A 57671-nucleotide genomic window follows, 5' to 3' on the forward strand; every position below is an offset into this window, starting at 1 on the left:
ATTTTCGATGCAAAGGGTTAGACATGACCATTCCCGTTGGGTTATCGAAAGCAGCGTCCTCGCGATGGTGTTGATCGGGTTAGTCGCCGGCACGACAGCCATAATTTGTCTGTTCGCCGCGGTATTAAAGATTTCTGACCTTTTCTGATCATCGCGGGCTGCGTTACCGGACACGGTCATTGACACTGGCTCCAGAAGAACTTACAAACGGCACACAGGATTGATTCTTGCGGGATCGTAATGAGCAAGTGCGACCAGCGGCAAGGGCTCTGCACCGATCCCAGTCGAGAGTTAAGCCATCGCCTCTGCTTTTGCAGCCACTATTGTTCGCTAACAACAAAGCTCATTAAGAACCCATGAATCGTTACGACGTCGTCGTGATCGGCAGCGGCTCCGGAGGCGCATCGCTTGCCCATAAGCTTGCGTCCACCGGCAAACGCATCCAGTTGCTGGAACGAGGCGATTATCTAAAGAGGGAGCCGGCCAACTGGGATTCCAATACGGTATTCGTCGACGGCATCTGTCAGACAAGCGAAACATGGTACGGCGGCGATGGACGCAAGTTTCATCCGGGACTTCATTACTATGTCGGCGGCAACTCGAAGGTTTACGGAACGGCACTCTTCAGGCTAAGCGAGCGCAACTTCGACGAGCTTCAGCACAAGGCAGGCGTGTCACCCGCGCGGCCACTGAATTTGGCCGACTATGAACCGTATTACGGGGAAGCCGAGCGCCTGTTCCACGTCCACGGAGAGCGCGGCGAAGAGCCCTCCGAGCCGCGATCGAGCAGGCCCTTCCCTGACCCGGTTGTGTCCCACGAGCCGCGCATTCAGGCACTTCACGACTTATTGGAGAAGGCGGGTTTGCATCCGTTTCACTTACGGCTTGGCATTCTTCTCGATGAGAAGAATGCCAAGGTCACACCGACAAGCACCTGCATCCGCTGGGACGCTTTTGATGGCTTTCCTTGTTTGCTGAACGGCAAAGCTAATGCTCAGGTCGTGTGCGTCGATCCTGCGCTCGCCGCTTACCCCAACCTCACGCTGATGACGCATGCCTACGTCACCCGGCTTCAGACCGACGCATCAGGGCCAACCGTTACCGGCGTGCACGTCGAGCAAGCGAGCGTGCCGGAACGCTACACAGCGGACATCGTCGTGGTCGCTTGCGGCGCCCTTTCGTCAGCCCTTTCTGCTATTGCGTTCCGCAAACGAGATGCATCCGAATGGGCTTGCAAATGGCTCCGATCAGGTCGGCCGCAATTACATGCGGCATCACCAGTCAATCCTGATGGCGCTGGTGCGGGAACCCAGCGAAACCGCGCTCCAGAAGACACTCGCCATCAGCGACTTTTACTTTGATGCCGATGACCGGGACTACCCGCTCGGCCTGATCCAGATGTGCGCGACGTCTCACGCTGAGCAGATCCGAGACGAGGCAGTGCCTCAATAGGGCACCGGTCAGACACGATCGGGGACCAGCCGGCGGTCCTTATGACCGTCCAGCTTCACATCGAACCCGTGCATCGACCGGGACACTTTCGCTAGCGGAGGAGCTATGAACACGGGACATGTCAATCGCATTGTGCGCATCAGTCGCAACGTTTCGGAGCTGGACCGTAGTGTCGCTTTTTACCGGGAGCGCCTCGGTTTTCAGTCGAGTGGCCTAGCATTCAGGATGGAGGATGCGCTGGTCGGCCTGCTTGGCTTCGGGGACCGTGCAGTGAACGTGCAGCGTATGCGCCTCGGCGCGCAGGAACTGGAACTTACGGAAGTCGGTACAAACGCGCGTCCGTACCCGGCGAACAGCACATCGGCGGACCTCTGGTTTCAGCACTTCGCCATACGCTGCAATAACATCGACAACGCAATTCGACAGTTATACCGGCTTGACAGCACATCTGCCCTGCCGGCAGCTATCTCTGGTCAACCGGGCGCAGTACCGTCGCCCATACAGTTACCCCCGGGTAGTGGGGGCGCAACGGCGTTCAAGTTCCGCGATCCGGACGGACACCCAGTAGAACTGCTTCAGCTTCCCGGCGATTCCGCTGCCGGCGGCGGTGCGCAACAGGCTTTTCCCAACAAAATCGATCACTCCGCGATCAGCGTATCCAACGTCCAAGCGAGCATTGAGTTCTATACCGAAGTCTTGGGTCTGAGGGTCGGCTCCCATCAGACCAATTCGGGAAGCGAACAAGGCGCGCTCGACTCGTTGAAGGACGCAGTGGTTGAGGTTATCGCGCTTGAAACCTTTCCGCAGATAACGCCTCACATTGAGCTTCTCGGCTACCGCAGTCCGGTTCGAACGGCGCTTAGGCAGTTTGCCAGCCCGACTGACATCGCGAGTGACAGGCTCGTCTTATATTTAAGTGGTTTGCGAGGCGTCGTGGCAGCGCTGAACGCCCCGTCTCAGGTTCTCCGGTTGGATTCGAATGAGTCAGCGACGCTGATTACCGACCCTGATGGCCACCTTCTTTTGCTGGTCGAATAAAGGTCGGTTGCCGCAAGGTGGCGTGACCGACGAAGCGCTCCTGCTCAAGATTTCTCGCTAGCGGCATTCACGCAACGTGAATTTATCAATCGCCCCGGTCACCCCGCTCCTTAGTCTACCGTTCTGGCTGGGTACCTTAGGTAGACTATCTGGCGCTACGCCAAGCCTCCGGGCGTGCTTCGTTACCCGATCCATAACATGATCGTGGATTAAGATCTCCTTAAGATTCAATGCATATTCTCTCTATACGAGTCGCAGGCGCTACTTCGCCGCTTCCACGACGGTTTTCCCCACGTGTCAGCCGGTAGACGACCGTTCGATTCGCGCTACATATTGAAGCGGTTTGGGAAATACGGTCCTGGCTTTTCTGCGTTCGTCTCCGCTCCTACCAATCCTAGCTTCGCCCGGGAACGTGAGCTGATGCCACTTTCTTCGCAGTCTTAATTATCTACGTCTTGACTTATATAGGCAGAGCGAGCCGAATGCCATTTCGAATTAACATCGGGCCAAGAGAAACGAACGACAGAGAACTTATGAAACGCTTCCTTAGTCATCACGAAATTGCAGCATTACTGTTTTTGGCATCTGCTCCGGCCCTGGCGGTCGCGAATACGCCCGATATCAACGCACTTTCTCAAGAACAGTTGGTGGAATTTGTGACTTTGCCCTCGCAAGTCTCTGTGGTTCAACTGACACCGGACGGACGTGCGCTATTGAAGCGTCTCAGTGCGGCATGAGCCAAGGGATATATTCCTGCTGTGGAATCGTCGAGTGGAGAGAACTGAGAGATGAGATGCCGGCGTTTCATACAATTTAGACGAGTAGGGCAAGTTAGACGGCTAAAAGTATGACCGCTGCGTGAGCTGAAGTCGAATTAGACTTGGGCACGGTCCAAGTCCAATACGGAGCGGCACCTTTTGAGCGAGGAAACTGTCATGAAAAAAGTATTGACTGGAGCGTTCGTGGTGGGCCTAGGTCTGTCGCAGATCGCATCTGCGCAAGCGCCTATGAAGGTACGGCCGGCAAAAATGAAATGCGAAGACTTCATGGCGCTTGAAGACAATTACAAGCCGGCATTGGTGTATTGGGCTGCTGGCGTCAACCAGCCTGCCGTGAAAGGAACCGATGAGCTCGTAGTCGATGCCGCAAACCCCGTCGGGTTAGTCGTTGATGAATGTAAGAAGACTCCGAAAACGTCGTTCATGGGCAAAATCAAGCAGTTGACCAAATCGGGGCGGTTCAACGTCGTGGACCATAACGATCATCACTAGGACGTCCCCCGTTTGCGCGTCGCGAAGCGCGAAGTAAGGCCTGCCGTGCCCTTGGCAAAGATGATCACGTATTGCTCCTTTGTGACCGAACCATCCATAGGGATGCGCGGCCACACACACCTTAAGCTCTCAAGCAACTCACGAGCAGCGGCCTCCAAGCAGGCCCTGCGGTTACAGTTACTCCACTAACAAATCGCACGGGCACATCTGATACATCTGACGTTGCCCGGGGCTCCAGACAATGGTCAGATGTTGCCAAGGCGGCCTTTTGCGCATCGCAGGCACACCAGCAAACAATCTTACCGACGTTGACTGCAACCGTGTCTTTGGTCGGCGCTGCTCCGCCTTGAAGGCCGTTGTCTCGATACATTCAACGCGCAAAGACATGGCTTCTGGTTCCTGCAGCGATGCGCGTCTGGGTTGCGTCATTCGGACGACGCATCGCGAGCCTTGCGTCGAGCTTCGACCTGATCCTCGGAAAGGCGCGCTTCGTAGATTGATCGTGGTTCGATTGTCCGAGCGACGAGCGTTGCGGTTGCTACAGCAAGAAGAAGCGGCACGATAAACGATCGATCGCGCGAAGTCAGTTCCATTATCAGGACGACGGTGGAAATTGGGCCTTGTGTGGTCGCCGCCAAAACGGCGGCCGCTCCAATCACCGCGAAAAGTCCTAACGGCACCCCGGGCCACAACCAATCCCACGCGTGTCCCAGTACCGCACCCAGCAGGGCGCCTAGTGCGAGAGAGGGCGTAAACAGACCGCCTGGCGTGCCGCAACCCAGGCACAGCGCAGTGGCCATCGGCTTCAGGAACAGCAGCGCGAGCAGCAGTGCCGGCGTGTACTGTCCCACGAAAACGACCTGGGCAATATCCTTGCCATTGCCCAGCAGTTGGGGAAATTTGATTGAAATAACGCCCAACAGGCCAAGTACAAGGAGAGGCGCCAATATTCTCCGCCAGCCCTGCGGCTTGTTTCGATCAGCAAACGCAATGCTTCGCACATAGACAACCGAAACGACGCCAGCGATCGGACCGAACAGCAACGCCCACAAGGCGGCCGACCATGAGTTTTGATAGGCGGGAATCAGATAGGTCGGCATGTCTGGAAGGACGATCCAGGAAACAGCGGTGGCCACGACAGCGGTGACTAATGCGGGGAGCACCATCCGCAGCGATAACGCGCCTCTAAGCACTTCCAGGGCGAAAAGTGCCCCGCCCAACGGAACGCCGTATGCCGCCGCCATGCCGCCGCCTGCGCCGCACGCGACCAGCAGTCGACGTTGACGGTCCGATAAGCGCGCAACGTCGGAGACCACATTTGCGATCACTGCACCTGCCTGCTTAGGCGCCCCCTCTCGGCCAAGCGATACGCCCATTCCGACAACGATGACCGAAAGGATGGCGCTGCCCAGCGTCCGAACTACAGGAAGGCGTCCAGCGGTAAACCAGATTGCCTCGGTAATGTCGATGCCGTTTCCGCTTGATAAGCGGACCAGCACAATTTGCCCGACACCGGTGAGCACGCCGGCAGCCGCCAACACAAGAACATGGCGCCATGCCGAGGCATTCTGCGTCGCAGCCAAAAGAGATGTGCCCGGTCCGGGCCACATCAAGTGCTGCACAGCCACGAGCAAAGATGTTAACGCTGCAGCGCTCGCCCCCGTGCCGATAGCGATAATGACGACGGCTATCCAGAATCTAACGGCGCCCGGGCTCGATAACGTCGAGGGGACAGCGTCCTGAGTGGACGTGCTCAGCGTGGCTCTTTCCATTTAGTTAAAAGGAGGGTAAGAGTATTAATGGACCAGAGCAACCCGGGCATCAGTCAACCGTTTGAAAGCAAGCTTGGCCGACGTTAGAGAATCCGAACAATCGTCGTTCCTTGATCAAGAGCATGTATGGAGGATCCAATCGAAAGCAGTGTGCACTCAAAACGTTCTTCAAAGACGGGTTTTCACGGTCGAATGTCGCGTTCGCACGAACGGTCCTTGAAAAAAATGCTCTAACTTGTGAGAGAGCGAGGAGTCGTCGTACCGGAAGTATCGTTAACTACCGTCCCGTGCCCTTCGCATCAGCTTTATCTTTTTGAGGATATCGCAATGGCAACCACAGTCATTGGTGTGTTCAACAAGTTCGAAGATGCAAAAGTTGCGGTCGATCGGTTAGCGCAGGACGGAATTGCTCGCGAAGACGTCCGCGTGCACTCACGCGACCGTGATATCGGCTCGTGGGATGATGCGATGCGTGCGCCCCCCGCATATCATCCGCTCGATGACCCGAGAGTGCACTCGGAAGGCGGAGCTGCCCAGTTTTTCGAACTTTTTTTGGGTGGAGAAGGCCAGGCATCGCAGGAAAGCCAGCTTTACAAAGTGGTTCAGCGCGGCGGCACGCTACTTGCCGTCGCCGTCCGTGACGAATCCCGAGTGAATTCCGTTTGGGCAGCCTTGAACGGTGCAGGAGCGGTTGAGGTCGCCGCGTGTTAAGCACGGTGTGAAAGTTCGCATCAGTCGACAGAGCACACACCAACCTTTAGGCCATCATAGCGCCTCGATTGGAATCGTCAAAATGCTCACCACGTAGGATGTTGATAATGCTCGTCGGTCCCAGCCAACCGAAATCGCAACGGTTCTGGAGGCATTGATTAGAATGACTCATCGCCCGGCTAAAAGACGATCCACCAGTGCTCGCGTCCTACATTTCTCGTGAGTATTGACGTACCGTGACGTTCGACGCCCTAGGATAGATCCGTTTGACTCTCACTTGCTCGACCAGACCAATTGCATCGCAATCGAATTTGCGCGATCGTCTTTTGCCTTGGCGATACCGCAGTGGCAAGGATTGTGCGCGAGAAGCAAGCAGACCCGCCCCCCGCCAACGCGGTGGTGACTAGCAAAGGTGACTGGTCCACCGGTTCGCAGATGTGCCGTATTTAAGTGCCCTTTAAGACGCCCCCCCTATCGTGAAGGTATCAACGTCAATCGCAGCCCGCTTGGACCGCTGAAGCACGGTACGCTCAAAAATATCGTTGAAATTTCGCAACGCGGCGCTTGCGAATCTCACTTCGCGTCGCATTCCTAATGAAGGAGTTAAGCAATGGTTAATCGACTGATTCCGATCGTCGCAGTTACGTCACTTGTCGCTGCGACATGCTTATCGATGAACGTGAACGCGGCTCAACGCCCCAACGCGGCGCTTAACGACATGGGAAAGCTTTCCAGCAAAGGAACCAAGGCGTTTGAAGATATCGAACGCGCAAGGATAGCGATCTTCAGTGGTCGCCCGGCGCAAGCCACTAAGCTCGTGAAGGAAGCACAAGATTCACTCAAGATCGCTCAAAAGGACAACACCTCTTTTCTCAAAGCCGAGACGGATCTAAAGCCACCTCCATCGCGCACCTATGCTTCAACTGCGCCAAAGGTCACAACAGCCGTGTCCTGGCTACCAGTTGGCACTGACATTACTGTCAGTGACGATTTCTCCACTCCGTCCAAGACAAGCGCCGTTACTTCGGCTAATGCTCATTTGAAGAAAGGACAACCTGAAGCCGCAATGAAGGTATTGAAACTTGCCAACGTGGGTGTTTCTTATACGATGGAGATCGTTCCTCTCAAGCAGACGACGGAGGACGTCGACAAGGCGGCAGGTTTGTTGAGCCTGGGTAAATACTATGAGGCCGATCAGGTCCTTAAACAGGTTCAGGACAGCGTCAGATACGACTGGCTGGATTTCAGTGCCATGCCTCATCCAAATCAAGTGGCGACGTCCGGCACCGATTCAAAGGCAGCCTCGTCGGCAGTGGCGAAATAGTCCGGGATAGGCTGCGCCTGCCGGCTCGACAGTCAGGCAGGCGCTGTCACGTTGGCGATGTGGTTGCGTAAGATGACGCGACCGAGAAACAAAAGCCGAAATCGCTTTATCACGGGCTCCGCTTCGCTGCCTCGGTTACCAGCACCGAACACCGTCCAGGGTTGGCGGCCCACTTCAGCAATCACCCAGCCCATCTCACAGGCGATGAACGGTACCGGGATCGTCCACGGCGCGAGCAGAAGGAACCAGCGCTGGCGGCAAATATCGCCGCGTAACGAGAAGATCACCGAGATCACGAAGTACGCGAGCATCAACAAACCGCACGCCTCCAACAGGCGAATGCTCCAAAACAGCAAGAACACGTTGAGGACCGTATCGCGTGACGCCTGCGCGATATCGGCCTCTGTGACCTTGGAGACATCCTGCTGGTCAGGATAGCGCTGCACCAGAAAACCGAAACCCAGATCGGCTTTATGCTGTTCGAACTGCGCGAGCGGGCCAGGACCGGTTGACGTGGCGCTCAGTTTCTTGAGCGCCACGACTGCCGGGATGCCAGAACGGATGCGCTTGACCGCATCGGCTTCGACGGCGTCCACGCCAGGCAGGACGGTATCCATCGTGTGCGTGACGAATGGAGTCAGCACGTAAGGAATCTGCAGACTCCAGGCATTGCGCCGCTCGCTTTGTAACGGCCAAGCGGCAAGGTTGAATGGCGCAGGTGTGGGCTCCGTCTTCCACATCACCGCCATTGCGGCGAGTTTGGAGGGCTGGGCGTGACCGCCGACAAATCCTAGCGCGTCACCCAGCGTAATGACGCCGCCCTAGCGTTCGCCGCTTTGTTTCGCGTCGATTCAGATCACTTCGGCTACGTGGCGCCCTTTCATACGACTACGCAGTCGCATGAAGCGTCAGAAGCAATACAGATGCGCGGACACAACTTCACGGTCACTTCGCGAGCCGCTTGCGGATAGCCTGTAATTCCTGCCGTCGCTTTGCGGTCGTTGTTGGATAAGCCATTTTCAGTTCTTCCAGTGCATCGAGCAGAATCTGGGACACGATCAGGCGCGCGTTCTCCTTGTCATCGGCAGGAACGACATACCAGGGCGAATCCCGGGTGCTAGTCGCACTGAGGCACGCCTCGTACGCTGCCATGTACTGTTTCCAGAATTTCCGCTCCTCGATGTCCGCACCGCTGAATTTCCAGTTCTTCTCCGGATCGTCGATACGTTCTAGGAACCGCTTGCGCTGCTCCTCCTTCGAGAGGTGGAGGTAGAATTTTATGATTCGGGTCCCATTAACGCGTAGGTGCTTTTCTAAATCCACGATCGAGCGATAACGGTCGTACCAGACTGTCTTCTCATCGAGCAGTGCCTCCGACAATCCTTCGCCGTGAAGGATCTCGGGATGCACACGGACAATCAGTACCTCTTCGTAGTAGGATCGGTTGAAGATGCCGATCCGCCCGCGTTCCGGTAGATCACGGGTGGTGCGCCAGAGAAAATCGTGCTCAAGTTCGGTGGCGCTGGGATGCTTGAAGCTGAATACCTGGCAGCCTTGGGGGTTGACCCCAGACATCACGTGCCTGATCGCACCATCTTTGCCCGCCGCATCCATTGCCTGGAAGATCAGCAGGATGGCACAGCGGTTGGACGCATAGAGAAGCTGTTGCAGCGAGCTAAGCTGCGCGACGTGCTCCCCGAGTAGCTTTTGATAATGTTCCTTCGACGTGTATATGGGCTTTATCCTCGTTGGCCACTTCCGGAAGTTGACCTCATCGCCTTCCGGCACGCGAAATTCGCTTGATCTGATTTCCATTCGTATCCTCTAGTCTGCGCGGCCAACCCGAGTCACTTTCATCGTTTGAGGTACCCGATCCCGACCTCTCCCGCTGCATCACCTCCACCGATCGATTCTCGTGACTAACGCCACCACATTGCAATATTGAGACCCGGGAAGGCTCGGATAACGCTCTACGCGACCCTGAAGTGAGCGAATACGGGGACCTTCACCAGGCCCATGACTAAAGCGAAAGCAGCAGCCGCGGCAAGCACGCCCGCCACTATTGAAACCGGCAGAGGCGTCATAGCGATCCCGCCGATAGCCAATGTCGATGCGATCACAATATCGGCAACGGACGATACGACGAGCCAGAGGCTCGGCCGGGAGCCCCATATGTGCTGGCGCTCACGAATCGCGTAGAGCATCGCCTGGCTACCGAACACCAGGACAACAAAGGCAACGGTTCTCAGTTCGTCGCTTCCGAGGGCCATCTCAAATTTGCCGATGGCTAACACTCCAACGCAGAAGGTCAACAAGCAAACGCCCAGAAGAACACCCACGATCGTAAGGTTGCCAATGCACCATGCATTCGGAAACTTCGAAGGCTGCACATTGTCCGTCGTCAACGACATGGCAAGGAAGTCGCCGGTGATCATCACAATTACCATCAATAGCGGGTTCAGGATGGCGTGCCCGGTCATGATCAAGCCGAGTACCAGGAAAAGTACTGCCACGACCTTTTTGATAATTGAGTTCAGCGTGTACGTGAGGATGCGCTGGAATGTCACCCGCCCTTCCTTCACTGCCGCAACGATGCCGCCGAGCCCAGGTTCAGTCAGCACCATGCCCGCGGCCGATTTGGCGACGTCATTCGCCGTCGACACCGCGATTCCAATTTGCGCCTGGCGCAGCGCTGGCGCGTCGTTGGCGCCGTCGCCGCACATACCGACGATCTGTCCACCCGCCTGGAACTGCTTGACGAGTTTGTATTTGTCCTCAGGCAGCACGCCAGCGAAGACCGCGAACGCTGTCGGTTGCAACCCTTCCGGGATTGGACCGGGCGGACATGTGGCGCCATCGAGTCCCACCGCGCGCGCCACAACGGCTGCGGTCGCCGCCGCATCTCCCGTCACCATTAGCGTTCGCACGCCCAATCCGTGCAATTCCGTCACGAGCGCTGCTGAGTCTGAACGAGGTGGATCGCTCAGCGCGACCAGCCCCGCGAGCTTCAGCGCCGCCCCGGATCCCGCCGCGACTGCGAGAACCCGGAAGCCCTGCCCCTCAAGTTCGTTCGCCGCCGCGTCCGCAGTCTGTGATGGTTCTGCGAGCCCTGCGACCCAAGTGAAGGCCCCCTTTACAATCCGTTGTGTGCCCCCCGCCGAATCTGTTGCTATCGCTTCTGACATCTTTTTCGTCGGATCGAATGGTGTGAACTTGATCAATGTAGGCACGTCGGAAACCCCGTTGTTCGAGGCCGCAACCCTAATGGCCCCGTCGACAGGATCCTGTCCGCCATCTGCACTCGCCAGTGCCGCCAGCGTCAGGACGCGCTGCTTATCGAAGTCTGGCATTGGCCAGACGGTGGCGACCGCGAGCGCATTGCGCGTCAGGGTGCCTGTCTTGTCGGCGCATAACACGCCCATGGTCGCCGCTTCATCCACCGCGGAGAGACGCGTCGGCAACACGCCACGCTTTGCCAACTCCCGAGCGCCAAGCGCGGCCGCAAGAGTAAAGGTTGCCGGAAGCGCAACCGGGATCGATGCCAGCACCGCCGTCAGCACAAGCGGGACGATCTCTGCAATTGGCATTTTGAGGAAGTAGGCATAGACCACCAGCATTGCGATGACAAGACCATTGAACGCCCCGAGATTGCGCACTACGCGCAGAACCGCCTTTTGCTGGGAGCTCACTACGTGGGCGGTACGGACGAGTTCGGCGGTCCGGCCGAACTTGGTGAGCGCCCCGGTCGCGGTGACCACCGCTACCGCCTCGCCTCGCCGTACCAGCGCGCCGGCAAAAGTTTGCGCGTCTACGCCAGCTTCAATCGGCACTGATTCGCCAGTGAGCATTGACTGGTCGAGCAAGACTCCTCCAGAGATGAGCCGCATATCCGCAGCAACTACACCACCGAGCGACAGCTTGACCACGTCTCCTAGAACCAATTCAGCGGCGGGTATAGTCAGCCAGGTACCATCGCGCCTGACCGACGCGGTCAGGGCCAACCGTGATTTCAACGCAGCGAGCGTCGCCTGGGCACGGCTTTCCTGGAATAGACCGAGTGCAGCATTGAAAACAAGCAGACCGGCAATGATTCCAGCTTCGACGAATTTCCCCAGTGCACACTGGAGCACGATGGCAGCTTCGAGCATCCACGGAACGGGCGCCCAGAACTTTTCTAGGGCCATGCGCAACGGGTTCGCCGACGTATCGGGGATCGCGTTCGGGCCCGACGTTGCCAACCGCCGACGAGCTTCATCGCCAGTGAGGCCATCTGCCGAAGCCGCCGTCGAGGTGTGGGCTACACAGACTGTCGACGAGCTCGTTGCAGTGGGCGGAGTAGACATGGCCTTAGCTTGTTTGTTGTGCGAGCACCCGCGACGGTGAACGGTCGAGGGGGCGACGTGCTCTACCATCGCCACCCGCTCCAGCCAGACAGCGTGATCTTTCACTGGAGTTCGCAGATTCGCAGGGCGAGTATACGCTCCCAATTTAGATATCTTATGCTGAGGGGGGCCGGTTTGCACTGCGCCCCTTGTTCTTTGCTTTTCCAGACCGACAATCGGGTGACAACGGTCTTCGCCGCCTGTGGTCTCATGCAAGGCGTCCGATAAACATCCGCCACGAAGCGATTCCGCATGGACGAATAGGACACGCAACCGAAAAGCCAGACGAAAGAGATTCGGAGTGGTTGCTGGACGTCCGTCGATGCCGGAGCACTTGCAGGTCGAGCACTTTGCATTCTTGGACGGTGCCGCCGGCAAGCGCAAAAACCAGCGATAACGGCGGAACAGCCGCCTCCCCCCAAAAAAAGTCCCAGAATCACGTCCCGGCCCCTGAAAGGGGGTTATCGCATGGCTATCTCAGAACGGAACATAACCGCACCGAGCTTGGCCTGCGTTTCCGGCCACCTGAAGTACGCGAGGTACACCGCCTTGGGCTCTCTCAAGTTGGCAGGCTAGACTACCTGTATAGCTGAATAATAGTTATCCTTATCAGATAGCTTTCTCGACTGCATCAGTAACAGTCCAACCATGCCATGTGGCGAACCGTTCCTTGAGTGCGGTACGACGACATGCCGCGTTCATTTGATGTCTGGGCAACGCGAAGTGCTGCCGGATTGGTCCGAAGCATGAGAGAAATGCCTGCATGCGACGCGCATCGCGAAAACCGCACATCTGGCGTTCGCACCTGCGTGTCGGCTGGTGGCTGTCCTCGGCACGGTTGTTCACGCGTGCAGCCGCTTTGACGAAAACGTGCTTCACATGAGCGAGCTCGGGAATGTCAGCCTTCGCCGCTGGATAGCTGCGCAGCTGATCGGTAACGATTCTGTGCGGCACCGGGTTTGAACGCATCCGCCCCGGAAGAAGCGCTTTGCCGCAGCCTTGTCGCGCCTCTTTTGCACCAGCACGTCAAGTTCGGCACCATGCTCGTCGACCGCTCGCCATCACAGATATGTCTCGCCACACAGCGTCACGAACATTTCGTCCAGATGCCATGTGCTGCGCGGCTTGCGCCGCGCCGCTTTGGCGCAATGGGCGAATCCAGCGCCGAACTTGTCGCGCCAGCAACAGATCGTTTCGTACCTGACCACGACACCACGTTCGAGCATTAACTCCTCGATGTCGCGCTCGTTCAGGCTGAACCGGAAATCCCACCGAACCGCGCAGCTGATGGCAACGGCGGGGAAGCGGTGACCGTGATAAAGCGATTTCGTTTTCTTCATCACTTCATTCGACCGCCGCCTTCCCATCAACCCGACAGAGCCGTCCATCACATCAGAGCCACCCGCACGTGGCTCGAGCGGAACGATAGCGACATGACGGCCCGTGGTGCTGCAAGGCCCGGCTGGCTGGCGTCATCCGGCTTGCTTCACTTCAGATAGCCCGCCTGACGCACGGCGCGCTCGGCCGTGGCCTGCCCGGCTGCCAGCGCCTGATCGACCGTCATCTGTCCAGCGAGCGCGCCCGAGATGCTCTGGCCCACCACGGTACCGAACGACTGGAACTCAGGAATGCCGACGAACTGCACACCGGTGTATGGCACCGGCTTAAGCGTCGGGTGATTCGGATCCGCCGTTTCGATCGCCTTCAGCACAAAGTCGGCAAACGGAGCCGCCGCCTTGTACTCGGGGCGCGCATAGGTCGACTGACGCGTTCCCGGAGGCGCCGAGGCCCAGCCTTCGTCCTTCGCGACCATCTCGATGTAGTCCTTCGAGGTGGCCCATTCGATAAACTTCTTCGCGGCTGCGTTCTGCTTCGACGTCTTCGGAATTGCCAGCGCCCAGGCCCACAGCCAGTGCGAACCACGCGGCGTGACTTCGATCGGCGCGGCAGCGAAGCCCACCTTGTCGGCGATCTGCGACTGCTCCTTGTTATAGAGCATCCCTGCCGCCACCGTCGCGTCGATCCACATCGCGCACTTGCCAGAAGACATCAGCGTCAAGTTTTCGTTGAAGCCGTTCGAACTCGTTCCCGGAGGGCCGTCTTTCTGCAGCAGGTTGACGTAGAAGTTAATGGCCTTTTTCCATTCCGGTGAGGTCAGTTGCGGCTCCCACTTCTTGTTGAACCAGCGGCCACCGAAGGTATTCACTAGCGTGGTTACGTACGCCATGTTTTCGCCCCACCCGGCCTTACCGCGCAAGCAAATGCCGTAGACGCCATTGGCCTTGTCGGTGAGCTTGTCGGCAAATTGCTGAATCTGGTCATAGGTCGGCTGATCGGGCATCGTCATGCCCTTCGCCGCGAACAGGTCCTTGCGGTAGTACGTCATCGAGCTTTCGACGTAGAACGGCAACGCGTACAGCGAGCCGTTATATGAGAGCCCGTCGCGGGCCGTCTTCACGACGTCGTTCAGATCGTAGCTGGCGGGCAGGTTCGTGAGCGGTGTCAGCCAGCCGCGCTTGCCCCATTGTGGCGTCTCGTAGGCGCCGATCGTCACCACGTCGAACTGGCCGCTCCCAGTCGTGATGTCGGTAGTGGCGCGCTGGCGCAGCACGTTTTCTTCGAGAATCACCCAGTTGAGCTTGATGTCCGGATTGGCCTTTTCGAACGCCGGCGACAGCTTCTTCAGTTCGATCATGTCCGGATTGTTCAAGGTCGCGATCGTCACCGTCGCGGCCGACGCGTTCAGTGCCGCGCACGCGACAGCTGCTGCGCCGACCACCCTGAGCGCAGGTTTAAGGGCTGCTTTCATCACTTGTCTCCTTTCTAGTGCTACATCGTTAAAAAACGAGGAATTACTCGCTCATCTTCAAGGCTTGTGATGAGAGCGATGAGAATTGCAACGGAACGGTTTAGGGGTTGGCCTCCTCGCACCCCAATCGAGTGCTCGATTTTCGTAACTCATTCGCGGCCCGCACGCAAAGAGGAAATCGTGCGTACCGAGACACGACCACACCTACGTCAGCAGTGCCTCATTGTCCAAAGGTACCGTTACATTGAATCCCCGTGGAGCAAGTTCGAATATGCGGACTCCCGGTCTCACTATGAATGTTGAAGACGCCACCATAGGACGTGTCCGATGTGGCTTGAGTTGGTGAGTCGGCCACATGACGTACTTGTCCATAAGACATGTCGGTACTTGATTGCGCGGACTCGTCGGCGCTCTGTTCCATAAAAGCACGACCCGCTGGCTGATGGTCAATTTGGGTGTCCGATTCGTTCGCCACACCTGTCGTAATGAGCAGCGCAGCGCTTGCGCGCAACAATCCCAAACGTACATTCATCTCGACGACTCCTTCAATCCAGTTCGTTCCCCGTTCTGCATCACCAGCAATTCATCAATCTGGGCCTGAACTCGAGAGCCTCGTCCCAAACCAACCGGGGCATGCCTCGTACGCGTCAAGCCGTGGAAAGCCGACACAGGAGCAACGCAGCTACCTAACGCACAGCATTGCTACCCACGCCCTTGATATCGGGAGACACCGCGCCGTGTGCCAAACGATCGACATCGGCAGCGTACTCGGGTTGTAAGACAATAGTTCCACGGTCGCACGCTCTACGAAAGCATGAACAGTCCATTTATGCCTCTCCCTTTCTCGTCCTGGCCAGTCAGAACACTTATCGGTGTCACAAACATGTAGCTCGGCAAATCCAGGTTCTGCGGAACCGGCTTATTCTTGAAGACACGACCGGCGAGGTCGTATGTAGAGCCATGGCACGGACACAGGAAGCCGCCTGGCCAATCGTCCGGCAAGTTGTCCTGTGGGCCCGGCTGAAATCTCGGTCGCGATGTGCATCCAAGATGCGTGCAAACTCCCACAACAACCAGGAGGTTCGGGTGATTTGCTCGCGCGGTATTCATTCCTGCAGTAGGTTGGCAGCGGCGTCGAGAACGGATGGTCGGTTGAGGGGTCAGCGACCAAGGGATTGGCTTTGACCACATCACTCAACATGCTCTTTGTTCGGTTGACTTGAAATACCGGCATACCGCGCCACGCAACTGTCACCATATTGGCGGGCATCAGATCGCTGATGTACACAGTGACCGGTGCGCCCGCCGCTCTTACTCTTTCTGACGGCGCAAACGAATTGACGAACGGCACAAGCGTGGATACGCCGGCGATGGCCCCCGCAACCGATGTTGCAAGCAACCATTTGCGACGACTACCGTCCATGCCTTCTTTCGCATCTGCTTTCACCTCGCCCTCCGTACGTTCGAGGCTTATATCCATTTGATTTTTGTTTCGTCAGGGTATTCTGCGCCGCGACCGAAAATTCTCCGATACTTCAACGACGAGGACTCCATTGACTGATTAGTGCGCATTTTCTGAGAAGCCGACAACGGATGACCGCTGGCAAGCTACCGCATCGGCTCAACGACCCCGACGCGCTTGAGCGATAACAGAGCAATGGCGAGGTTGCACTGCGAGTCGCAGCCCCAAGGCCGTTGACGGAACTAAAGTCGTCGTAATCTCACCGCCCAGTTGCGAAGCAGTCCGATGCACTGAGCCTCGGAGACTACTGCTGATAAGCCAAATCGGCGCGGCGGTTTTGCGCCCACGATGCTTCATCATGTCCTGTTGCGACTGGCTTTTCCTTTCCGAAACTGACCGCCTCGAGTTGCGAATCGGGAACGCCGAAGAGAACCAGTTCACGGCGGACCGCCTCGGAACGCTTTTGACCCAGCGCGAGGTTGTATTCGCTCGAGCCGCGTTCGTCGGTGTTGCCCTCGATGCGTACATGGCGTTGTGGATGGCTCTTCAGATAATCTGCGTGCAGTTTCAGAAGCGGTTCATATTCAGGCTTGACGGTATAGACGTCGAAGTCAAAGTAGATGCTGCGTTTAGCGAGCGGACTGTTCGGGTCGTTCAGCGGGTCGACACTGACCTGAGCAACGGCGTTCGGGTTCGTTTGTGCGCCGACACCGCCACCAATGCCGTTTGCGTTTGTGCCCTGGTTGAGCTTGACGCCCGAGTGACATGCTGCCAGTGCAGCGACCACAATAACCGCCAGCAGTTTAAAAATTTTCGATGTCATTTGGTCTCTCATGTGTTCGACTGCGCTTTATCGAGCCGTCAATCAGGGACGACTCTGTGTTCCGCTTCGTGTCCGCTACGCTGAGAAACGAAACGTCGCCGCCACCGCGTATCCCAGGCGTCAGAATGTTGGCCCTCCGAAGGATCGGTGAAGTCGCTCGCCGCCCATAGGCAGCTCCACTTCCTACATAGGCCATATGAACGCTTCATGCTCGTGCACGCCGGTTGCGACATTCACCACTCGGCGTTGCTGCGTTCCTTTGTATCTGGCGGTCACGGTGTATCGGCCATCCGGTAGTGAGACCAGCATGAACGGGCCGCGGGCGTTCGTATCCACCAAGACGGTGCCATGCGCGTCGGAAATCTGGACGGGTATATCTGCGAGATAGTCGTTGCCAGCATTCGTCTTGCCGGCGAACTCGAGAACGAGCGGATAGTTATGCATCTCGCCCTTCATTTCCGCAGACTGGTCGCTCCCCACTCCACCAGACAGATAGCTTATGACACCCGCGTGCTGTACTGCCGGAAGGCTCGCCGGCATAGCCAAGGCAAGCTGTGTGGTGCCGGCGCACAGGAGAACCATGGCACTCACCCGTAATCCCGAATGTTGCTTCATATTGACCTCCGTCGAACGCCTTGAACTCAGGAGCATCCCGCGCGGGTACCACCTATCCCAGGTTGATTGCCACGAAAATCGGTTGTCCATCCCGCCGAACTCGCAGGGCAACATCGCCTCCGGCGTTATGTAGTTCATGACGAAGCTGAGTGACATTTGATACCGGCGTGTTGTCGACACGGGAGATGATGTCTCCGGGGCGAATACCAGCCAACGCCGCCGGCCCCGGACTCTGTTCGACGCGAACTCCGCTAGCGACTCCCAACTTCTGCCGCTCTTCGGATGTCAGAGCGCGTACCGTCAACCCATACTGCCTAACCGTTGTCTGGCTGGTTATGCCCGATGCGTCCGATGCAAGCGACTCATTCTGCATTGCCCCCAACACCACGGATATTTGATGTGCTCGATGGTCCCGCCAAAATTCAACCCGAACTGCGGAACCTGGCCGCAACTCGGCCACGGCTACCGGCAATTGCGTCGAATCGGTGATTTTCTGGCCGTCAAGTTTCAATATGACATCGCCAGCCCGCAAGCCGGCTTTTGGCGACGGGCCGTTCCTGTCGGTTGAACTGATGAGCGCGCCAACCGGTTGCGTCATCCCAAATGACCGAGCGAGCGGGGCGCTGACTTCCTGAATCGTCACCCCCAGACGCCCGTGCTCAACCTTCCCATAAGCCTTCAATTGGTGCTCGATTCTCATCGCAACGTCGATCGGAATCGCAAAGGAAAGTCCCTGAAACGTTCGATGAACTGGCGCATCGACGCCGACAACGTCCCCGTTCAGGTCAAACAGTGGGCCTCCGGAATCGCCGGCGTTGAGGGTCAGGTCTGTCTGGATTAGTGGAATATATGTTTCGTCCGGCACCAATCGAGCCTTGCTACTGACAATTCCGGCCGTGACCGTATTTTCAAACCCGTACGGGGCACCGATAGAGACCACCCATTGGCCAACCTTTACATCGGACGGCGCGCCGACTTTCACAGTCGGGAGCCCATGAGCGTCGATTTTCAGCAACGCAATATTGCCTGGCACGTCGACTCCTACGACGGACGCCTTGAATTCTCGCCGGTCGGCCAGTTTGACCCGGAATTGCGTTGCGCCTGCGACGACTCGGGCGTCGGTGAGAATATATCCATCCGGGCTAATGATGAACCCTGAACCGAGCGTTCCAAGGGGCAGCAAAGATTGACTGGACTGGCCGGGCGAGAATTGTCTAAAAAACTGGATAAACGGGTCGTGTTCGTTCGCCGCCGGCGGCCAAAGAGGTGTCATGTTGGCGACAGGCGTCCCCTGAACAGCACGGATATTGCCTACCGCCGGGCCGTCCCGTTGCACGACATCCGCGAAGTCCGTCACAATCCCGGTCGAGGTGACGTGCGGGGTCGTCGAAGTTACGCCTAAGCTTGCCCTTCCAGGTACTGGCGACGACACGGCTGGACGTGGCATGCACCCAGTTGCTAACACTGGCACGAGGCACGCTGCGAACAGCGCACGCATGAAATTCCCGGCTTGCATGACATCGCTCCAGGCAACATGGAACCGGTCGCCGCGAAGCGGCCGGCGCGCGACAACCTCAGACGCAATCCACACTACTAACAGTAGCCTAGGGCGACAAACTTAAAGAATTCTTAAAACGCCTACGGGGGTGGAAGGCGTACTCGGCTGGACACTATTGCCTGCTCTGACCGATTGATGAAAACAGCCGTTTCCGTCAATTCCTCCGAACCCTTCGTCGGTCTGCTCGCTCATGAATCTGCGATAGCGGCGGCCCACCGAGCTGTCGAATATCAACCCACTGAAGTCAACACGGAGGCGGTTATGCCCATTCTGCAGCCATGGACATGCTCAGGTCCGTCGACGCGACGATTTTCGTTTGAAGTGGCACGAATGCCTGATGCCCGCCGCAAACGCTAGCTGCCACTTTCACCGTTGAGCATCGCGATGCCCTCCGGCACAGACTGTCCGCTCTCGGATGACGCATTAAAGCGCTCGCTATCTACACAACGCTTAGGTACTCGACCGGAGTCATATGCGTGCGACCTAGTATGGCCGATTCGCCAAGCGCTCGTGTTGATCACGAAGTGGCCTAGACCACATATCACGACAAACCCTGTTTATTGCTTTGAGCGTACGCGCGACACGATCTCTGCCGGTCAATTGCCGCATCAGTGCCATGTCGAGCACGATAAGGCTGAAATCCTCCGTCATGCCAAGTGAAACCATCGGCCCCGTTGGAAACCATATCAACCTGGAAACCGTTTCCTGACAGCAATTGACGTAAAACATGAGTTGCGAGCGGCGGCGATCCGCTCGCGTTGCGGCGCCGGGGCACAACGGATAAGCGATACTCGTGCCTTGGTGAACTGGTAATCAGTCCGCGAGCGAATCTGGATGCAACTCTATAACTGAAAGGCCTAAGCGGGTACCGCTTTTCTTTGCAACATGACCCGTGTATATCATTGGCCAAGCTTGGCGCTTCCCGTTGCGTGATCGTGGCGCCACGTTCGTGCCGCCCGTAAGCTTTATGAAATTCAATCGACGACACTTCGGCGCGACTGCAGACGATGGAAAAGAAAAATAATTGGTTCAGGTCCTCCACAAACAGATTGCTGCAAGGCAAGCTAGCGTCGCCCAACAGCGTTGTCTATGGCGGTGTGCTGGTCGCCCTCATGATGCTCGGCCTGTGCGCGATCGTGCTGTATCAGAGCCGACGCGACGCATTGGATCGAACCAGGGAGACATCGCACAACGTCGCCCTAATCGCGGAACGAGATATCGAGCGGAATTTCGAGTTATACGGGCTCTCGCTGCAGGCGGTTGTAGACGGTCTGCATCGACCGGATGTTATGGCTTTGCCGCTACACCTGCGAAGGCTGCTGTTGTTTGATCGTGCGGCCACCGCAAAATATCTCGAGTCGATGCTCGTACTGGATGAATCCGGCAATATTGTCATCGACTCGGCTAGCGATGTTCCGCGAAAGCGCAATTTCGCGGATCGCAAGTATTTCACTGTGCAGCGGGATAACCCGAACGTGGGCCTCTATATCAGCGATCCGTTTCGCTCCCGGCTGCACGACGGGGCACCGAGCATTGTCCTGAGTCGCCGGCTTTCGCATCTCGACGGATCGTTTGCCGGGGCTGTGGTCATCGCAATCGATCTAGAGTATTTCCACAACCTATTCGCCGGGCTATCGCTGGGCTCGCACGGGTCCGTGGCCCTGATCGGTCGGGATGGCATTATGATTATGCGTCAGCCGTATGACCCTCACATCATTGGCCGTGATATCACGGGAGCGAGTACCTTTCAGCACTTCGTCGCCGCGCAAGAAGGCAGTTTTTCCGACACCGCGTCGATTGACGGCGTTCGCCGGCTTTACTCATTCAAGAATTTTCCGCACTTGCCCCTGATCATCATGGTCGCAGCGGCGGAGCAGGACATCTATGCGGCTTGGCGGCAGAGAGCACTGACTATCGGCACGCTGATGCTGGGTTTCGGTTTCGGGTTCGTCGTGTTGTCAGCCGTGCTGGGTGCCCAGCTCAGGCGACGGATGCGCGCGGAATCGGAGCTGCAGTTGCTTGCCAGAACCGATGACCTGACAGGCCTGCACAATCGACGTACGCTCGGCGAGATCCTCGACAGCGAATGGCGCCGCGCGAGACGGACGAGAACTGTGTTTTCGCTGCTGTTTGTCGATATCGACCGGTTCAAAGCATACAACGACGCCTATGGCCACCTGGCGGGTGACGAAGCGCTGGCTGCGGTCGCACGATGCATTGGTGAGACCATCCGGCGTCCCGCCGATAGCGCGGCGCGCTACGGCGGTGAAGAATTCATCGTGGTTCTTCCGGACACGGCTGCTGCGGGCGCATCGCTGATCGCCGAGAAGATTCGATTAGCCATCAGCGAGCTTGGGATCGAACACGCCAATAGCGAATACGGACGCATCACCGCAAGCATCGGAGCGACGAGTTGGCAGCCGGAACAAAATAGCGACGTGACGGCTGTGATTAAAGCTGCCGATGAGGCGTTATACATCGCGAAGACAATGGGTAGGAACAGGGTGTCGTCTTCGTGACGGGGCACTTATGCCGAACAACCAGCGACAAACAAGGCCAGCGGCGTCTGTCTGCTGACACAGCGGTTCCCGAGTAGCCGAAAGCGGCAGCAGCGGTTTGGCATTCCAGGAGAACAGCTCGTCGATTCAGTCGCTCGGATGATATGCGATGCGATCAACGCTGCGCTGGCGACGCGCCAGCGCGTTTGTCCGGTTTGTCAGCATGCGACTGCCATGACACAATACATGGCCGCTCGGGCACGGGCTCGCGGAAACCTCACGTGGTCCTAGTGTCAACTGCAACCCTATCTAAGCGCCGCAGGCGCCTCTTATTGGCAGCTTTCAGTGCGACGGCCATTGCGCTCAACGCGCGTGCCGTGCCGAAGAAGCATTTCGACATCGTCTACCCACAGATTCGGCCCGGCGGCGACGTTCATGCCGCCTTCGCGCTGGCGGTCCTTGATCTCGCGATGAAGTCGGCCAATGCCGACTTCACGACTCGACAAGCGGAAGTCGTCATGGAGCGTGGCCGTGCGCTCGCCGAGCTTGCAGACGATGACACCATCAACCTGCACTGGACGAGCATGGAAGCACGGGCCGAGCGCGGGCTGAACGTGGTCCACATCCCGATTCACCGAGGCCTGATCGGCTATCGAGTGTTCCTCATAAGAAAAAACCGGCAGCCGGATTTCGACAGAATCGACAGTCTTGACGACCTGAAGGCGCTGACAGGAGGGCAAGGGCTTGGATGGGTCGACACAAAAATCCTGAGAAGCGCCGGCTTGAATGTGCAAACGGCGACCTACGAAACGCTTTTCAAAATGACCCAGGGCAGACGGATCGACTATTTCCCTCGCGGCGTCATTGAAGCGTTTGCTGAACTGGAAGCGCGCAAGCAAACGGAGCCGGACCTTGCGGTCGAGAACAGGCTGTTGCTGATATATCGGTCGGATTTTCTGTTCTATGTCGCCCGGGGTCACAAGGAACTCGCCGCGACGATAGAGAAAGGGTTCTCCGCAGCCTATCGAGACGGCTCGTACATGAAGCTGTTCAACACCCATCCGTATATTCAGAATGCGTTGACACAAGCGAACCTGGCCGGCAGAAAGGTTGTCCACCTCGATAACCCGTATCTTTCAGAAGCGGACCGCAAGATTCCCGAGGACTATTGGATGCACTGACCCGCTGTTATCCATGGGACGGACTCGGCGTGTGAAGATTGCGCCTTCGCCATCGGGGAAATGACGCTGGAGTTCGGTATCGCGGTGAAGTACCCCGACCGTACATTAATGAGAACATCGGTCGCAGAAAACGAAATCGGAGGGCGAGACCTGCCGGGATGTTACGCCCATCCATGAAGAATTGCGCCGCGAAAACTCGCGACTCGTGACAGGGAAAATCGATTCAAGCCGATATTAAGGAAAATCGAACACGACATAGATTACCCCAAGCGAACCGCGACTCATTCGGCGCTGCGAAGGATGTGCTGCGCACATCAATGATTCTTGAACGGTGTGACATTTGAATCAAGTGGCAGTGATGCGCCGGATCGCGAAGAGCCATACGTCGTCGCTCCATAAGAAGGTCGGGTGCGCTCTGCGTGTGGGTCGTCCACGGGGCTGCCGGCGGGTAACGGGCCTTTGATTGATGTACCGTGCCCTGCTGCTCTGCCTCGACCACTTGAGCTTTGACTTACGCACGGGTTATGGGCCCATTTGAACTCTGTGCGAATGACGCGGCGGGAACGATCAGCGTGGAGGCGACACAAGAAGGTGTTGAGTAAAGATCTCATGATGTTTCTCAATTGATCATTTATCGCCCGGAGCCTCCGAGCAACCGATTGAACATCGTTGATAGCTGACCGCCAGAGACAGCAATCTCCGAGACAAAAATTACCGCAATCAGTGTCAATATGGTTAACAATGCATGTTGTTAGTTTGCGCTTCGCGACCCTAAGGATTACTTATCTAGAAAAAAGTGACTTTAGAGCGGCATAAGCAATTTTTAAATCCCTCCGACTCACAGCGCAAACCTATCCTCGCCAAATCCACTTGTGCGCAGCTGTCCCTAAATGCATCGAAGATGCAGACTCGGCGTCATGTAAAAATTGAGTAGGCTTCTCACGGACTCCGCGCTCTCCGACGATAGCGGAGTTACGCAGTCGCAGGGGGATCCATGCTCGGACTCGCGATGCGGGAATGAAATCTGCCATTGCAGCAAGGCTCACCGGGACTAACCTAGCTCGACCCGCAGCAATCGTGACGCTGCCAAGACTCACAATCTCGGGTACGCCGTGGGTGCCGCAGCAGGGACAGGCATTTAAGGTTGTCCGCACGGAGGTTATGCAACTGGCCCTTCGGCCCATTCCTGCTTGGGCGACACTCACCCTGGGCGAGTGGGTACGGCACCCGCAAATATCGAGCGGCTGAACGCGGGGTGAAATCGGTTGAGGAACTCGACCTTCAGGCGCTGCACCGCGCACTGGATCGGCTGATCCGGGAACGGACTGGACAGATCAACCAGATCCGGGCATTTCTTCTGGAAGACGGCATGACCGTCGTGCAAAGCAGAGCGAAGCTGCAGCACCGTTTGCCGGAGCTCATGAACGACGCTAGTTCCGGGCTGTCGGTCGTGATGCTGCGACTGCTGGATATCCTTGTTCGACGCTGGAGAGAACTGGACGAGGCCATCACCAATTTCACGCGTGAGATCGAACTGATTGCGCGGCAGCGAGCTCTGTCAGCGCCTCGTCACCATTCCCGGTTTGGCACACTCAGTGCCACCGCGCTCGTCGCCGCTGTAGGTGACGCCAAGTAATTCCGGCACGCCCGGGATCTGGCCGCCTGGATCGGCCCCGTGTCCCGGCAGCTTGGTACGGGCGGCAAGCCTTGTCTTCTGGGCGGCGGGCGCCGAGGCAACAGCTATATGCGAAAGTTGCTAATCCACGGTGCACGCGGTGTCATGAGCCGGTTGAACCGATCAAAACACCGGCTGGCAGCTTGGCTCACTGAGTTCGAAGCGCGCAGTCATCTGAACATTGCTGCCGTCGCGCTGGCCAACAAACTGGCGCGCATCGCCTGGGCCTTGCTTACTAATGAAAAACTATCGTCCAGCCTGAGTTCCCGTCCCGTTACTGCAAGTGACATTGTGTCGAAGAACAGTCAATCGGCGCGATCGTGAACCTGTGTGCGCACAAGGCTCACTGAGGCCGCGGAAGTTCATAGGTCGATCGCGCGCGGATACCCATCACGGCCGGAACCTCGTACCGAGACCGAATAGATATAAACAGACGCCCCTTCCAGGCAGCAAAAAACGTCGCTTCCAATTCGTGGGTGGACCATAGATTTGCGCACGTTAGGCGTTCACGAACTGCGCGTTCGAATGGCACGGGTCGCCGCGATCCTGACGCTCGAATCTCCTCGAAGCGGCCGTGCAGCCACCCAGCAAAGTCCAGGTGAACTCACGGCATTCTCTCAGTGCAAACCTTGGATTGCGGGAGCACCCCGACTTTCGGCTCGGTTCGTACCGCGAAGTACTTTGGCAGCCATTCTCGCCGGTGCTGTCAGGCTACTAATGGCAGACGCGGCGCTGTCCGACAGTTTGAACACTGCCACGGCTTGCACCAATTGCTGGGCTTGGGACTTCAGGCTTTCTGCAGCCGCAGCACTCTCTTCTACCAACGCAGCGTTCTGCTGCGTAACCTGGTCCATCTGACTCACAGCCTCGCCCACTTGCCCCATGCCGACGCTCTGCTCATTGGTGGCCACACTGATCTCACCCATGATGTCGGTCACACGCGCGATCGCGCTGACGATCTCGGTCATTGTCGTGCCAGCGTGATTAACCAGGGCGGTACCCTGTGCTACACGTTCAACACTAGTTGAGATCAGAGTCTTGATTTCCTTGGCCGCGGCTGCGCTGCGCTGTGCCAGGTTGCGCACTTCCCCGGCAACCACAGCGAAGCCACGACCCTGGTCACCGGCTCGCGCCGCTTCCACGGCAGCGTTCAGCGCGAGGATATTGGTCTGGAAGGCGATACCATCGATTACGCTGATAATCTCGGCAATCTTCTTCGAGCTGTCGTTGATACCAGTCATCGTTTCGACGACCTCATCAACAACCGCTCCGCCTTTGACGGCGATCGTACTCGCGCTCTGCGACAGTTCGTTAGCCAGCTTGGCGTTTTCTGCGTTTTGTTTGACCGTAGCTGTGAGCTGTTCCATCGAAGCGGCGGTTTCTTCCAGAGCGCTCGCCTGCTCCTCGGTGCGACTCGACAGATCCAGATTGCCCTGAGCGATTTGCGCGCTTGCCGTAGCAACACCGTCGGCGTTCTCGCGTACATCCGACACAACTAGCAATAGACTGTCGCGCATGTTCTTCAGCGATGCCATCAGGCTATGTGTGTCGCCGGGCCGCAGGTCGATGCTTACGCTGAGATCGCCTGCCGCGACGCTTTTCGCCAGGTCGGCGGCTGTTGCCGGCTCTGTTCCCAACTGTCGCGTCAGGCTGCGCGTCAGCCAAGCGCCAATTCCAATTCCGGTCAAGGCAGAAAAGATCACCAGGATGATCATAAGATTGCGGCTTTCCAGATACAGATTCTGGTTGGATTCGGCGGCTTCCTTCGCGTCTTCCTGCTTCCTGCTGACCAGGGTGTTCATCAGTTCGTCAACCTTGTTGACCTTCTGCCGGAAATTGCCGAACAAGTTTTCGGTTAGCTCGCTGCGATCCTGCAACGGAGCCGTGCTGGCTTTCGTTCCCATCTCCTTGAAGGCCTGGGCGTAGTCGCGCCAGCTCTGATCAAGTTCAGCGAAGACCGCTTTACCTTTTTCACTCCAGTACAGCGGTCTGGCTTTGTCGAGCGCATCCCGCGCCCGCGCGAGGTTTTTCTCGCTTCGGTCCAGGAAGCCGGCTCGCTGCTCAGCGCTGGAGGCCAGTATGGCGTTGCTCAACGAGCGGCCAGCCTCCAGCAGATCGATATTCGCCTTCTGGGTCAAGGATAGCCCCACGAGGTCAAGATGGTAGACCTTGTCGCCCTCGTCATTAATCTGGGCCATATTGCGGATGCCGATCCCGCTGACGACCGCGCCGATCGAGCATACGAGTACAAACGCGCTGATCAATTTGGTGCCGAGTCTCATGTTGCTGAATGTCATGTTGCCGTTCCTTGAAGTTGAAGGACTTTTTCCATTGCGGGTGATCGCATGAGACGCGCGCAAATTCTGCGCACAGTTTCGAGTAAGAAAATCAGAGTCTCGTTGCTCGATTTCATCTGAAGAAAGCAACAAACGGACGCACGCACTCGCAATACAATTAGTAATCCTCTTCATAATTGATGCACTACGAAGCAGCTCATATCCAGACCGGCTTAACTCAGGCGCTCTAAGAGTATTTCGGCGCAGGCGCACCGAACTTGAGAGTTTGTGCGTATAGATTTATCTTCATGCGGCCGTATGCAGAAGATCGGGGACAAAGATGCTGGACAATCTGCGATCCGAACGAAGGCACTTACTGACGCCTTGTTACGATTGTCAGCAATCCGCAGGGTAGCGTCGAACGGCCGAAAGTGGCCGGACGCGACCTCATGCGATGGGCATACGCAGCTTGAACTTCGCAAAGCTGCGACTGGCGTCATGCAACCCAAAGCCACCAGAAAGCTTTTAGAAAGTTGACGTACGATGTTGTAGACGAGAATGAACCAAACCGTGGGAGGCTATTTCCGTCGACTTGACCGCCGTCATAGACGACGAGATGGCTTACCTGATGGGATACGGCGGTTGGAATCCGCGACGTTTCTAACGAAAAGAGCCCAGCGAGTCCGCCCAGCACGCTGGCCTTATCAGCTATGCTGGCGACGTTGCCAAACGATCGGAGTTGCCATGCGACTGATCATCGAGGCCCGCCTCGAGGGTGGGGAAACGAGTGAGACTGAAGCGACGACCGTTGCTGTTGTGGAACGAAAGGACCGAAGCGTCGCCGGCCTGGAACTCACACTTGCCGAAGGTCGCGCCTTGCTCGCTGAGGTTCAATCGTTACTGGTATCGGAGCAGACTGCCGGGTGGATGGAGAGCCAATTGGCTTGCCACCGTTGTGGCTCAATGCTGGCGCACAAGGATGCCCGGTCGATCGTGGTGCGAACCGTATTTGGCAAGGTCGACGTGCCGAGTCCGAGGCTGTGGGCGTGCAGCTGCGCGGCAAAGCAAGGTCAACCCCGCCGCTCTGTGAGTCCGCTGTGCAAGGCCGTTCACCAGCGTGTGACGCCGGAATTGGAGTACCTGCAGGCCAAATGGGCCGCCCATCTACCCTACCGTCAGGCCACTGAGCTGCTTCGAGAGGTCCTTCCGCTGGACAAAGGGATTTCCTTCGGTAGTACTCGCCGTCGGATCCTCGCCATCGGTAGCGCGCTGGACGCGCAGATCGAGCGCGATATCGCGTCTGGACCAAAAGCGGTCAGCGCAGAACAGGTTCGCGATCGACCACCGTCGGCTGCGTGAGCGTCGACTCGGCGTGGCTGAGCTTCAGCAGCAGCCCCAAGAGCCGCAAGGCGGCGCGCGACCTTGCGGAGATGAAATCGCCTTGGGCGCAGAAGTTAACGCGGGATCGACATGTCAACATCGTTGCGGGCCGTGCAACTCTTGCTGATCGCACTCCGCGTCTCTACGCGTACGTGCATAAGCTAGTGCCATCGGCGCCCGCGCGGTTGGACCAATTTCTCTTTGCAAGCGGCGTGGCTCCAGACGAGCGAGTCACCGTGATCAGCGATGACGCTGGCGAATTCGGCGAGGCTGTGGACGGCAGCCAGCTCGCTCGGGGAAGGATCCTGGACTGGTTTCACATCGCGATGAAGTTCAAGGCTGCCAAGAACTCGGTGTTAGGAAGCGAGACGGTGGAGCCCCACGAGCGAATCGCTGTAGAGACAGAGATCGATCACGCCAAGTGGCTGGTTTGGCATGGAAAGAGCCGACGATCGGCGTCCCGCATCAAGGCCCTGCATGCCACACTGTTGGAGAAGGAAGGCTATGAGCACTCGACGTTGTTCCGGAACCTGCGCCGCCTGTACTTCTACACCGAGAACAACGCCGGTACGCTGGTGAACTATGGAATGCGCTATCACAAGGGACTACCGATCAGCAGCAGCATTGCCGAGTCCGCGGTGAACCTGGTGGTCAGCCATCGCATGGCGAAGAAGCAACAAATGCGATGGACGGACGAGGGAGCGCACTGCCTGGCACAGGTCAGAATTGCTGTTCTAAACAAAGAATTCTCGGTTAAGAAACTTGCCGTGTTGGCCAAGACTTCTGCAGCTGCAAACTCGCCAAGTGAGCGCCGAGCGGCGTGAACTGACCTCCCACGGTTTGGTTCACTCTCGTCTACGACGCACGATCCTGTTCACAGCGAGAGTGCCTGATATTCCCACCGACGGAAATGCGAACAATCTACAATCTGCGCTTACCGATTCATACCACTTCGAAGATTAACGATGGCGACAACCCCTAGCTCCGTCGCGCAGACGGCAACCGGTGTAGCGGCGTGTCTGGCGATCCTGTATTTTTTGCGCCCGGTGCTCGTCCCTTTTTTTCTGGCCGTGTTGCTCCGTATTCTCATTGGGGGCATCGTTTCACTGGTGATGCGCATGCTTCCCCGTGCGCCAAGATGGCTGGTACTCGTTGCGACCGCTGTTATTGTCGGCTTCAGCGCATACAGCATTCTTATCGTTATCCTCCAGGGCACGAGCGATCTCATCAAACAAGGTCCGGCCCTCCCCGCTGAGCTCGACAGCCTCATTCGATCGGTCAGCGTAGGGTTTGGGCGAAAGTTCGATCTAGCAACTGTCCTTGGGTTTATCGACTTCCCTGCACTGGAGCACAGCTTGGCTTCCGGGATAGGCGAGGCGGTGTCGGAAGCGTTTCTTACGTTATTTTTCTTCATGTTTATGCTTTTGGGACCCACGACAGACACCGACCCAAAGGTTGTCAAGATCGCTACCAACGAAGCGAGAGCGAACTCCCATCGGATGGTGCTCTATAAAGTCGTCCGTAGCGTGCAGATCTATCTGATTTCCCAGACTGCCGTCAACCTGGCGATTGCCGCGATCGCCGCAGCCGTCTTCCGTTTCGCTCAATTGCCTAATACGGCATTTTGGTCGGTCACGGTATTTCTGCTGGCATTCATGCCCGTCGTCGGACCGTTTGTTGCCAGCGTTGTGCCGGCACTTTTTGCCGCAATCCATAGCGAATCGATTGCCGTGCCTCTTGGTGTGTTCGCGATCGTTCTCTCGATTTTCCAGGTCGCACACAATCTCGTACTGCCCAAACTCCAGGCCAAAAGCACTAACACGGATCCACTCGTGGGGATGTTCGCGTTAGGGATCTGCACGCTCCTCTGGGGTGTACCGGGCGCCATTCTCGCAACTCCCCTGACAGTGCTGATGATGGTGATAGCCGCCCAGTTTCAAAGTACTCGTTGGCTAGCGATTTTCATGTCAAACGACGGTGAGCCAGACACAGTTGATCCCCGGTTCCCCATCGAGTAACTCGTCGGAGATACAACTTACCGCTAACGTCGGGGCGACCTGATCCGGGTCGACGAGAGGCGTTCACTCCGCCGGCGCCCTCGCGCAGTTGCGCTTCACTTCGTTCGCTGTGGTCAACTCACGGGAGGACTTACATCTCCAAGATTGCGCCCATGCTGGGCGTAAAATGGGAAACGCCCCTCGGATTTTCGTCGCGAGGGGCGTTATCACTTCAGAACACTTTCGCTTACAGCGCAGCATCCTTCAGCTTCTTTAGCGGGCGCACCTTGAGGCGCACCGAAGCCGGCTTCGCCGCAAACCATTTGTCTTCACCCGTGAACGGATCCTTGCCGAAGCGCTTCTTCTTGGCCGGCACGTCTTGCGCAACCACCTTCAGCAAGCCCGGCAGCGTGAACTCCTGTGCGCCCTTCTTGTGAATCGATGCGAGCACCGTTTCTTCGAGTGCCGCCAACAACGCCTTGGCCGCCTTCGGCTCCACGCCGGAGCGCTCGGCAAGGTGAATGGTCAGCGACGCCTTCGTGAACGTATCCTTGATCGGTTTCAAGGGAGCCGCCTCGACTGGTTTCTTCACTGCAGGCGCGGCCGCTTTCTTCACGACTGGCGCAGCTTTCTTGCTGACAGTTGTCGCTTTTTTCGTAGCGGGTGCTGCCGCTTTCTTCGTCGCCGGCGCCGCGGTTTTCTTGGTGGCGGTAGTTGCCATGAATGCCTCTCTTCTAGTCAAAGGTTGCCCAAGGCCTTTGCCTTTGCGCCGTCACCGACTAACGCAAAGGTACAAATTCTCGGGTTTGGCGCCAGCGTAACAACACCAACATGAAGACGCAACGTCTGAGCTCGTGAATTAAGGGGTTTTCGGCACAAAAGTCACGAAGACGGTGACCTGTACCTCGCTTCATGGAGGTGGATCTAGTGGAACTCTTACCCAATAGGGCTTGGAGCACGATCAACGACGGTCGAATCAAACAACAGCTTTACTCTCGGGCAGTCGCTGTTTTGAGAAAAATAGTGTCTCAACTAGCATGGTGTCGCGATGATCGGGCGTACATGAACGGTGGCAGACAAACTCAAATCGCGAAGGCCCCTTCCCGGTTCAACCGCCATAGTTGGTTGCATCTGCGTAACGCGAAAACCCTATCAGCGCTTTCGCACTATCGAGGCTCATGGCATAGTGCGGCCATATCCATTTAAGGAGCTCACGATGCCCACCCTCGAACAGATCCAAGCAAAGATGAAGAAATTGCAGGTGCAAGCAGATACGTTGATCGCAAAAAAGGCGCAAGCCGCGCTCGACCAAATTCGAAAAATCATGCTGACGCACGGTTTGACCACTGAGGACATCGAGGCCAAAGCAAAGGCAAAGCGCGATGCGAAAGCAGCGAATGGGAGTGCTCCAATTGTTAAGGCGAAGGCCACCAAAAGTCTAAAGGGCGGTACCCCGCCAAAGTATCAACATCCTAAGACAGGCGCCACCTGGACCGGCCACGGTCGTGCGCCGGCATGGATTGCGGAGGCTAAGGATCGCGCCAAGTTCCTGATTGCGAGTGGCATTGATGCCGTTCGTGCGGCAAGCGTGAGTCCTGTGAATCCTGTGAGTAAGGCCAAGACTACGGCCAAGAAAGCCTCGGTAGCTGCAGGCGCAGTTGCTTCCAAGGGACAGCTTAAAGGACCGCAGCCCGCAAAATACCTCGACCCGAAGACCGGAGCAACCTGGAGCGGACGTGGTCCGGCACCCGCGTGGCTTGCGGCAGCGAAAGACCGGACGAGCTTTCTGGTTGACGGCGCCGACAGTGGTGCGGCGAAAGCGGGTAGCGCAAAGCTTGCAGGTAAAAAAACTTCCGCGAAGAAAGTAGCGAAGAAAGCTGTAGCGACGAAGCCTGCCGCCAAGAAGACCGTGTCTGCGAAGACTGTGGTGGGTAAAAAAGTTGCTGTGAATGCGACTCAGAAGCCATCCGCAAAAAAGGCGCCGACGAAAAAGACGGCGCCAAAGAGCGCGGCCGTGAGCACCCCGTCAGCAGTTGTCGAAACCGGTGTCGGCTCAACGACCTGAATGTGATCGCCCGGTTTGACCAGCGACTACTTCTCACACCGGGCGAACGAAGGACACTATGTCTTATTGGTGCTGCGGTAAGGAGCCGGTGCCAAGCCTTTCATCCACAGCCATGTCTAGAGCTTACTCGCGGTGTTCTTCGCACATTTGCGGTGGAGACTTGCCGCCCCACCAACGAATACCACTCAGCCGACCTACACCGCGCGATGTGCCTGGGCCTATCCGTTCGACTTCGCGTGGTCCCGACCTTCGAAGTTTCAGACGCTTGACCGTCTAAGCTGGCAGCGACTCACGGAAGCGCTGTCAGTATTGCGCACGACCAATGCAGAACCTCACGTTGATCTGCGCGCCCACTATTCCTTCGATATTCCCAACCTCGCGAGAACCCTGACGGGTCCCCCCGCCGATCTTCGAAGTGCATTTTTTGTGCTGAGCAGCCACGGGGTGATACTCGACTTCGCCAGTACGCCTTTGCGGTTCCGTCAATCTGCGCTGAGACTCGATTTCACGCGACGATATAACAGTTTGCGGCATTCACGTATTGCCCAGTCCATCATCGCACCTTGCGCGACACCTCTGGATTCGATCAAAACCTGCCTCCGAAATCTCGTTTCGAAGCTCCGTTCGGTGGCCTTGTCTGGCCGATCATCTCCGGCTCGGTTACGTCGATCAGTCGTAGCCGGCGTCGCTCCGGCTAGTCAATCCTGGGGGGTATGCGTCGATGGCAGAACTGGATTCCACCTGACCGGCCGTCGGCTCCCGATTTCAAGCATGCAACTCGATATTTTTGCTGACTGCCGCGACGTGATACGGCGTAACGATGCCCTGAGCACGCTGCAACGCTACGACGCCGTGAGCCACGCTTCGACGGTCATGCAGCCTCCAACAGTTCGCAATATCGGGGCGCTGCCGACTGTTCGGGGTAGTCCGCTTCGTACAGCAGTTTCGCCGTGTTCCAGTCGATTCCCACCGCCGCTTCCGGCCTGTAGATGATCAACGCCATTTCGAAGCGCGTCATCCAGAGTTGACGTGCCAACTTGTAGCCAGCGGAGTTGCGCGTAATATCTTTCATGCGTGTTCCTTGGTCGTAGGTGGATAACCACCCTACCCTACGCCATTCACCGATCCTTGTCTGCAAGCCTTTTTGAACCATGCAACTGCTCGTTTTCGCACGCTCCGCGGGTCTAGAACTGCGACCACACCTCTCGGTCGGATAAATTGGTCTGCACCGACAGTTAGCGTCGGATAGTATCCGTAAGCGGAACCTTGCAATGACCCACATCTTGCCGATTTCCGTAAATATCATTCTATTAGGAATACTCTTTAATTAAATGAAAGCGAAACCGAAATCTAATTGGGCGCATCAGGCAGACGCGGTCGTGACGCGGGCAGAAGAGGAGCGGTTGGAGCACGAGGTCGCGGGCAGCAATCTTAAGGACGCCGGCTGGTCACACAATTTAGGACGTTACTCGATCGGTTGTGGAGCAGGTAGGCCAGAACACTCCGCTCGCTTGCCGGCGATTGGGCCAAAGCAAGGTAGCTCACCGATTTTTTACTAACGGCCGTGACTGAGCATGATATTTTGAGAGGGTACTTCGGGGCAACCCGCGCTCGCTCTCAGGCAACGGAAGGTCCGATTTTGTAGGCAACGACATTGTTGGAAAAGGCGCATGCTAGGGTCTTCGATCGCTCACATTGATGGAGATCAGCGATGAGCAAAAAGACCTTCTTACATGGCAAATACACCGTAACCGTTGAATCAGTAGAAAGCGACACGGGTTCCTGGTCGTCAGCAATCGGTCTAGCAAAGGACGGCGCAGATGTTCCCGTACACCTGCCAAGGAGCATACAATCGACGTGGCCAACCGACGGTGAGGCAATCCTTGGCTGGCATTGCACAGGGACTTGTATGCGTGAATCGTGATAACAAAAGCGCAAGCGACTGACTAAGCGATATCGCGATGACCTCGTGGCGATGTTCAACGTTCGAAAGATGCGAGACTGCAGACATCGTTCGATGTTCGTGTCGAGCGCAAGACCACCCCGCATGACGCAATGTGCGATCACCTAAGAGGATACGGATCATGTACGAAGCCAAGTTAAGCAACCTAGCTGCACGGATAGCGATTCAAACCAGCAACGTGGCGTTAAGCGGCGACGAGACAGCGAAGTGGGTTGAGAGTACGAATGCTGAAGTTGATGCATTACAGTTTGAGATCGAGCGCAATCAAAACGTCGGGGCTGCGCCGCGTGCTGCGCTGTTGCAGACACTGGCAGACGCGCGCGACCGTTTGCGAGTTCTGGCACTCGATCAGATCTAAGTGGGAAGCGCCAGGCTTCTCATACGCCATGTCGCTTACGCATCTGGTCGATCACCGCCGTGGAAAACAGGTCAAAGCGACTTTGACCGTCAGTCAACCGGCAACGGATCTTTAAACACGCTCCGCAGAAGATTAGCCATCATGCAAGAAGTCACGCAGGTCGGCATTGATTTGGGCAAGCACTCTTTTCACCTTCACGACAAGATCGGCAAGGCAAAGCCATGTTCCGCAGGAAGGTAGATCGCAAGCAACTGGTCGAGTTCTTCGCCACTTTGCAACCATGCACCGTCGTCATGGAAGCCTGTTGCGCGAACCGCCGCGGGTGCGTCGCGGGGGTTTCTGCATTTGCTGGTCTGCTCCCGAAGGATGTGATCGACGCTGTTCTACCTTTGATCCTTGACTCCGGCCGGCCAATGGGTGTTCGTTGGCTGCCGAAGAGCAACCGTCCAGATCGCAACTTAGTGGGATGTGCAAAGCTATGTCCGCAACCGCAGCGCGGCCAAACCATCTTGACTCGCCTCGCGTGGCCGCGTGCGAGCTACTCCTGCTTCGGTGTTGCATAAAATTTCCCGGCGTGGGCCCAGTTCGTCGGAGGGATTTCGACGAATATGACGTCGATAGATTCGACCGGACAATTCAACACGTCCGACGTGAGCTTTGTCACCTCCTCGACGTACTTGGCCTTTTGCTCGTGTGTCCGCCCTGGCGACAACTCGATCCTGACGATGGGCATTTGATTTCTCCGTTGGTTAGTGATTGCGCCGCCATGTGCCGGAATTGTTAGCATCCGTTCGACCGCCGACAATGGTAATGGAGGTGCGCATTCTGTGTGCAGAAAGAGGTCGAGCCGACATAGGAGATCGGGGTCACCGATCGCCTCCTGCAGGTTTGCGAAGAACGCTCCTTCCGCATGGCGAGGCTTGTGCTCACACCGCGCGTGGTAGCTCGTCATCCTAGGATATCGCCTCCGCCTAATTCAAGAACACTCATTCAACGATTTCGCTCGCTCGACCATCAACGACGTCGCGGTATCGAATATGCACCTCACTCAAATCTCTCGTCTCGTTCGCGATCGCGCGTGGTTTCCCAGCGCAAATCATCGCTGGCTTCACGTAGCAAGCTAACCTTCTTCGCCGCGATGAATGAATATAGCGCTGCATTGCCTTGGACATCGAACTGTTCTAGCAGCATTGCGTTCGTTTGCAATATTGTCGACCTTGAACCGCTCCACATCATCGGCCGAAGCCGCGCAACAAATGCGCCCATTACCACGAGCGGATCAGGAGCACCGTGTACTAGCCGCGCTGCTACAGGAGACCATGCACTCGGGTTTTGATCGGCGGTTAGAGTGAAGACGGACACGACAGAAGCAACGCCTGGATAGCGATTGACTGGATCTTCGGAGCACCATTTAAGCAGCGTACTTTCACTCACCTCATCCATTGGATTTTGTTGTCGATGGCTTGACTGGTCGATCAGACGCACACTGGCTGAAACCGCCGTCTGATCTCCCGTTAGCAGTGCATCCAGTACTGCTTTGGGCTGCACTTTGAGCAGCGCTTTGAGAAGCTGATCGTGATCAAACCCGCTGATCTTGTGCTCTATGGCCGCCAGCCTGAAATTCTCGCACAGTGTTTTCACGACGCGATAGCCCTCGTCGCCTGCCCCGCAAACGGCTACAACACCGTGCAGGTGATAATCATGCCGCCAACTGTGTTGATCGAAGTTCAATGTCTGAAGGACGGTTCTGCCCGCTTCAACGACTTCAGGTGTATGAGCGCGTTTATCCTGAAGATCGGTAAAGAACTGCGTGCTGAGCAATTGAATAGCGACGGGCTCGCCATCGATTGCTTTTGAGATAGATGTAATGAATGCCGCGATGTCTGCTCCCGGAACGACCTCGACTGCGCGACCCAGTTGAACGTTCGCGTACATCTGGATTGGTGCCTTTCCGATATCAAGTGAGCGGATTAGCCGAGTCATACCGAGTGGCGTGAAAGGTGTCGAGGTTTGCAACGAAGGGAAATATGGCGCGAGCGGTTCGTTCTCTAAAGCTTCATCTAACAACTCGTCAAGCAACGGCGAGTCGTTAGAGCTCAATTCAAAAAGAAATCCACCTAACGCTCTCGTATCGCGCCTGTCTTGCGGTGTTACCTCGAACTGCTCGACGATGTTCCGCCAAAGCTGCATCGGCTCTTTCGTTCCTTGAGCCAGACCCATCCCGAATTCCCATAGATTCCCCTTCCCGCCAACGATTTCTGGCATAAGTACGGTTAGTGCGGCCGAATCGCTTGCGACGTCGCTGCCAAGCGACTTAACTTCCGCCTGCCGTTGCTCGATCGCTAGGTGAAAATTATGCGCATCCCCTGCGCCAATTCCGTCGACGTCATATGAGCTTGAGGCAAACACCTTGCCTCTAACGCATTCCACCAGATCACGGGGACGAAGCATTTCCTCCAGCTTTGTTAGCCTTGCGTAGTTTTCGGAAGCCTTGTCCTTCTCGTCGTAGAAGCGGGTCTGTTTCACTGCGAGCCAACCATCGCTCCAAAATCCCTGGGCAGCGAATCTGGCAGCTACGTTCTCGAGTTCGTCCCGCAGGCCAACTTGCGTCCACAGACCGCGGAAACTCATTGATATAACATTGTTTACGTCATTCGCGGCAGCATTGCCGGTCGACGCAAATTCTTCGGCGACAACGAAGGCCGCCCTATACCAATGTGTCATTTCGCCATATGTACTCGGCGCATACCCGTAGTCGCGTGAATGCGCGCCAAATTGGAAATCATGATGCGAAGTAAAATAATTACATTGCAGCATCGCGCGCAAAGCAGCGATGCCCAGACCACGTTCCATCGCACCATCAGAGCCTATCAAATTCCTCACAACGCTGGCTCGCTGCTCCGAGGTTGCGTGAGTGCCGGACAGATAAATGGAGAACAGTGACGTATGAATCTCATGCGCCTCTTTCGCAATCCTCTCTTCACCGCGAATTGCGATGACCTGAAGCAACGCAGTACATCGATCAAACAGCGCTGCGCCCCAAGCTAGAGAGCGCAGTAGCCGCGGCAAATAGTCGCCTGAAGTGATTGGCGTTTCAGCGTCAAGTGTCAGCAGGTTGACCTCAAGTGCCCGCAAGCCAGCTTCTGGTTCGGCTGGCAAGCTGTTCCGAAGCATCGAGCTGCCAAACTCGTTGAGATTCCAAATGTGCTCCCCGATCCATCCGTTAGTACCAAGCCAATCGCGGACGATACTTGCCGCTTCCTGGCTGCTGTCAAGATAACCAAGCCGCCTGGAAAGCGATATCGTTAGACGCTGCGGTGCACCGTTTACGAGGTATTGCTGAATACGGGCATACGGTATGTTTTGCAGCGCGGTCGCTGCGATACGGTTGGCCAAGGCATGTGGAAGAATCGCGCGCCACTTACCGCGTCGTTGGGCCAGATCACGTCTAAGTAACTCCGCTACGTCACGGTGCACTTGATCGGCAGTTCCACCGATCAAACCGCCTATTCTCGCCATCTCGGCTTCTTCATCATCCGATATATCTTCACCGTTGAACGAGTACACCAGCGCGCAAGCTTGCGCAGTTTCGAACAAGGACCGATCCTGTCCTTGGCGCTGAAAAAACAAGCGCTCAAACAACTGCGTGTCATTGAGCCTGGCAAGTGTGCCGCCCCGCCCGACGGTATCCGCCAATGCAATGGCGATGCGCGCGTTGCCACCGGAAAACTCCGCCGCTGTTCTGGCGTCTATTTGCGATAGTTTCGGAAACCGGCTTCGAAGAAGCTGCTCGATAAGATTGATCGACGCAGCTCGAATTTCAAATACATCGGTGCCTTCCGGTAAATCGTCCTGGATGTCGTATTCAATCGTCAAAACGCTTACCGGACTTGCGGTAGACCCTACTAGCGCCGCCAGTCGCGCATGCAGCTCTGATGCGCAGTTGTCTACAATCAATATGGCACGCGTGCCGTTCGCGATTAAATCGGATGCGAGGCTAAATGGTTGTGGGTTCGGCTCATTGCTCATATTCGTGTAGATAGCAAGGGCCGGGTCTAATGCTTCCTCGCCAATACGCTCGTCGAACAATGCTTGTACAAATCGAGTCTTGCCTACTCCAGACAATCCCACTAGACGTACCACGCGCGCGGAGCTACGCAAGATTCCGCGAATCTTTTTCAAGCCCTCTTCGACCGACATATCGTCACTACTATTAACTGTTCGATCGCGAACGCGGGCGTCGCTTTCCGAAAGATATCCCGCCTCAGTACCGCCAGCCGGGTATGCCCACGCGCCGTACGGCTCCCATCCCGGTATCGCTCGGCCTATCGCTCGCCGTGTCCAAACGACGAGACCAGCGTGACTTCGGATCCACGTTGCCAAACGAGTGCGGTCGTAGAAGTCAAACGCAATTTGATCATCCAATCCCGCGAGTGCGTCGGCCATCGCCTTCATTCGCTTAGTCAGTGCAATGTCAGCAGTAGAGCCCTCCGAGCTGACAATAATATAAGCCCCACCGTCTTCGGCCAGTTGACGGATAGCTGGACGCAACTCGCCCTTGGGACACATTTCACCGGCAATCGCTCGTGGCGGCATGTCCTGTTTCTTGACTTGGAATCCAGTGGCGGGTCGCGGGATGAATCCATCGATTGGTTTGTCCCGCTGCAAGCTGACTCGCACATCTAAGCCGCCGTCCTTCGCATTCTGGTCACCACCCCAAGTTACCGCGGCTGTGGGATACCCACGACTACGCAAATCCGCCTCGCATAGCAGCGCGACGAGTGTCCTCAACTGCGTGTCGTCGAGCTGCGCAACATCTTGAGGCGTAATTTCGAACATGATTGCCGGATGATTAAGTGGGTGCGAGCCATTGTCTGCCAAAGCGGCATCGGCGCACTGGCATGGATCGCGTAGACCGAATTAAATGTGTCACCGACCGGACCCCGAAGCATCGGGCCGAGGCGCCGCTGAGGTGACACTTTTGCTTGCAGTCGGAACGACGTAAAACTGTCACTTCGCATAAGTCCGTATTAACTTTGTCACTTCGCATCGTGCTTAGTGCCTTTTGCCGTAACTCTCTGATTTTGTGGATGATTCTCGATCGCGACCGGCGGTTGTCCGTCACCTGTGCCTGCCGCATGGGCGCCGCGCTTGGGAGGCGCCATCAGCAGTTCTTGCTTAACCGTAGAGGGCCGATGAGCAGCGTTGTGTGATTGCAACTAAGGATATACAGTTAGGAATACGACATAGATTAAATCTAATCCAGAGCGATGCCTTGCATCAGATATGATTGAACCCGAAGCAAGGGGTTCTATCCAGTGACCGAGGTATATTCAACCTGTGAGTTCAGTCGCAGGGAGCGGGTCAACTACCGGAGCTGAACCGCTTACGCAGCAAGGGATGCGGGCCGACACGGAGGTTCTAGCGAGCGCCTCGACCATACCCTTCTGGGACACCGATGGCAGTACAATTCACCGCATCCTTTCGTACCGGAGGCGACCCCACCTGCTATGCTGCCACACCGTTGCACCGCGGCCATAGATAAGGATTACGTATCATAAAATCATAAAGAAAGAGGGCGATCTTCATGCTTTCCCTAGGCTTGCTTTTGCGCTCCGCAACGCAAGAAAGCGACCCAAGCGGATTACACAGTGACACGCTCGCGGACCGGCGGCAGTGACGATTTTCCTTCGCTCGCGCCAAGTCATTGAACCGGCGCGTTTTTTTGCGAAAGTGACTGACCAACACGCGAAGTGACAGTTTTATTGCCGAAGTTGTGACACTTTTAATGCGGTCTACGAATACGGGCGGTCGAATTCTTCGCCGAAAACCTGAGGTGATCCTCGCACGGCAGTTCCCTGCACGTAACAGAAGACCGACATGCCCGACGGACAAGAGTTAGTACCCGAATTCGCGTAGCCGATCGAAACGCAGTCGTACCTGTTCGGCACTGAGAGGACGACGACCAGCTGCCCTCTCGACTCATTCACCGATCCGCGCGACCAGACCTTCGCGGCAACAGGACAACCCTTAGCAGACTTCCTCAGTCTGGCGCACGCGTGGCAGCATCCGGTCGAACTCGCGCTTGACGATGCCATAGCATTCGCACGCCCGGGCTTCCAGACCTGCGCGATCCAGCACCTTGATACAACCACGGCTGTGATGGATCAGGCCCGCGTCATGGAGCTTGCCTGCCGCTTCCGTGACCCCTTCGCGACGCACGCCCAGCATGTCGGCGATCATCTGCTGCGTCACCTGAAACTCGTTCGACGGCGTACGGTCAATCTCGATCAGCAACCAGCGGCACAGTTGCTTGCTCAGCGAGTGGTGACGGTTGCACGCGGCGGTCTGCGCGACTTGCGTCAGCAGGGCTTGCATGTACAGCAGCATCAGGCGGCGCAGGAAATCCGAGCGATTGAACTGCTCGCGCAAGGCGGCGGCGCTCATCCGATAAGCAAAGCCCGGGCATTGAACCTGAACGCGCGTCGGCATGGTATCGCCGCCGGTCAGGATAGGAACGCCGGTCATGCCTTCCCGGCCGATGGCGGCGATCTCCGCCGAGCTGCCGTCTTCCATCGAGTGAAGCAGAGAGATGATGGCGGTCGTCGGGAAATACACGTGATGGATCCGTTGCCCTGAATCACAAAGCAGTTGGCCTGTACGAAGCTGAACGAGTTCCAGATGCGGTGTAAGCGCTTGCCATTCGTGCGCCGGAAGCGCACCCAACAAATGATTGCCGTGCAGGTCGGATTGAAGGGTCAACATGTTTTTCTTCTCTGATTCGTGCGCTGTGCGCCGTATTTTTATTCTGGTCCACCCCGCGTCCCGTGATGCATCTAACGGCATCCATCGAAGACGTATTGCGACCAGCCCCGTAAGCAGCTCTGCCAAAGTCGTTTGCTTGTTTCGAATTTCGACATTGGCTAGTGCTGCACCACACAGATAGCGAGGACCGTGCCAGTAGGCGTAAAACCCAATGCCATCATGGAGCGCCCTAGGATATGCAGTAGCGCACAGTAGGGATGAGAACGTTTTTGATTCAGTCTTGAACAGTGCCTGATCGAACCGGAGTTATCCGTCCGATCAATCGCGCAAACGCTTTCGTCTGTTCAATGCCTTACTGGAGGCGCATCCGATTTCTATAACGCCGTTTGAAACACCTGCATTTGCGACCTTGAAACCGTGATCGCATAAGCATTTGTCGGTTGTTTTAAAAGTGATACAGAAATGTCCGTCCGTTTTGGCGTGACCCGGGGAAAGTTTGCGTCGGGGACCCGGCGGGGCAGCGCTGTCGCGGCATTAAGGGCCTTCACACCTCGATGACAGAGCGGAGTTGTCAACCTTTGATGGGATCAAAAACGGTTGCATGAATTGCGCGAGATTCAGCGACGGCCGTCTTCAGTAAAGTCCAGGGTGGCGATCCGTGAGATTCTCACTTGCGCCGCATCAACCACTTGGCATCGCACGCGACGATCTAGCTTGGTGCTCCGTCTCCCTCGCAAAGAGCACCAGCTCGACGAGCTCGCCAACATGCTGCCAGCGTTCGTATCGGTGATCACCGTGTCGTCGTCCACCCTGCCCTTTCGAAAAAGTCCATTGGCAATGTGCAAGCTCGAATCGCCTGCGGCCGACGGCCCAGCTGACCAGGCCCCCTTCGGGACGTAGTGATTAATACGCTTTACATCCTATCCAGTACAAACGATTCATTCGGTGGGCATTTCGCTGTTCGCCAACGCAAAAATAGCCGTTGAAACCGCATCGCGCCCAAAGTAGTTTCCCGAAAGCGTGAAACATTCTTGCGTTTATTGCTGGCACTCCATGCTGGATATAGGTTTCAGGGTGCCGCGAATTCAACGTTGATTGTTTCACGAGTTGCAGAGTTGCGGAACGCTCTGGCACGCAGGCCGTGCCGCGGTGCTCAACCGAGAGTCGATCAGCCGCCGTTCCGGCATATGGTCCGCGGGTGATTCAGCAAACCTCGATGCGTCCCATCGAACCGCGGCAGTGGCGGACTGCCGGGGAGCCCGTCAATCCCTTGGCTGGCCGGCGATCTACTGGACATTACCGCGCTAATGTTCAGTAGTTTTGGACTGACCCGCCGACAACACACGCAAACCCTTGCTCTGGCCGCCCGGCTGACCCCGCGCTGTCGGCCTCGGGTGCGCTGTTGGTGCCGCTCTTTGAGCTCGATTGCGGCCCCGATTGTGGCCCCTTCTACGTTCCGGTCAGCTTGACCTTCTTTGCTGACGGACTGCGGTTGGGCAGATGCAGGGTTCAGAACTATGACGCTTTCTGCCCTTTGTTTTTGACGTGATGTCGAGAAATCGGCCCGACAGCCATACTGGACAAGCGATGCGCCTTGCGAAGACGTTGAAAGTTTACTTGCAGTTCCCATGTTTACCGGGTACATTTCGAGCAAATTCGCCGATCAGCGCTCAATAGTTCGACCAGCGGCGAATCCGTTAGATCACCCGATACAGGACGGATCCCATGGGAGCCAATGGTAAGCCCATCGTCTCGATCGCGACCACCGTGAACAACACCCCCACGTCATTCGCGCTCGACGACATTGAAATTATCTCGGATCACGCCAACGAAACCTTGTTGACTGTCCGGGAGCAAATGTTGCTGCCACATCCGAAAAAACATCCGCCGGTGTTCACGACACCACAGCTCGCAGCGCTCTGTCGGATTGATCGGAAGAAAGTGAACTATTACTGGGAGCGCGCCGAACTGGGCTTGCCTCAGGGCACCAGTATGCCGCGATCGCGTGAGTTTACTTTAGTACAGGCTCGCGAGTGGATCAAAAAGGTAGGGCCGTTCACGCCCCGCCCGGAAGGCGTCAAGGGCAAGAAGATAGCCATCGGTAACTTCAAGGGCGGCGTTACTAAGACAACGACTGCAATGACGCTGGCGCAAGGCCTTTCCCTCTTCGGCCGCCGCGTGCTTTTAGTGGACCTGGATCCGCAAGCGTCGCTGAGTGCCTTGAACGGTGTGATCGCCGATAGTGAGGTCACCGAAGACCAGACCATTCTCCCGTTAATTTACGGTGAACAGCCCGACCTGGAATATGCCGTTCAGGCGACATATTGGGATGGCATCGACTTGATCCCAGCGAGTGCTGCCCTATTCTCCGCTGAGTTTTATCTACCGTTCAAACAATCGCAAGACTCGACGTTTAGGTTTTGGGACGTGCTTAACGCCGGCCTGGAACCACTGCTCGACCGGTACGACGCCATCATTATCGACACGCCCCCAGCCCTGTCCTACGTGACCATTAACGCCTTTATGGCGGCGAATGGCTTGATTGTTCCTATTCCGCCCAATGCGCTCGACTATGCATCCTCGACCCAGTTCTGGTCCCTCTTTACAGATCTTGGCAAGAGCATGAAGAACGTCGTGCCTGAGCTCGACAAGCGTTTTGACTTCCTGCACGTTTTGTTGACGAAAGTGGACTCAAATCAGATCGCGACTAACAAGGTACGCGAGTGGATCACGCGTTCGTACGACAGCTTGGTGCTCCCGATCGAGATCCCGGCGACGACCGTGACGACGACAGCATCGATGGAGTTCGGGACGGTTTACGACATCTCCAAGTACGAAGGCAGCAACAAAACGTATCAGCGTGCGCGAGAGGCCTACGACCGATTCGCCGAGATGATAGACCAACAGCTCACCGCACTGTGGACGCTGGAGGCGCAATCGCTGGAGGTGCCGGCATGAACTTGCGGGACAAGTTAGCAGCGAAGAACGCTGCCATCGCGGCGGCTTCCGATGAGAACCGAGCAAGTACACGACCGACCGACGGCGGTCCTAAGACGGCGCCCGGGCGGCTACTCGAGGCCATGCCGATGCTGGCAGCTAAAGACAAACTGGTTGCCGATCTGGAACTCCAGATCGGCAAGCTGCGCCAGGAACTTCAGGTGGCGTCTAATGCAGGCGCTGAGTTAGGTCTTGATGCACTGGTCGAAATCCCCGGTCGTCGTCGAAAGATGACGGCGGAAAAGTATGCTGAACTGCGTGAAAACTTGCGGCATAACAAGCTAATCCACCCCGTGGTGGTTCGCAAGACTGCAGACGGGCGTTTCGAGATCGTGTCCGGTCACCATCGTGTTGACGCGTTCCGAGAGATCGGGCGCGAGGTGATCAGGTGCGTGGTCATTGAAGGGAGTGACGACGAGGTCACCGACGGCGCCTTCAATGCCAACCTGATGCAGTCAGGACTGACGGACTACGAGAAGTATCTTGGCTTCAAGATTCGCATTGAACGCACTCCGGGACTGACCCAAGCGGCGATTGCGGATCAGTTCGGCGTGACGCCCGCTATGGTCTCCTACATCTTCGCGTTTGACCAGTTGCCGCTTGACGCCCTTTCGGTGATCGAAGGACAGCCGGACATCATTGGCTCGACTGCGGTGGCCGCACTAGCCGGAATTGCGAAGCAGGGGAAAACGACACAAGTTACGGACGCCGTTAGGAGACTGGCAGCTGGTGAGATCGATCAGAGTCAGGCAGTAAAGCTGGCCGGCCAGGATGCGACAAAGCCGAAGAAGGAAGCGGCCAGCCCAGCGTCGGACAAAATTAAGCAGGGCAAGACGACGTACTGCGAAATGCGGCGAGCCAAGAATGTCGTACGCCTGGAGTTCAAGTCGGAAGCTGAAGCGGAGCGTTTGCATGCAGGCATCCGGGCACTCATTGAAAACGAGTCTAAGAACCCATCCGAAAGCATTTGAGAAATAATGTTGTTTAAAATCAATGCATTAAGAGTCTTAACATACGCGGAGGACTCATGCAGTAAGGCCCCATAAAAGACAAAAGCCCCCGGCTGGAAACCGCGGGCTTTTGCGTAAGTGGACTTGACTAACGATTCTCGTCACTCACTAGACTCCCCAGCTGGAAACTGGAAAGGGACTGCTCTCAACCCGGAGTGTAGCGCAACGAGATCGACAGTCAAGCATTGAAATCCGTTTATTTGTAAATGGACCGCTCGACATGTCTATCGCGCAACGCTTCGTTGCTGGCGAGGGTGATCTGTACCCTTCAGCACCTCAGACTCAAATCGATGGCTCCGATTCGGCTGCCCTCGCCGCTTTTCATTGCGATTCGGTGAACCTTCCCTGGGTCATTTTTCGCGCTGCGTTCCGAGCAAATCACACTGAGCAACTTCCACAACGTGCGCGGGCAGTTCTAGCTGCACTTGCCCGCACTGTCGACGCCGCTCAACCATACGCTGCTGTCTTTGCAAGACGCGAGCTACTCACTGGCCGTGCCATGCAATCCATGCGCACGTTCTATCGAAGCCTGGACGATCTGGAGAGAGCCGGATTCATCGATCGTCGTGCTCAGTCCCGCTACGTTGAAGCTGGCTTGTTCGGCCGCGCATACATCCACCTCACGGAGCGTGCCGCAGCCCTCCTGGGCCTCGCTAATGAACTCCCACCCTCTTCCGTTGATCCTGCACCAACTCCACTTCCGCCTGCCTTATCCGCGAATTCTGACCAGGCCAGTACCACTCTCACCACTTCGTTTGTCCCTCCGTCTGCCACCGTGGCAGACGGAGGTATATATAAGGATCTTGACCCTAAGATTCAAAAGAGACACTCAGGCACGGTCCCTCGCGACCTCACGCGCTTGATGAACCTGGGTTTTCATGAATTTCTAATTTTCAAGCTCATGCGCGAAGCCAAGTTGCATTCGAAAATGCTCTCCGACGTGGTGGAGGCTACCTGGGAACATTTGCGAAAAGCCGAGCGGCCCATCAACTACCTTCGGACCCTGCTGCGCTCGCCAGTCGATTTCGGACACCAGATGCGGGTCAAGCAGGCGAGCGCCGAACGTGCCCATCGTGAGCAGCTCGACGCGATCGAGCTTGAACAGACGCTCGCCCGGTGCGCCGATCAAACCTTCGTCGATCTAGCCGGTGAACGTCAGATCGTGATTGGGCAGGGTGGCGAATCCATGACCGTCCACAACTCGTCCGAGTGCACTCCACGCCTTGCAGCAGGAACCTGGAAACCGGCCTTTGTCGCGGCCCTTAATGCCGGCAGAATCCGCGTCGCTACCGCTGAGGACCAGGAGGCTTTTGCCGCCCGCCGACGCGAACGTCTAACGCAAAACGCGGGCTCTAGACGTTCTGAACCGACCGTCATTGCTTCCCGCGTGCTGACCCCTGAGATTGATACGCGGCTGGCACAACTCAAGCAGCTGCTGCGCCACGCAGGGGCAGGGGCAGGGCGCCAGTTTGGTCGCACTGACATTGCTGACGGTGCAGCCGCATGACGGCCGAACAAGACATCAGAAACGCCGAATGCATGAACCTCCCGCCGCCCCGCACGATGCCCGTGCATGGTGATGTAGAGGCGTCCAGGGCTCTCGGTAGCCAGACATCGCTATCGGAAGAATCTGGCGATCAATGCCGCTAAGTCGTGTTGGGGGTCAAAGTCGGAATCGCCGAATCGGAGCCGTACTCGCAAAGGGATAGCACAAAATCGATACCGCTCGCGTTACCGATACCGAAAAACTGTATGCACATCCGAAATAGGGAAAGCAAAAAACTACATGCGCACCACGATCGGCCGTACAGCACTTGTCCGATAGCACCGTGGCGCACCCATCTCACTGTTACCGCGTCCCACCGGGTCAATATCCTCTCCGAAAGAATGCAGGCCGCGGAACGCCCCAACCCGATTACACGTTCGCCTTTTCCCAGCACACGGAAGCTCGCACGCCAATGGACGTCCGAGAATTTCTGAGTGAGGGTAGGGCAGACCACCGCCGGGCGATGCTCTTGTCATTCATTAGCGTCTGCACTTTCAGATCGAAGACAGTTGCGGAACCAAAACTCTCCAAATAAAACCTGCAAGCACAATAATTTACCTTTGGGCGATTCCACTATGATCGGCAGGAACGCCTGATACCGCTGAGTTAGCAGCATCAACCAAGACCAGCTCTGGCGCATCCTTTCCCGTCCCCGGAGCACTTGATGGAATCCTTGGGCAACAACCCGTCCTGGACGCGCTCGCTCGCTGCGCTGGCCTGCGTCGCGATCGTCCTTGGCCCGAGCCTCAGTCGCGCAGCCGCAACCACGCTGATCATTCAACCTACTCAAGCACCGTCCACGTCCCCACAGATTACAGCCAGTGCTGCACACGCGGTAACGGCGACACTCTCTGCGGATGCCATGTTCGCCTTCGGGTCATCGAAGCTATCACCGGCCGGCCGCGAAAGCCTCGCCAATCTGTTTGACTCCCTCGGCGGCACCAATCAAATCAGCCGTCTTAGCGTGGTGGGTCACAGCGACCCAATCGGGGGCGCGACGTACAACGAACGCCTATCAGACCAACGCGCAAATTCAGTGAAGGCATTCTTCATTGAACAGGGCGTCCAAGCCGCTTCGATAGACGCGAGCGGGGTAGGCGATACTAATCCGGTAACGAAGAATTGTCCGCGGCTGCAAAACGCGGAGGCCATCAAATGTCACGGGCCCGATCGCAGGGTCGAACTTCGGGCCATTGTCCAGGCCAGTACCCCGACGAAAGCAGCTCCCTCCACTGACGCGGGATTTATCGACCTGCGGGCGCAGCCGAACCCTCCAGTTACGGGAGATACGGCCGGCATCCAGATCGCGGCGAAGGAGGCTCTCGCTCTGACGATTGAACCTTCCGCCGCACCAGCAATGCACTCCGTGCCAACCGCCGTTCCGGCGATCGCACTTACCCAGCAGGCACAAGCATTGGCGTCGCGGAGCTCGACCTCGAAGCCAGTTGCTGCGAGTACTCAATCGACAAACATCGCGCCTCTCGCTCAACTGGACGAAGCCAGATCGTCGTCATCCGAATCGGACCCCGTAGTAGCTCCGGTCATTGTCCCGGACAAGCTCCAACGGTTCGCACTTAAGAGTGGCCTCCCGCTTGAGGACCAGATTGTCGCCGACGGAGCGAAGGCAGGCTGGACCGTGCTTTGGAACATTCCCGGCAACTGGACAGCACCGAACGACGCGTCTTTTAGCGGCGACTTCGAGCACGCTGCGATCCAGTTCTTCGACCAGATGGCGGAAAACGGAGCTGACATCTGGGTAGATGTATGGGAAGGGAATCACACGATTATCGTTACGCCGACTGGGGCGCAGGGAGCCGAGCAATGAGGAGCATGTCTTCAAGAGCCATGTCGCTGAGCGTAATCACTATGGCGACCCTCCAGCTGAGCGGCTGCGCTATACACGATGTCCACACGCAGCAAGCAGCAATGACTGCAACGACCCAGGCAAAACTCGATACGCCGCAAAACAGTCGCTCGGTCGTAGTCATTCATAAAGGAGCGTGGTTGCTCGGCCAGCAGATTCCGGCGAGCAAGCCTGAACCGGCGATTTACAACAAAGACGTTTCGTACAACGTCCCTGGGAGTCTCACACTCGCAGAAATTGGAAACTGGATATCGAAACGCGTGGGAATCCGCGTAGTAATTGACGATTCCGTAAGCTCGTCCTCTGCTAGTTCCGGCCCAGCACAAGTGGCTGGACCCCGTATGGTGGGCGCGATACCGGCACCGGGCAGGGCGGTACCCGATCTTTCAGCCGCATTGCCGGGGATGGCAGCGGCTCAACCCTTGGCCGATCCATCGGTCGCGTTCAAATTCACGGGTCAGTTCGGGGATTTTCTGAACATCGTTGACACACGCTTCGGCGTTTGGTCCAAATATGCGGACGCGACGCTCACGTTCTTTCGCAAGGAAACCCGCACGTTCACGATCGCGAGTCTGCCCAAAGCCAGCTCTATGAGTGGCTCTATTACCACGGGTGATTCGAGCAATTCCGGAGGTACGCCAAACGTAATGGGCGGCTCGGGAACAAGTACAGCCGCGACGGGGAGCGGCAGCAGTGGTCAGTCGGGTAGCGGGGGGCAAACTTCTTCGGAGTCCTTGTCGATCGACCCATGGCTTAGCTTCCAAGCTTCGGCGCAGGCTGTGGCGGGCCCGGGCGCACAGGTTTATGCGGACAAGAATCTGAGTCTTTTAACGATTACGGGAACGCCGCCACAGTGTGATCGCCTCGCGGCCTGGGTCAAGAATGACATCAACGCCACCTTCGGCAAGAACATTGCGATCGAAGTGCGCCTGTATCAGGTCCAGAAAACGCGCGAGGATAACTACGGCTGGAATCTTGCGCTCGCTTACACAAGCAAAGGCGCTCACACGGGTGCAAGCATCTCTGGTGCCCCAGCGCCGTCAGTGTTGAGCAATACGTCGGCGATGACCTTTGGCGCAAGCATTGTCGGTGGCACTCTGAGTGGGACGCAAGGGGCCGTACAGGCTCTGTCGACGCTCGGAAATGTAACCTCACTCTATGGTACCGGCGGCGTTACCCAGAACGGGCGCTCTATCGACCTGCAGGATGCAGAGCAACAGGACCACGTAACGTCGAATCAGTCGACACTGGTCGCATCTGTTGGTGCTACGAATAGCACTCAGGTAACGACGATGGTTTCGGGTTTCACCGGATCGTTTGTGCCGAAGATTATCGACGGGCGGATTGTGATCAGCTTCGAACTGACACTGACGGACAAACCTACTTTTACGGTGTTCCCACCGCTCGCAGCTTCCAGCAGCTCCACGTCGTCTTCGACGACATCTTCAGTTCAACTTGCCGACAGGCACATCGACACCTTGCATCAGGACGTCAATCTGAAGCCTGGTGAGTCATTGGTGTTGACAGGACTTCGACAGCACACGCTGACGTCTACAGACAACGGAGTCGGTTCGCCTTCGCTGCCCATCCTGGGTGGCGGTTCCGATGCGCAAGACAACGACACCATGATTGCAGTGGTAATCACCGCGCGCCTGATGTGAGGTAAATGACGATGAAATATCGGATGAAGATTTGGTCTATCGCACTCGCGCTTTTCCCGATTGCTGTCTTCGCCAGCACATCAGGCAAAGCTTTGACTGAAAACACGACGATCGTGAGCACAGCTCTGCCATCTGCGGTTTCGGGACGCCAGGCAGCGGAGGGTCCTGAAAATCCCGAAGGCGGTGCGCTTCAACCCGGAAGTGGACCTTCTGCCCTGGCTGCTGCACCAGGGGCGCCGGGCGCGGCGGTCGACAGTCAAACTGAATCGTCGGAGTCTGACGAGACCGCTGCGATCGAGAAGCAGAAGAGACTCTGGAAGGACCGTGCTGAAATCGCGCGCTACAAAGCCGCAGTCGCTGTGGACGAAGCTCGGGCGCGTCAGGCTGCCGATAGAGGGTCTCCTAGCACCCCAGCAACGTCGGCCGCAAGACCCGTCGGGCTCCTATCTTCTACCTTCGCTCTCGCGCCTCAAGAAGCGTTCGCAATTCAGTTCGCGGGCGCCTTCAATGGACGCTGGGAAGCTGACATGATCGTAGACGGCCGGTCGTACCCATCCGTGCAGGTTGGCAATGTCGTCGGAAGCGGTTGGAAGGTGATCGCCATCACCGACAGTAGCGTCGAGCTTCGGAAAGGATCTGGCGCAGGTGGGCAAACCAAGGTGGTGAGATTCTGAGATGGCCCAGACGCTGATCATTCCGGGTGTCAGAGGCGAGTTCGTTGCGGGGCTGGCCTGGCGCACTCACGCGCAGCCACCGAAGTCAGAGGCCATCCGCGCATGGTCTGTCAGGTCGGGCCGTTGGGGCGTAACGTACAAGACTGGCGAAGGCCACACGCAGGTCGGTCTTTGTGATCCTGTTTCCGGCGTCGACTCGCCTGGCAGACTTAAGTCTCTCGCTGCCTCTGTGGCCGGTCAGCAAGTGGCGCCATGGCGCGCTATCTACGAACTGGGAAACGGTCGGTTCTGGTACGTCGCCGTACGCGATCGAAAGGCGATTATTCCGGATGGCGACCAGATTGGAACGAGAAATGAGCTCGAGCGCGCCTGGGACGATCACACCAGGCTCGGAAACTGGAACGAGCTGACTGAAGGCACCGTCGACGACATCGCAGACATGCTGTCCGCGGCGTCGGCCACTCCCAGCTTGCAAGATATGCAAGCACGTGCATCGGTTCGATTCGTTAAAACGTACGCCTCGAAGATCGCGATACTCTTCGCGATTGTGCTGGCCGCTGCATTCCTCCTTGGACGTGTCCTTGGGTACGGAGTGAAACATCGTCACGCAGAGCAACCTCGCGCGATCACTCTGCCAGTCAAACTTCCGCCCGTCGTAACTCGACCTTGGGTTGACGAGCCAATGCCGTCGCAAGCTATCGACGCGTGCCATCGCATATGGAGCGGAAAACACCTCGACCTGAAAGGATGGAACCTGGTGTCGTGGACCTGTGCATTGGATAACGACGGTATAGCTATCAATAAATCGTGGTCGCGCACATACGGTCGCGCGAGCGATGCACCGGGAACCCTGAGCCCTACAGGACAGTCGTCGGCGGAATCAGAAAAGGCCTCAGCAAGATTCCAGAAATCGCCCGATATGGCGAACAGCATCGACGTTGCCGAGGCGTCGGTTCGCGACTTCGCACAAGTACATGGATACACCCTGACGATCGGTGCGGCTGCGGCCAAACCCGAGCTACCGACTTTCACCTTGGCAAAGGACACAAGTCCGTGGACATCTTCCCACGTGACTATCAACGTCCCGTGGGCACCCTGGCTTGGACTCGCCGCATCCTTCGACAGGGTGAGCGGTTTGCGCATCCGCTCCGTAACCTGGAATTCCGAAGCGGACCAGTGGCTCATTGCCGGCGAACTTTATGGGCTGAACAGGCCTCATCCAGAGGGAAATGCCTCTTCGGGTCAGCAGACGGTCAACAGGTCGAAATCGCAGACAAAACGGGTGCGCCATGAGAATCCCTGAAACCTTTCGTCTGCGCGTGCGTAGCGGCATTCCGTTTTTATCGGGTGGCCCGCGCGCTGACGACAGCGAAGCTAACGAGGTGGCGCGGCATCAAGTCGCTCTGCCACCGCCACCGGACGCTGTCGCGAAGAACATCGTGTATCCGTTGACCGTGGGAGGTCGGTTTGGGGAGATCGCTGTTACCTTGGGCCTACTCACGCAAACGCAGGTTAACGAGTTGCTTCGTGTACAGGGGAAGCAGTTAGCGAAGGGGGAGCGCAAGAGCATCGGCGATCTCGCGATCGAGGCGACCATGCTTCGCAGGGAAGATGTCGACCGGGTGTTGAGTGAGCAGAGAGCAGTGATCTACGTGGATGCTCGTTCCCGCGGCGCGCCGGAGTTTCTCACATGGATGACGGATGTCCGCGCGCTTGTCCCGTCCGCCAGTGTGATTTCGGCGGCCGCACAGCAGCTCCAGGAGATGAAGCAGGAGCACAGCCAGTTAATTAGCCGCGACACGACTGATCAGCCGAACCTCAAGATCGCTCACACTCTTTACGAGAATTGCGCGAAGGCCAACGCCACCGACCTTCATTTGCTGATCCACGAGAATCATGCGGAGGTACAGGTTCGGATCAACGGCGATCTGTGGAGAGTCGACAACACAGAGATGCGGATGACTAAGACGGAGGGAACGCAGCTCGCTCGCGCAATGTATATCGGCGCCGCCAAAACAAACGAGGGTAGCTTCGTCCCCAGCGAGTTCCAGGACGCTCAGATCAAAGGCGACTGGCTGCCGGGCACCGGCCTGTCGAGCATTCGGATCATCCGCGGACCGGCATACCCGGTGGATGACGGTGCTGGGTTCCTCATCGCCCGGCTGCAATCCTCCGTGTTGCGACATGGCGACGCCGCTCCGGAGCATAGCCTGCATCTAAGTGCTCCAGCGCGCCCGGAAGGCGCGGTGGAGTTCAAGGGTTTCACCGAAGGGCAAAAGGAGATGCTCGAGCAGATTGTCCGCTTGCCGGGCGGCATCTTTATCAGTACAGGTCCGGTCAATACAGGCAAAAGTACGCTGCTTTACTGGCTAATGTGGCGGCATGCACAGCTGTTTCCACATAAGCGACAGATAACGTTCGAGAACCCGCCGGAATACCCAAAGCCATGGGCCCTGATTCTCGATGCGAAGGGACACAAGTTCGCCTACCTGCTCGAAGAGTCCCTCCGGATGGACCCGGATCTTCTTCTTATCGGCGAGTGGCGAAATGCAGAGGAATGCCTAATGACGATCCAGGCATCTCTGGCCGGTCGATTTTGCCTAACCACCGCTCACGTGGAGGACCCCTACGAAACGTTTTTACGGATGGAAACGCTCGATAACGAACGGCTGAACAAGGAGGTGATCTGCAACGACAGCATCGTTAAGGCACTCATGGCACAGCGACTGGTACAGCGGCTTTGCCCGGAGTGTAAGCAGCCTTTGGCAAGTAGCAACGGGACACTTCACGAAGTGCCGAAGTACATACGGGAGGCAATCGCATCTTGGCAAGGACACTCGAGTGGACAACTAAGCGAAGTGTGTGTGCGGGGGAAAGGGTGTCCGGCCTGTAACCACACGGGAGTGGTCGGGCGGCTCCCGGTGGCCGAAATCATCATGACATCGGAAGCGCTAATGGACGATATCAAACGCAAAGGCACTGGCGTAGCACGCACGAACCATCGTCTTCGACCCGGTTCAGATCGGTCGATGTTGGCGCATGCCATCGACAGGGTTCTGGCAGGAGAAGTCGATCCAATCGACGCGCACGTCGCCGTCGGGCTGAAGCAGTGGAGAGACGGAGCATGACAGCGGAACTCACATGGCTTTTGCGAAAGCAGTTCTATGAGCAGGCTGCCAATGATCTGGAGCACAAGCGTGGCATCGAGGCCAGTTTGTACGATTTTCAGGATCGGCTCGAACAAAAGAGGAAACCGGCGGAAGCAGAGATCATCCGGCAGATCTATCGCATGGTCACTGACGGCGACACTTTGGTCAGCGCCTTCGAGAAATCTGGTGTAAAGCTCTCTCACTTTGAACGAGGTCTTATCGCCGGCGGCGAAGAAGCTGGCACGCTTCCCTTATGCATGCGGCTGATTCTTGATGTCCGTGGGGTGACCTCGAACCTCCAGTTGAAGATGTTCGCCGCAGTTTTCACGCCGATGATATACGTTGTCGCGCTGTACCTTACCCTTTTCATCGTCGGCTTCTGGGTCACCCCTTCGTTCGAAGGATCGGTGCCCCCATCCCGATGGACAGGATGGGCATACTTGTTATACGCCATGGGACAGCTTGCTGTCGGCCCCATTGCGCCGATCATTGCAACTGTTCTCATCGGCGTTTCGATCTGGGCTGGTCGTGCATTGCCCAGGTGGACAGGACCACACCGTGAATTTTTCGACCGCCATATCTTCCCATTCAATGCATACAAGCAGGTAGAGGGGCTTGCGTGGGTGATGGCATTTGCCGCGATGCGGATGGCGAAGATCGGCGAGCGCGAGGCCCTAACCAGCCAGATTCAATTCGCCTCTCCCTGGTTGAGGTCGCGTCTGCGTCCGATCCGTGGAGGCCTCACCGGCCATGGAGTTGATCTCGCCAAAGCGATGACGCTCAGCGGGCATCAGTTTCCGTCGATCGACATGATTAGCGAGATCAGCGCATACGTCCAATATAAGAATTTTCCAGAGGTAATCGACAAGACCGCGCGTGACTACGTCAAGCGTCTTGAACGAGAGCTTATATGGAAGGCCGTCGCGTTCGGAATTCTGTTTCAGCTCGTGACGTTTGCTCTAAGCGGCGTAATCGGGCTTGGGAGTACTGCTGTGATTCAGCAGGTTGCTACGGGTCTGCACATCTAAACCATACGTTAACTACACGTAAAAAAGGAGTACTCATGGATTCAATCCTTGGCTTTTTCGCCGGCCGCGGCATGCAACTGGCGGCCATCGCGGGCGTAGCTCTTCTGATTGCCGCAACTGTCATCATCATGACCAGCGGAAATATGGTGTCCGACCTGACCTTTATCATGACGCAAGCACGCTCGGAGCTAGCCCAAAGCAATAACGGATATTCCAACTTCACTAATGGAAATTCAGCAGGATTGCTCAATGCTGGAGTCTTCCCGAGCACGTGGAACAAGAGTGGGACGATTTACGATCGCTGGGGTAATGAAGTGACGCTTGGTAGCACAGCGAACGGCGTACAAGGCGAGCTGACGTTCGGCGGCGGCGGTACCGAAACAGCGAGCTCGTGCACGGACGTCGCGACGAAATTGAATGGCTATTCGACCTTGCAGATTGGTGGCACCACTTTCTCGCCGACCACGATGCCGGACGCGGCGACCGCCGGTACCGCTTGCTCTGGCCAGCCGACGCTCTCCCTAACGTTCCAGTAACTCACCACGACCCAAGTCTGAGAACCGCTTATGGCAGCGATCCTTCCCGTCATCATGGCCATGATTTTTCTGGGTCTCATGGCACAAGACAGCCAGCTCACGCAGGCTGTCCCGGGTAGCGCCACGCAGTCGTCGCAGCTGGGTGACGCAGCCGCATCCGCGGCGGTCCAGGCGGAACTCTTCGGTACAGCTTGTCTTAACGCAGCACTTGCTGTTCCAGGGGAGATCTCCTCAAGCGTGGAAGTAACGATGCCAGTGGGCGTTCCGGTTCCCGAGGGATCCGTTTGCAAAACCGTTGCCGACCCCGAAGGTGGGCGCGATGTGCTCAGTTATACGCCCCTCGTGAGCGGCGAGGTTAGCGAAGTCGGATCGGCAACGGAGAGTAATGCCAGCTGGTTCCAGTCCACGGCGAAAGGGCAGGCGACAGGCATCTTCACGGGTGCGAGCCTGCAGATCCCGACAACAGTTCCTGTTGGGGTGCTAATACAGGCGCAACTGCTCAATCCTTGAGGGCGTAACGGATGGATGCAATTCTGTCGATCATGGCGGCGACCGTGATCTCCATGCTGAACATAGCGGGGCTTATGGTTTGGGTGATCATGTCGGCGACGAATGTCCAGACAGCGATGACTGCAGCCCATATGCGCGTATGGGATGCTGGCGCGTTGAGGTACGTGCAGGACTTTGCCTCGACCATTGGGGCGACGGCGACGGCGACGACCCCGGTTACAGTGACGACCGCGATGATGAATGCGGCGGGCAACTATTTGCCCGTCGGCTACTCCGGGGTCAACCCTTTCGGTCAGACACTTGAACTTCAGGTGCTACAGCCGTCCGCGGGAGTCTTGCAAGCGCTCGTGACAAGTCAGGGTGGCCGGTCAATCAGCGACAGCAAGCAGCTTGTTCAGATTGCGGCGCAAGCGCAGGCGGGATTCGTACCGTACGCGAACCAGGGCGGAAATGCCAATCTGAGTGCCTCGAACGCGTACGGTGCGTTCGGCGCGTGGGGGCCCATCGCACTTACCAATTTTACGAACCCCGGGAGTGGTCACCTCGCCGATCTCCTGTCGTTTTCAGGGACGAGTAATCAGGCAAACAACATGTATCTGTACCGGGTCGCCGTTCCCGGTCAGCCCCAGCTCACCAACATGCAGACCGACCTCGGACTGACCGACGCTGGCGGGACGAAGCACAACATCACCGGTGTCAATACGGCCACAGCGCAGACATTTTCGGCGAACGGTGGGGGGCAGTTTGACAGTGACCAGGGCGGCTCCCTCGAGCTCGGCGGAAACAATTCCGTCGCCGGTACAGGACAACCTTATATCGACTTTCATCAGACGGGCCAAGGTGTTCAGGATTTCAATGTCCGCATCCAGAACAGTGCTAACAACCAGCTAACAATTAGTTCTGCTAGCGGACAGGCAAGCGTGGAAATTGGCGGCACGATCCACCTCGCTAACATCGCCACTCCGGAAGCGTCATGTACCCAGAACGGTACCATCGCGGGCATTATCGATGGCACCGGGCTCACGATGACGTGTTATGACAATGCGTGGATACCTATAGGCGGACGCCATCAAATATTTGGCCTGTACAACGTGTCGAACGGCAGCGTTGTCGCCGCTCCGACTTGTTCCGTTGGCGGCGTCGGTGAGATTACGTTGGCCGCCCAAAACTTTACGGTGGACCCCACAGCGACTGTGAATTTTGGCCCGGCATCCGGGAGCGGTCCTTGGACAATCTCAATTACGGACGGCAATACTCCGGCAACGGCGATTGCGGGTACAGCTCAGGTCGTTACGCTTTGCAAATACTAGAATGTTGATGA

The 57671-nt window shown here is 56.9% G+C and carries 40 protein-coding genes and 5 pseudogenes; 28 read left to right on the forward strand and 17 right to left on the reverse strand.

Annotated elements, in window-relative coordinates:
- Positions 1 to 377 precede the first annotated feature (377 nt).
- The 4 genes from ACSQ8V_RS39025 (at position 378) to ACSQ8V_RS39040 (ending at position 3761) form a co-directional block, all read left to right on the forward strand.
- Positions 378 to 1361, forward strand: coding sequence for a GMC family oxidoreductase N-terminal domain-containing protein (locus ACSQ8V_RS39025; RefSeq protein WP_436209451.1), 984 nt, complete (start codon positions 378 to 380; stop codon positions 1359 to 1361).
- A gap of 196 nt (positions 1362 to 1557) precedes the next feature.
- Entirely contained in the window at positions 1558 to 2490 is a 933-nt protein-coding gene (locus ACSQ8V_RS39030) for a VOC family protein (RefSeq protein ID WP_436209452.1), read from the forward strand.
- A gap of 533 nt (positions 2491 to 3023) precedes the next feature.
- Positions 3024 to 3227: a hypothetical protein gene (locus ACSQ8V_RS39035; protein ID WP_436209453.1), complete on the forward strand. Its 204-nt coding sequence runs from the start codon at positions 3024 to 3026 to the stop codon at positions 3225 to 3227.
- A gap of 198 nt (positions 3228 to 3425) precedes the next feature.
- The gene (locus ACSQ8V_RS39040) at positions 3426 to 3761 is read left to right on the forward strand and encodes an HdeA/HdeB family chaperone (protein ID WP_436209454.1); all 336 of its coding nucleotides are present in this window, start codon (positions 3426 to 3428) and stop codon (positions 3759 to 3761) included.
- A gap of 425 nt (positions 3762 to 4186) precedes the next feature.
- Here ACSQ8V_RS39040 and ACSQ8V_RS39045 read toward each other — a convergent pair whose 3' ends face one another.
- Positions 4187 to 5344: a chloride channel protein gene (locus ACSQ8V_RS39045; protein ID WP_436209455.1), complete on the reverse strand. Its 1158-nt coding sequence runs from the start codon at positions 5342 to 5344 to the stop codon at positions 4187 to 4189.
- Positions 5345 to 5860: 516 nt separating this feature from the next.
- Between ACSQ8V_RS39045 and ACSQ8V_RS39050 the strand changes: the two genes are divergently transcribed.
- Together ACSQ8V_RS39050 and ACSQ8V_RS39055 are read left to right on the forward strand one after the other, a co-directional pair.
- Complete coding sequence (locus ACSQ8V_RS39050) at positions 5861 to 6244, forward strand: hypothetical protein (RefSeq protein WP_436209456.1); 384 nt, start codon at positions 5861 to 5863, stop codon at positions 6242 to 6244.
- 610 nt (positions 6245 to 6854) lie between these two features.
- Positions 6855 to 7568 carry a YfdX family protein gene (locus ACSQ8V_RS39055; RefSeq protein ID WP_436209457.1) on the forward strand — a complete coding sequence of 238 codons (714 nt, stop codon included), beginning with the start codon at positions 6855 to 6857 and terminating at the stop codon, positions 7566 to 7568.
- 32 nt (positions 7569 to 7600) lie between these two features.
- Here the strand turns inward: ACSQ8V_RS39055 and ACSQ8V_RS39060 are convergent, their stop codons facing one another.
- From ACSQ8V_RS39060 to ACSQ8V_RS39100, 9 genes and pseudogenes are all read right to left on the reverse strand, one after another.
- Positions 7601 to 8380: a cytochrome ubiquinol oxidase subunit I gene (locus tag ACSQ8V_RS39060; RefSeq protein ID WP_436209573.1), complete on the reverse strand. Its 780-nt coding sequence runs from the start codon at positions 8378 to 8380 to the stop codon at positions 7601 to 7603.
- A 133-nt stretch (positions 8381 to 8513) separates the two neighbouring features.
- The gene (locus ACSQ8V_RS39065; protein ID WP_436186726.1) at positions 8514 to 9383 is read right to left on the reverse strand and encodes an ADP-polyphosphate phosphotransferase; all 870 of its coding nucleotides are present in this window, start codon (positions 9381 to 9383) and stop codon (positions 8514 to 8516) included.
- Between the two features lie 155 nt (positions 9384 to 9538).
- A complete protein-coding gene (locus tag ACSQ8V_RS39070; protein WP_436209458.1) occupies positions 9539 to 11911 on the reverse strand; it encodes an HAD-IC family P-type ATPase in 2373 nt (790 codons plus the stop codon).
- A gap of 648 nt (positions 11912 to 12559) precedes the next feature.
- Positions 12560 to 13290: pseudogene (locus tag ACSQ8V_RS39075) on the reverse strand (IS6 family transposase).
- A gap of 146 nt (positions 13291 to 13436) precedes the next feature.
- Entirely contained in the window at positions 13437 to 14759 is a 1323-nt protein-coding gene (locus ACSQ8V_RS39080; protein WP_436186729.1) for an ABC transporter substrate-binding protein, read from the reverse strand.
- Positions 14760 to 15563: 804 nt separating this feature from the next.
- A pseudogene (gene petA / locus ACSQ8V_RS39085) lies at positions 15564 to 16182 on the reverse strand (ubiquinol-cytochrome c reductase iron-sulfur subunit).
- Positions 16183 to 16525: 343 nt separating this feature from the next.
- A complete protein-coding gene (pal, locus tag ACSQ8V_RS39090; protein WP_436209459.1) occupies positions 16526 to 17044 on the reverse strand; it encodes a peptidoglycan-associated lipoprotein Pal in 519 nt (172 codons plus the stop codon).
- Positions 17045 to 17227: 183 nt separating this feature from the next.
- Positions 17228 to 17659, reverse strand: coding sequence for a carboxypeptidase-like regulatory domain-containing protein (locus tag ACSQ8V_RS39095; RefSeq protein WP_436209460.1), 432 nt, complete (start codon positions 17657 to 17659; stop codon positions 17228 to 17230).
- Positions 17660 to 17711: 52 nt separating this feature from the next.
- Entirely contained in the window at positions 17712 to 19175 is a 1464-nt protein-coding gene (locus ACSQ8V_RS39100; RefSeq protein WP_436209461.1) for a trypsin-like peptidase domain-containing protein, read from the reverse strand.
- A gap of 1154 nt (positions 19176 to 20329) precedes the next feature.
- On the opposite strand from ACSQ8V_RS39100, the gene ACSQ8V_RS39105 reads away from it, so the two are divergent.
- From ACSQ8V_RS39105 to ACSQ8V_RS39115, 3 genes and pseudogenes are all read left to right on the forward strand, one after another.
- Entirely contained in the window at positions 20330 to 21736 is a 1407-nt protein-coding gene (locus ACSQ8V_RS39105; protein ID WP_436209462.1) for a sensor domain-containing diguanylate cyclase, read from the forward strand.
- 311 nt (positions 21737 to 22047) lie between these two features.
- Complete coding sequence (locus ACSQ8V_RS39110; RefSeq protein ID WP_436209463.1) at positions 22048 to 22896, forward strand: hypothetical protein; 849 nt, start codon at positions 22048 to 22050, stop codon at positions 22894 to 22896.
- A gap of 1556 nt (positions 22897 to 24452) precedes the next feature.
- A pseudogene (locus ACSQ8V_RS39115) lies at positions 24453 to 24689 on the forward strand (transposase); the annotation flags it as partial.
- Between the two features lie 499 nt (positions 24690 to 25188).
- On the opposite strand, the gene ACSQ8V_RS39120 reads toward ACSQ8V_RS39115, so the two are convergent.
- Positions 25189 to 26868: a methyl-accepting chemotaxis protein gene (locus tag ACSQ8V_RS39120; protein ID WP_436209464.1), complete on the reverse strand. Its 1680-nt coding sequence runs from the start codon at positions 26866 to 26868 to the stop codon at positions 25189 to 25191.
- Positions 26869 to 27591: 723 nt separating this feature from the next.
- On the opposite strand from ACSQ8V_RS39120, the gene ACSQ8V_RS39125 reads away from it, so the two are divergent.
- From ACSQ8V_RS39125 to ACSQ8V_RS39135, 3 genes are all read left to right on the forward strand, one after another.
- Positions 27592 to 28206 carry a hypothetical protein gene (locus tag ACSQ8V_RS39125; protein ID WP_436209465.1) on the forward strand — a complete coding sequence of 205 codons (615 nt, stop codon included), beginning with the start codon at positions 27592 to 27594 and terminating at the stop codon, positions 28204 to 28206.
- Positions 28203 to 29051, forward strand: coding sequence for a hypothetical protein (locus ACSQ8V_RS39130; protein WP_436209466.1), 849 nt, complete (start codon positions 28203 to 28205; stop codon positions 29049 to 29051). Before ACSQ8V_RS39125 ends, ACSQ8V_RS39130 begins: the two co-directional genes overlap by 4 nt.
- A 141-nt stretch (positions 29052 to 29192) precedes the next feature.
- Positions 29193 to 30245, forward strand: a complete 1053-nt coding sequence (locus ACSQ8V_RS39135) for an AI-2E family transporter (protein WP_436209467.1) — start codon at positions 29193 to 29195, stop codon at positions 30243 to 30245.
- 226 nt (positions 30246 to 30471) lie between these two features.
- On the opposite strand, the gene ACSQ8V_RS39140 is transcribed toward ACSQ8V_RS39135, so the two are convergent.
- The gene (locus ACSQ8V_RS39140) at positions 30472 to 30945 is read right to left on the reverse strand and encodes an HU family DNA-binding protein (RefSeq protein ID WP_436209468.1); all 474 of its coding nucleotides are present in this window, start codon (positions 30943 to 30945) and stop codon (positions 30472 to 30474) included.
- 495 nt (positions 30946 to 31440) lie between these two features.
- Between ACSQ8V_RS39140 and ACSQ8V_RS39145 the strand changes: the two genes are divergently transcribed.
- Entirely contained in the window at positions 31441 to 32289 is an 849-nt protein-coding gene (locus ACSQ8V_RS39145) for an H-NS family nucleoid-associated regulatory protein (protein WP_436209469.1), read from the forward strand.
- An 871-nt stretch (positions 32290 to 33160) separates the two neighbouring features.
- Here the strand turns inward: ACSQ8V_RS39145 and ACSQ8V_RS39150 are convergent.
- Positions 33161 to 33361 (reverse strand): hypothetical protein, encoded by a 201-nt coding sequence (locus ACSQ8V_RS39150; RefSeq protein WP_436209470.1) that lies wholly within the window; start codon positions 33359 to 33361, stop codon positions 33161 to 33163.
- 639 nt (positions 33362 to 34000) lie between these two features.
- On the opposite strand from ACSQ8V_RS39150, the gene ACSQ8V_RS39155 reads away from it, so the two are divergent.
- The 3 genes and pseudogenes from ACSQ8V_RS39155 to ACSQ8V_RS39165 all read left to right on the forward strand — a co-directional run.
- Complete coding sequence (locus ACSQ8V_RS39155) at positions 34001 to 34213, forward strand: DUF6566 family protein (RefSeq protein WP_436209471.1); 213 nt, start codon at positions 34001 to 34003, stop codon at positions 34211 to 34213.
- Between the two features lie 160 nt (positions 34214 to 34373).
- Positions 34374 to 34610, forward strand: coding sequence for a hypothetical protein (locus tag ACSQ8V_RS39160; protein ID WP_436209472.1), 237 nt, complete (start codon positions 34374 to 34376; stop codon positions 34608 to 34610).
- 141 nt (positions 34611 to 34751) lie between these two features.
- Positions 34752 to 34915 (forward strand): annotated as a pseudogene (locus ACSQ8V_RS39165) (IS110 family transposase); the annotation flags it as partial.
- Positions 34916 to 35148: 233 nt separating this feature from the next.
- Here the strand turns inward: ACSQ8V_RS39165 and ACSQ8V_RS39170 are convergent.
- The 4 genes and pseudogenes from ACSQ8V_RS39170 to ACSQ8V_RS39185 all read right to left on the reverse strand — a co-directional run bounded on the left by ACSQ8V_RS39170 (position 35149) and on the right by ACSQ8V_RS39185 (position 41375).
- The gene (locus ACSQ8V_RS39170) at positions 35149 to 35343 is read right to left on the reverse strand and encodes a 4-oxalocrotonate tautomerase (RefSeq protein WP_047848548.1); all 195 of its coding nucleotides are present in this window, start codon (positions 35341 to 35343) and stop codon (positions 35149 to 35151) included.
- 126 nt (positions 35344 to 35469) lie between these two features.
- Positions 35470 to 35577, reverse strand: a pseudogene (locus ACSQ8V_RS39175) (ATP-binding protein); the annotation flags it as partial.
- A gap of 77 nt (positions 35578 to 35654) precedes the next feature.
- Positions 35655 to 39449 carry a hypothetical protein gene (locus ACSQ8V_RS39180; protein WP_436209473.1) on the reverse strand — a complete coding sequence of 1265 codons (3795 nt, stop codon included), beginning with the start codon at positions 39447 to 39449 and terminating at the stop codon, positions 35655 to 35657.
- 1191 nt (positions 39450 to 40640) lie between these two features.
- Positions 40641 to 41375 (reverse strand): Crp/Fnr family transcriptional regulator, encoded by a 735-nt coding sequence (locus ACSQ8V_RS39185; protein WP_097276643.1) that lies wholly within the window; start codon positions 41373 to 41375, stop codon positions 40641 to 40643.
- A 1725-nt stretch (positions 41376 to 43100) separates the two neighbouring features.
- Between ACSQ8V_RS39185 and ACSQ8V_RS39190 the strand changes: the two genes are divergently transcribed.
- The 12 genes from ACSQ8V_RS39190 to pilV all read left to right on the forward strand — a co-directional run bounded on the left by ACSQ8V_RS39190 (position 43101) and on the right by pilV (position 57660).
- On the forward strand, positions 43101 to 44333 hold the full coding sequence (locus tag ACSQ8V_RS39190; protein ID WP_165989366.1) for a ParA family protein: 1233 nt from the start codon (positions 43101 to 43103) through the stop codon (positions 44331 to 44333).
- Positions 44330 to 45343 (forward strand): ParB/RepB/Spo0J family partition protein, encoded by a 1014-nt coding sequence (locus ACSQ8V_RS39195; RefSeq protein WP_436209474.1) that lies wholly within the window; start codon positions 44330 to 44332, stop codon positions 45341 to 45343. Before ACSQ8V_RS39190 ends, ACSQ8V_RS39195 begins: the two co-directional genes overlap by 4 nt.
- Before the next feature lie 901 nt (positions 45344 to 46244).
- On the forward strand, positions 46245 to 46889 hold the full coding sequence (locus tag ACSQ8V_RS39200; RefSeq protein ID WP_436209475.1) for a hypothetical protein: 645 nt from the start codon (positions 46245 to 46247) through the stop codon (positions 46887 to 46889).
- A gap of 703 nt (positions 46890 to 47592) precedes the next feature.
- Positions 47593 to 48753 carry an OmpA family protein gene (locus tag ACSQ8V_RS39205; RefSeq protein WP_436209476.1) on the forward strand — a complete coding sequence of 387 codons (1161 nt, stop codon included), beginning with the start codon at positions 47593 to 47595 and terminating at the stop codon, positions 48751 to 48753.
- A 179-nt stretch (positions 48754 to 48932) separates the two neighbouring features.
- Positions 48933 to 50453 (forward strand): pilus assembly protein PilN, encoded by a 1521-nt coding sequence (locus tag ACSQ8V_RS39210; protein ID WP_436209477.1) that lies wholly within the window; start codon positions 48933 to 48935, stop codon positions 50451 to 50453.
- A 5-nt stretch (positions 50454 to 50458) separates the two neighbouring features.
- On the forward strand, positions 50459 to 51127 hold the full coding sequence (locus ACSQ8V_RS39215; protein WP_436209478.1) for a hypothetical protein: 669 nt from the start codon (positions 50459 to 50461) through the stop codon (positions 51125 to 51127).
- A gap of 1 nt (position 51128) precedes the next feature.
- Entirely contained in the window at positions 51129 to 52430 is a 1302-nt protein-coding gene (gene pilO2, locus ACSQ8V_RS39220; protein ID WP_436209479.1) for a type 4b pilus protein PilO2, read from the forward strand.
- Entirely contained in the window at positions 52417 to 54255 is a 1839-nt protein-coding gene (locus tag ACSQ8V_RS39225) for an ATPase, T2SS/T4P/T4SS family (protein ID WP_436209480.1), read from the forward strand. Before pilO2 ends, ACSQ8V_RS39225 begins: the two co-directional genes overlap by 14 nt.
- Positions 54252 to 55304: a type II secretion system F family protein gene (locus tag ACSQ8V_RS39230; protein WP_436209481.1), complete on the forward strand. Its 1053-nt coding sequence runs from the start codon at positions 54252 to 54254 to the stop codon at positions 55302 to 55304. The genes ACSQ8V_RS39225 and ACSQ8V_RS39230 overlap by 4 nt, the downstream gene beginning before the upstream one ends.
- Positions 55305 to 55339: 35 nt before the next feature.
- Positions 55340 to 55840: a type 4 pilus major pilin gene (locus tag ACSQ8V_RS39235; protein WP_436209482.1), complete on the forward strand. Its 501-nt coding sequence runs from the start codon at positions 55340 to 55342 to the stop codon at positions 55838 to 55840.
- A 30-nt stretch (positions 55841 to 55870) separates the two neighbouring features.
- Positions 55871 to 56350, forward strand: a complete 480-nt coding sequence (locus ACSQ8V_RS39240; RefSeq protein ID WP_436209483.1) for a hypothetical protein — start codon at positions 55871 to 55873, stop codon at positions 56348 to 56350.
- Positions 56351 to 56361: 11 nt separating this feature from the next.
- Complete coding sequence (gene pilV / locus ACSQ8V_RS39245) at positions 56362 to 57660, forward strand: shufflon system plasmid conjugative transfer pilus tip adhesin PilV (protein WP_436209484.1); 1299 nt, start codon at positions 56362 to 56364, stop codon at positions 57658 to 57660.
- Positions 57661 to 57671: the final 11 nt, after the last annotated feature.

This window comes from Caballeronia sp. LjRoot31 (genome assembly GCF_964253885.1).
GTDB lineage: Bacteria > Pseudomonadota > Gammaproteobacteria > Burkholderiales > Burkholderiaceae > Caballeronia.

What these genes read in the sequence shown, in the direction of transcription:
- ACSQ8V_RS39030 (WP_436209452.1), top strand. Translation starts at nt 1,558, where the DNA reads ATGAACACGGGACATGTCAATCGCATTGTGCGCATCAGTCGCAACGTT.
- ACSQ8V_RS39035 (WP_436209453.1), top strand. Translation starts at nt 3,024, where the DNA reads ATGAAACGCTTCCTTAGTCATCACGAAATTGCAGCATTACTGTTTTTG.
- ACSQ8V_RS39040 (WP_436209454.1), top strand. Translation starts at nt 3,426, where the DNA reads ATGAAAAAAGTATTGACTGGAGCGTTCGTGGTGGGCCTAGGTCTGTCG.
- ACSQ8V_RS39050 (WP_436209456.1), top strand. Translation starts at nt 5,861, where the DNA reads ATGGCAACCACAGTCATTGGTGTGTTCAACAAGTTCGAAGATGCAAAA.
- ACSQ8V_RS39055 (WP_436209457.1), top strand. Translation starts at nt 6,855, where the DNA reads ATGGTTAATCGACTGATTCCGATCGTCGCAGTTACGTCACTTGTCGCT.
- ACSQ8V_RS39065 (WP_436186726.1), bottom strand. Translation starts at nt 9,383, where the DNA reads ATGGAAATCAGATCAAGCGAATTTCGCGTGCCGGAAGGCGATGAGGTC.
- ACSQ8V_RS39070 (WP_436209458.1), bottom strand. Translation starts at nt 11,911, where the DNA reads ATGTCTACTCCGCCCACTGCAACGAGCTCGTCGACAGTCTGTGTAGCC.
- ACSQ8V_RS39080 (WP_436186729.1), bottom strand. Translation starts at nt 14,759, where the DNA reads ATGAAAGCAGCCCTTAAACCTGCGCTCAGGGTGGTCGGCGCAGCAGCT.
- pal (WP_436209459.1), bottom strand. Translation starts at nt 17,044, where the DNA reads ATGACATCGAAAATTTTTAAACTGCTGGCGGTTATTGTGGTCGCTGCA.
- ACSQ8V_RS39095 (WP_436209460.1), bottom strand. Translation starts at nt 17,659, where the DNA reads ATGAAGCAACATTCGGGATTACGGGTGAGTGCCATGGTTCTCCTGTGC.
- ACSQ8V_RS39100 (WP_436209461.1), bottom strand. Translation starts at nt 19,175, where the DNA reads ATGCAAGCCGGGAATTTCATGCGTGCGCTGTTCGCAGCGTGCCTCGTG.
- ACSQ8V_RS39105 (WP_436209462.1), top strand. Translation starts at nt 20,330, where the DNA reads ATGATGCTCGGCCTGTGCGCGATCGTGCTGTATCAGAGCCGACGCGAC.
- ACSQ8V_RS39120 (WP_436209464.1), bottom strand. Translation starts at nt 26,868, where the DNA reads ATGACATTCAGCAACATGAGACTCGGCACCAAATTGATCAGCGCGTTT.
- ACSQ8V_RS39125 (WP_436209465.1), top strand. Translation starts at nt 27,592, where the DNA reads ATGCGACTGATCATCGAGGCCCGCCTCGAGGGTGGGGAAACGAGTGAG.
- ACSQ8V_RS39135 (WP_436209467.1), top strand. Translation starts at nt 29,193, where the DNA reads ATGGCGACAACCCCTAGCTCCGTCGCGCAGACGGCAACCGGTGTAGCG.
- ACSQ8V_RS39140 (WP_436209468.1), bottom strand. Translation starts at nt 30,945, where the DNA reads ATGGCAACTACCGCCACCAAGAAAACCGCGGCGCCGGCGACGAAGAAA.
- ACSQ8V_RS39145 (WP_436209469.1), top strand. Translation starts at nt 31,441, where the DNA reads ATGCCCACCCTCGAACAGATCCAAGCAAAGATGAAGAAATTGCAGGTG.
- ACSQ8V_RS39150 (WP_436209470.1), bottom strand. Translation starts at nt 33,361, where the DNA reads ATGAAAGATATTACGCGCAACTCCGCTGGCTACAAGTTGGCACGTCAA.
- ACSQ8V_RS39155 (WP_436209471.1), top strand. Translation starts at nt 34,001, where the DNA reads ATGAGCAAAAAGACCTTCTTACATGGCAAATACACCGTAACCGTTGAA.
- ACSQ8V_RS39160 (WP_436209472.1), top strand. Translation starts at nt 34,374, where the DNA reads ATGTACGAAGCCAAGTTAAGCAACCTAGCTGCACGGATAGCGATTCAA.
- ACSQ8V_RS39170 (WP_047848548.1), bottom strand. Translation starts at nt 35,343, where the DNA reads ATGCCCATCGTCAGGATCGAGTTGTCGCCAGGGCGGACACACGAGCAA.
- ACSQ8V_RS39180 (WP_436209473.1), bottom strand. Translation starts at nt 39,449, where the DNA reads ATGTTCGAAATTACGCCTCAAGATGTTGCGCAGCTCGACGACACGCAG.
- ACSQ8V_RS39185 (WP_097276643.1), bottom strand. Translation starts at nt 41,375, where the DNA reads ATGTTGACCCTTCAATCCGACCTGCACGGCAATCATTTGTTGGGTGCG.
- ACSQ8V_RS39190 (WP_165989366.1), top strand. Translation starts at nt 43,101, where the DNA reads ATGGGAGCCAATGGTAAGCCCATCGTCTCGATCGCGACCACCGTGAAC.
- ACSQ8V_RS39195 (WP_436209474.1), top strand. Translation starts at nt 44,330, where the DNA reads ATGAACTTGCGGGACAAGTTAGCAGCGAAGAACGCTGCCATCGCGGCG.
- ACSQ8V_RS39200 (WP_436209475.1), top strand. Translation starts at nt 46,245, where the DNA reads ATGAACCTGGGTTTTCATGAATTTCTAATTTTCAAGCTCATGCGCGAA.
- ACSQ8V_RS39205 (WP_436209476.1), top strand. Translation starts at nt 47,593, where the DNA reads ATGGAATCCTTGGGCAACAACCCGTCCTGGACGCGCTCGCTCGCTGCG.
- ACSQ8V_RS39215 (WP_436209478.1), top strand. Translation starts at nt 50,459, where the DNA reads ATGACGATGAAATATCGGATGAAGATTTGGTCTATCGCACTCGCGCTT.
- pilO2 (WP_436209479.1), top strand. Translation starts at nt 51,129, where the DNA reads ATGGCCCAGACGCTGATCATTCCGGGTGTCAGAGGCGAGTTCGTTGCG.
- ACSQ8V_RS39225 (WP_436209480.1), top strand. Translation starts at nt 52,417, where the DNA reads ATGAGAATCCCTGAAACCTTTCGTCTGCGCGTGCGTAGCGGCATTCCG.
- ACSQ8V_RS39230 (WP_436209481.1), top strand. Translation starts at nt 54,252, where the DNA reads ATGACAGCGGAACTCACATGGCTTTTGCGAAAGCAGTTCTATGAGCAG.
- ACSQ8V_RS39235 (WP_436209482.1), top strand. Translation starts at nt 55,340, where the DNA reads ATGGATTCAATCCTTGGCTTTTTCGCCGGCCGCGGCATGCAACTGGCG.
- ACSQ8V_RS39240 (WP_436209483.1), top strand. Translation starts at nt 55,871, where the DNA reads ATGGCAGCGATCCTTCCCGTCATCATGGCCATGATTTTTCTGGGTCTC.
- pilV (WP_436209484.1), top strand. Translation starts at nt 56,362, where the DNA reads ATGGATGCAATTCTGTCGATCATGGCGGCGACCGTGATCTCCATGCTG.